Consider the following 57,191-nt stretch of genomic DNA (forward strand, 5'->3'; position numbering starts at 1 on the left):
TGCATCGGCAATACCCAGGTCATGCGCCAGGCGCTGGAGTGCTGCCACAAGGGCTGGGGCAAGTCGATCATCATCGGCGTGGCCGAGGCCGGCGCGGAGATCTCGACGCGTCCGTTCCAGCTGGTGACCGGGCGCGAATGGAAAGGCTCGGCCTTCGGCGGCGCGCGTGGCCGCACCGACGTGCCGAAGATCGTCGACTGGTACATGGAAGGCAAGCTCAACATCGACGACCTGATCACGCACACGCTGCCGCTGGAGCGCATCAACGACGGCTTCGACCTGATGAAGCGCGGCGAGTCGATCCGTTCGGTGGTGTTGTACTGAGGACGGTGCCGACATGGAACTGATCTCTCAACATGGCTGCCACGGCGGCGTGCAGCGCTTCTATCGCCATGACTCGGCGGCGATCGGGCTGCCGATGCGTTTCTCGGTCTACCTGCCGCCGCAGGCTCAGGCTGGCGCACGGGTGCCGGTGCTGTTCTACCTGGCCGGCCTGACCTGCACCGAAGAGACCTTCATGATCAAGGCCGGCGCGCAGCGTTTTGCCGCCGAGCACGGCCTGATGCTGGTGGCACCGGATACCAGCCCGCGCGGCGCGGGCCTGCCCGGCGAAGCGGATGCGTGGGACTTCGGCGTGGGCGCAGGATTTTATCTCGATGCCACCGAGGCACCGTGGCAGAAGCACTGGCGCATGGAATGCTACGTCGCCGAAGAACTGTTCGAACTGGTAACCAGCGCGTTGCCGGGCGATGCCGCGCGCGTCGGCATCTTCGGGCATTCGATGGGCGGGCACGGTGCGCTGGTGCTGGCGCAGCGCCATCCGCAGCGCTTCCGCTCGGTGTCGGCGTTCGCGCCGATCGCGGCGCCGTCGCGCTGCCCGTGGGGCGAGAAGGCCTTTACCGGCTATCTCGGCAGCGACCGCGCCGCCTGGGCGCAGCATGACGCAAGCGAGCTGATGGCGCGCCAGCCGGCTGCGCCGTTCCCCGCCGGCATCCTGATCGACCAGGGCCTGGACGACCAGTTCCTGCTAAGCCAGTTGCATCCGGACGCGTTCGCCGCGGCCTGCCAGGCCGTGGGCCAGCCGCTGACGCTGCGCCGGCACAGCGGCTACGACCACGGCTACTACTTCATCACCAGCTTTATCGCCGACCACATCCGGCACCACGCCACGCAGCTGTAGCCTCGCACTCAGCCTTCCGCCACGCGGCGGTAGGCCCCCGGGCGCGATCCGGTCCAGCGCCGGAAGGCCCGGTGGAACGCGCCGGGTTCGGCAAAGCCGAGCTCGGCCGCGATATCGGCGACCGCGCGCCCGGAATGGCTGAGCGCTTCGATCGCCAGGTCGCGCCGCAGCGCATCCTTCAGATCCTGGTAGCTCACGCCCTCCTCCATCAGCCGGCGCCGCAATGACGATGCCGACAGGTTCAGGCTGACGGCCAGGTCTTCGAAGGTCGGCCACTGGTCCGGCCTCTGGTTTCGCAGCAGCCGGCGCACGCGCGCCCCCATGCTGCTGCGGTCCGAATACTTGACCACCACGTTGTGCGGCGCGTCGCGCAGGAACGCCTTCAGGCTGCGCTCATCCTGGCGCACCGGCTGCTCCAGCAGCGCCGCGTCGAACACCAGCGCCGTCGCCGGCTGCGCGAACGCCAGCTGGCGCGAATACATGACGCGATACTCGGCGCTGTACGGCGGTTCGGCATAGGCGAACGCCGCCAGCCGCACCGGCACGCGCCGCCGCAGCAGCCAGCTCATCAGGCCATGCAGCATGATCAGCATGGTCTCCTGCGCAAACACGCCGGGCTGCCGCCCCAGGTGCGCGCTCGGCGTGGTCAGCACCAGCGCGGCCTCGTCGCCGTGGCGCTCCAGCCGCACCCCGATATCGTCGAGCAGCAGCCGGAAGTACCGCGTGATGCGCTCCAGCGCCTGCGCCAGCGTGCGGCTGCCCGCCACCGCATGGCACAGCATGGCAAAGCTGCCGCACTTCATGCTGCGCGAATCCTGGCCAAAGAACTCGTCGTCCAGCGCCGCGGCCACCGCCAGCCACAGTTCGCTGTAGCTGGCAGCCGAAACCCGCGCCTGCGGCACGGTCAGCAGCGCCGGGGCAATGCCGGCGCTGCGCAGCACCGGATCGGGGTCGATGCCGCGCGCGCGCAGTCCCGCAATGGCGTGGTGGACGAAACAGATGGCGACACTGCCTTTTTCCATGGCGCTGGCGGGTGGCAAACGAGTTCACGAAGATTGGCGGATTTTGGCATAGGAGCCGGCCCCGGGCGTTCCTACACTGCCCGCAGGTCAAACGCCGAGCGCGCATTCTGCCTGAGTTGCCGCGCGGCTCCAAACGCCCACCCAATCTGCCATGCACAGCGACTACACCGAAGAGCAAACCATGATCCGCGACAGCGCGCGCGCCTTTGCCACCGAGCGGCTGGCCGGCGGCGCCGCGCAATGGGACCGCGAGGGCCGCCTTCCCGACGAAATCGTCGCCGAAATGGGCGCGCTCGGGCTGCTGGGCATGATCGTGCCCGAGGAATGGGGCGGCACCTATACCGACTATGTCGCCTACGCGCTGGCCATCGAAGAAATTGCCGCGGGCTGCGCTGCCTGCGCGACGATGATGAGCGTGCACAACTCGGTCGGCTGCGGTCCGATCCTGCACTACGGCACCGATGCGCAGAAAGAACGCTACCTGGCCCGGCTGGCCAGCGGCGAGTTGATCGGCGCGTTCTGCCTGACCGAACCGCAGGCCGGCTCCGAGGCGCACAACCTGCGCACGCGTGCCCGCTTTACCGACAACGGCTGGGTGCTCAACGGCAGCAAGCAGTTCGTCACCAACGGCCAGCGCGCGGGCGTGGCGGTGGTGTTTGCCGCCACCGAACCAGAACGCGGCAAGAAAGGCATCTCGGCGTTCCTGGTTCCCACCGACACGCCCGGCTTTATCGTGCACGCCCCGGAAAAGAAGCTGGGCATCCGCGCCTCGGACACCTGCGCCATCACGCTGGAAGACTGCATGGTCCCGCACGACGCGCTGCTGGGTGAGCCCGGCGAGGGCCTGCGCATCGCGCTGTCCAACCTGGAGGGCGGACGCATCGGCATCGCCGCGCAGGCGATCGGCATCGCCCGCTCGGCATTCGAGGCCGCATGCCGCTACGCGTCCGAGCGCATCCAGTTCGGCCGCGCGCTGCGCGAGCATCCTCCTATCGCCAACATGCTGGCCGACATGGCCACCGAACTCAATGCCGCGCGGCTGCTGGTGCATCGTGCCGCGCGCATGCGCAGCGACGGGGTGCCCTGCCTGTCCGAAGCCTCGCAGGCCAAGCTGTATGCGTCGGAACTGGCCGAGCGCGTGTGCTCCAAGGCGCTGCAGATCCACGGCGGCTATGGCTACCTCGAAGACTATCCGGTCGAGCGCCATTACCGCGACGCCCGCATTACCCAGATCTACGAAGGCACCAGCGAGATCCAGCGCATGCTGATCGCGCGCAGCCTCTGACCCCCTCTACTCCCCTCTTCCTTGCAGAACAACACCCTCCCGGAGACAACCATGACTGCCGTGCCCAACACCGCCACTGCCGTGCCGACCGTACCGCTGCTGATCAACGGCGAATGGGTGGACTCGTCCGCCACCGAATTCCGCAACGTGGTCAACCCCGCGACGCAGGAAGTGCTGGCGCGCGTGCCGCTTGCCACCGCCAGCGAAGTCGCGGCAGCCGTGGGCGCCGCGCACCGCGCCTTTGCCACCTGGCGCCACACCCCGATCGGCGCGCGGCTGCGCGTCATGCTGCGCCTCCAGGCGCTGATCCGCGAGCACAGCAAGCGTATCGCCGCGATCCTGACCGCCGAGCAGGGCAAGACCCTGGCCGATGCCGAAGGCGATATCTTCCGCGGGCTGGAGGTGGTCGAGCACGCGTGCTCCATCGGCACGCTGCAGCAAGGCGGCTTTGCCGAGAACGTCGCCGCCACCGTCGACACCTACACGCTGCAGCAGCCGATCGGCGTCTGCGCCGGCATCACCCCGTTCAACTTCCCGGCTATGATCCCGCTGTGGATGTTCCCGATGGCGATCGTCTGCGGCAATACCTTCGTGCTCAAGCCGTCCGAGCAGGATCCGCTGTCGACCATGGAGCTGGTCAAGCTGGCGCTGGAAGCCGGCGTACCGCCGGGCGTGCTGAACGTGGTGCACGGCGCCAAGGACGTGGTCGATGCGCTGTGCACGCACCCGGACATCAAGGCGGTGTCGTTCGTCGGCTCCACCGCCGTCGGCACCCACGTCTACAACCTCGCCGGCGCGCACGGCAAGCGCGTGCAGTCGATGATGGGCGCCAAGAACCACGCGGTGGTGCTGCCCGACGCGCACAAGGAACAGACCCTGAATGCGCTGGCGGGCGCCGGCTTCGGCGCGGCCGGCCAGCGCTGCATGGCGACTTCGGTGGTGGTGCTGGTGGGCGCGGCGCGTGACTGGGTGCCCGACCTGGTGGCGCGCGCCAGGACGCTCAAGGTCGGCGCCGGCGCCGAGCCGGGCACCGATGTCGGCCCGGTGGTTTCGGTCGCGGCAAAGGAACGCATCCTGGGCCTGATAGCCGCCGGCGAGCGTGAAGGCGCCACGCTGGTGCTGGATGGGCGCGGGGTGGAGGTCCCGGGATATCCGCAGGGCAACTTCATCGGCCCGACCATCTTCACCGACGTGAAGACCGACATGTCGATCTACACCGAAGAGATCTTCGGACCGGTGCTGGTGGTGATCGGCGTCGACACGCTGGACGACGCCATCGCGCTGGTCAACCGCAACCCGTTCGGCAACGGCACCGGCGTGTTCACGCAGAGCGGCGCCGCCGCGCGCAAGTTCCAGAGCGAGATCGATGTCGGCCAGGTCGGCATCAACATCCCCATCCCGGTGCCGGTGCCCTACTTCAGCTTCACCGGCTCGCGCGGCTCCAAGCTGGGCGACCTGGGTCCGTACGGCAAGCAGGTGGTGCAGTTCTACACCCAGACCAAGACGGTGACGGCGCGGTGGTTTGACGACGCCACGGTCAATGACGGGGTGAATACGACGATCAGCTTGAAGTAAAGGCTCATCGCCACAGCGCCTCCCTTCCCGCCGGTTGGCTCCCCTCTCCCGCATGCGGGAGAGGGGTTGGGGGAGAGGGCAGGCGCTGGCAGTACTGTTATCCCACAAGAAAACTGCTGCATGTGAAGGCCCGGCTTCCTTGGACTAACGCAGTAGCCACTTGACACGCCCGCCCTCTCCCCCGCCGCTCTCCCGCGAGCGGGAGAGGGGAGAAAACCGGCGGGATGCGAAACGCTTCGTAGAAGGAGACACCCATGCATATCGCCTTCATCGGCCTGGGCAACATGGGCGCGCCCATGGCGCGCAACCTGCTCAAGGCCGGCCACACCCTGACCGTATTCGACCTGAACGCCGCCGCGGTGGCATCGCTGTGCGCCGAGGGCGCGGGCAGCGCGGACTCGGCGCGCAAGGCCGTGGCCGAGGCGGATTTCGTCATCACCATGCTGCCGGCGGCCGCGCACGTGCGCAGCGCCTACCTTGGCCAAGACGGCGTGCTGGCAGGGGTGCGCCCCGGCGTGCCGCTGGTCGACTCCAGCACCATCGACCCCGCCACCGTGCGTGAACTGGCCGCCGCGGCCGAGGCGCGCGGCAATGCGCTGGCCGATGCGCCGGTCTCCGGCGGCACCGTCGGCGCGCAGGCCGGCACGCTGACCTTCATGGTCGGCGCCTCCGACGCGCTGTTCGCGCAGGTGCGACCGGTGCTGGCCGGCATGGGCCGCAACCTGGTCCACTGCGGCGGCACCGGCACCGGCCAGGTCGCCAAGATCTGCAACAACCTGATCCTGGGCATCTCCATGATCGGTGTCTCGGAGGCGATGGCGCTGGGGGTCAAGCTCGGCATCGATGCCAACGTGCTGGCAGGCATCGTCAATACCTCCACCGGCCGCTGCTGGGCTTCCGATACCTGCAATCCCTGGCCCGGCGTGATCGAGACCGCTCCCGCCAGCCGCGGCTACAGCGGCGGCTTCGGCGCCGACCTGATGCTCAAGGACCTGGGCCTGGCCGCGGACGCCGCGCGCAGCGTAAAGCAGCCGCTGTTTCTCGGCGCGCTGGCGCAGCAGGTCTACCAGGCCGTGAGCCATGCCGGCGACGGCCATCTCGATTTCTCCGGCGTGATCCGCCAGTACCTGTCCGCCGCGGACAAGGAGCACCAGCAATGATCGAGTTTGCCCTGCACGGCCACGTCGCCACGCTGACGCTGAACCGGCCGCCCGCCAACGCGTTCACCGCCGAAGGCCTGCAACAGTTGCGCGAGCTGGTGGCCAGGATCGACGCCAACCCGGAGGTCCGCGCCGTGGTCGTCACCGGAGCCGGCGAGAAATTCTTCAGCGCTGGCGCCGACCTGAACGGCTTTGCCGAAGGCGACCGCGCCCACGCGCGCGTGATGGCGCAGCAGTTCGGCAGCGCCTTCGAAGCTCTGCAGAATGCGCGTCCGGTGGTGATCGCCGCGATCAACGGCTATGCCATGGGCGGCGGGCTGGAATGCGCGCTGGCCTGCGATATCCGCATCGCCGAGGAGCAGGCGCAGATGGCGCTGCCCGAAGCCGCCGTGGGGCTGCTGCCGTGCGGCTGCGGCACTCAGACGTTGCCGTGGCTGGTGGGTGAAGGCTGGGCCAAGCGCATGATCCTGACCAACGAGCGCGTCGACGCGGCCACCGCGCTGCGCATCGGGCTGGTGGAGGAAGTCGTGCCGCGCGGCCAGGCCCTTGCCACGGCGCTGGCGATGGCCGAACGCGCCGGCAAGGTCAGCCCGCGGGCCGCCGCGCACAGCAAGCGGCTGGTGCACCTGGCGCGCCAGGGCGTGCCGCGCCAGGCCGCGCTGGCGCTGGAGCGCGAGCGCTTTGTCGACCTGTTCGACGATGCCGACCAGCGCGAGGGCGTCAACGCCTTCCTCGAGAAACGCGCGCCGCAATGGCGCAACGCCTAGGAGCGCGCCATGCGCCTGACCGAAGAAACCAAGGCCGCCAACCTGGATGTGGCCGAGCCCGAGGTGCTGTTCCAGGTGGTCAACGGCGTCGGCATTGCCACGCTGAACCGGCCGCGCCAGCTCAATGCCCTGTCGTATCCGATGGTCGTCGCGCTCGGCGCGCAGGTCGAAGCCTGGGCGAACGACGACGCCATCCGCGCGGTAGTGTTGCGCGGCGCGGGCCCCAAGGCCTTCTGCGCCGGCGGCGATATCCGCGCGCTGACCGACAGCTATCGCGACGGCACGCCGCTGCACCGGCGCTTCTTTATCGACGAATACACGCTGGATTACCGCCTGCACCGCTATCCCAAGCCGCTGGTGGCGCTGATGGACGGCATCGTCATGGGCGGCGGCATGGGCCTGGCACAGGCCGCGCATCTGCGCGTGGTCACCGAACGTTCGCGCGTGGCCATGCCCGAGACCGGCATCGGCCTGGTACCGGATGTAGGAGCCAGCCACTTCCTGTCGAAGCTGCCGCTGCCGCTGGCGCTCTACCTTGGCCTGACCGGCGTGAGCATCGGCGCGGCCGATGCCTTGCTGTGCGGACTGGCCGATGCGGCGGTGGACAGTGCCACGCTGGCCGGACTGGAGCAAACCCTGGCCGGCATCGAATGGGGCCATGACACGCTCGCGGACCTGCGCCGCGCGCTGGTCCGCGAGCCCGTTGCCAGCGCCGCCGAGGCGCCGCTGCTGCAAGTGCTGCCGGCGCTGCTGCAACATTTCGCGGGACATGCCACGCTGCCGGAGATCCTGGCCGGACTGGCTTGCCAGGCCGACCCCGCCTACACCGCATGGGCCACCCGCACCATCGACGTGCTGCGCACCCGTTCGCCGCTGTCCGCCTGTGCCACGCGCGAACTGCTGCTGCGCGGGCGCAGGATGGACCTGGCCGACTGCTTCCGCATGGAACTGGCGGTGGTGGTCAACACCTTCGCACAAGGCGATTTCGTCGAGGGTGTACGCGCGCTGATCGTCGACAAGGACAACGCCCCGTGCTGGCGCGTCACCAGCTATGACGCGGTGGACGATCTCCAGGTCCAGGCGCTGTTCCGGCCGTGGTGGGCGCCGGGCGAGCAGCCGCTGCCTCTGCCCCACTGAGCGGATGCGCCGCCGTGAGCCTCGATGCGCTGCTGGCGCGCAGCCCCTGGGCCGCGGCACTGACGCCCGCGCAACGCGACCGTGTGCGTGCCGAACTGCGCGAGCGCACGGTGCCGCAAGGGGCCTATGTCATCCGCAAGGGCGACCGGGCCGACAGCTGGCTGGGCGTCGCCGACGGCTTGGTCAAGGTGCATTGCGCCTCGCCGTCCGGCAAGCGTGCCACGCTCACCGGCGTGCCGGCCGGCGGCTGGCTCGGCGAAGGATCGCTGCTCAAGCGCGAGGCGCTGCGCTATGACGTGGTCGCGCTGCGCGATTCACGCATCGCCTGCATGCCCGGTGCCACCTTCCGCTGGTTGCAGGAAACCAGCCTGCCCTTCAACCGCTACCTGCTCGACCAGCTCAACGAACGGCTCGGCCTGTTTATCGCCACCGTCGAGCATGAGCGGCTGCATGGCATCGAGGGCCGCGTGGCGCGCGCGCTGGCGACGCTGTTCAATCCGGTGCTATGCCCCGGCCTGGGTCGGGCGCTGCACCTGACGCAGGAGGAAGTGGGCCTGCTGGCGGGGATCTCGCGCCAGCGGGCCAATGCGGCGCTCAAGGTGCTGGAGAGCGAAGGCTTGCTGGCGGTCGAGCACGGCGCCGTTCATGTGCTCGACCTGGAGGCGCTGCGCCGCTATTGAGCGCTGCGCGGGTTCATGCCTGTGCGGCCGTCGAGGGCTTCACCAGCCCGTCCGCCCGGAACATCGCCTTGATGCCTCGCACCGCCTGCCGGATGCGCGATTCATTTTCGATCAGCGCAAAGCGCACGTACTCGTCGCCATAGTCGCCAAAACCGATGCCCGGCGATACCGATACCTTGGCCTTGGCCAGCAGCTGCTTGGAGAACTCCAGCGAGCCCAGCGCACGGTAGGGTTCGGGAATCCGCGCCCAGATATACATCGAGGCCTTGGGGATTTCCACCGGCCAGCCCGCCTCGATCAGACCGCGCGCCAGCACGTCGCGGCGCGACTGGTATTGCGCGGCGATCTCGCTCACGCATTGCTGGTCGCCTTCCAGCGCGGCGATGGCCGCGATCTGCAGCGGCGTGAAAGTGCCGTAGTCGTGATAGCTCTTGATGCGCGTCAGCGCCGCCACCAGGTCCGGGTTGCCGACCATGAAGCCCACGCGCCAGCCCGCCATGTTGTAGCTCTTGGACAGCGTAAAGAATTCCACCGCGATGTCCTTGGCGCCCGGCACCTGCATGATCGACGGTGCCTTCCAGCCATCGAAGACGATGTCGGCGTAGGCCAGGTCGTGCACCACGAAGATATCGTGCTTGCGCGCCAGCGCGATCACGCGCTCGAAGAAGTCCAGCTCCACGCATTGCGCCGTCGGGTTGGACGGGAATCCCAGCACGATCATCTTGGGCTTGGGATAGCTGCCCCGGATGGCGCTCTCCAACTCGGCAAAGAAGTCGATGCCCGGCACCAGCGGCACCGAGCGGATATCGGCCCCGGCGATGACCGCGCCGTAGATGTGGATCGGATAGCTGGGATCGGGCACCAGCACGGTGTCGCCGCGATCCAGCGTGGCCAGCATCAGGTGCGCGAGGCCTTCCTTGGAGCCGATGGTGACGATTGCCTCGGTATCCGCATCGATGTCGACGTCATAGCGCTGGCGGTACCAGTGCGAGATCGCGCGGCGCAAGCGCGGAATGCCCTTGGATGCCGAATAGCCGTGCGTATCGGGGCGCTGCGCCGCTTCGGTGAGCTTGGCCACGATATGCGCCGGCGTGGCGCCATCTGGGTTGCCCATGCTCATGTCGATGATGTCCTCGCCACGGCGGCGGGCGGCCATCTTCAGCTCGGCGGTGATATTGAAAACGTACGGGGGAAGGCGATCGATGCGCGCAAAGCGGCGCTTGCCGGAGGAAGCGGCAGTCATGAGGGAGTCCTTTACGTAAGCGCCCGGAACCGTCCGAGCGACGTCGGCAGCTTTTGTCTCGGCTGCCGGGGACTCATGTTAGCGGGGATGCGGCCATTGCACAACGGGCGTGTGCAACTTGCCTAGAGCCTGCCGCCCGGCAGACCGGTCGGCCGGTTCGCGGGCAGATGGCGCACGATGCAGTCCAGCGCGGGAGAATCGGAGCGCCCACCCAGCGCCGCACTGACCGAATCGCGGTACTGCTGCGCAGAGATGCGCTGGTAGTACAGGCGCGAGGTTTGGTCCAGCCAGTAGACGTAGTCGTCGTCGCTGCGACTGCCACTGGTGCGCAGCCACTCGCTGATATTGTTCGTCCCGACCATCATGTTCGGGCACGCGGTCTTCAGCGAATCGAGATAGGCATTGAAGTCGGTGGCCTGGCGGTTGCGCACGGCGTCCGGCGCACAGGCGGCGAGCAGCGCCATGGATACCGCCGCGGCCCCAGCAGCGCGCAACGGTCTGGATGCAGTCAGCACGGCAGTCCCCTTGGACAGTAGCGATGCGTGCCATCTTATGGCAACACATCGCCCGCGTACACCGTGCCGCCCGCGTTGCTCAGTCGTCCAGTGTCTCGTGCACCGCCGACGCCCCGCGCTTCCAGTAGGCGGAGGCCCGGATGCGCTTCTTGTCGATGCCGCGCTCCGTGACCAGGTACTGGCGCACGGCCTTCATCGCCGCGCCCTCGCCGGCGGCCCACACATAGCCCTCGCCACGCGGCAGCGACAGCTTGCGCAGCGCGCCTTCCAGCAGGCTGCCTTCCGGCGCATCGCCGCGATACAGCCAGTGCAGGTCGACCTTTGCCGCGCTCGGCAGCGGGATCTGCGCAGCGGCATCGCCCACTTCCACCACGACGATCGCATGGGTGTCGGCGCCCAGTTCTTCCAGCCGGCGCGCGATCGCCGGCAGCGCCGTATCGTCGCCGACCAGCAGGTGCCAGTCGAATCCCGTCGGCACCACGAACGAACCGCGCGGCCCGCCCACGCCAAGGTACTGGCCCGGCCGCGCCTGTGCCGCCCACGTCGACGCGGGGCCATCGCCATGCAGCACGAATTCGAGGTCCAGCTCTTGCTTGGCCGCATCGTAGCGGCGCGGCGTGTAGTCGCGTGCCGCCGGGCGCGGCTGGCCCTCGGGGAACGCGATGCCGTCCGCAGTAACCTGCGGCAGCACCGGCTTGTCATCGCCGGCAGCCGGGAAAAATACCTTGACGTGATCGTCGAACGACGCCGAGACAAAGTCCTGCAGGTCGGCGCCGCCCAGCGTCACGCGCAGCAGTTGCGGCGAGACCTGCGTGGTGCGCACCACCTGCAGCAGGCGCATCTTCAGCGGATGGCGCACGCGCTCGACGGTCAGGTTGCGTGCGGGTTCGGTAGCGTTTGTCGTCATATCGGAATTCCTTGTCTGCGCGCCCTGCGCCTGCCGGGCACGATTGCCGAAGGCCGATGCCAGGGTCAGCGCCATGGTTCAGGCCCGCGGGCCCGCTTCGATCTCAGCCGCCGCGCGCGCCAGGATCGCGGCAATGCGGCGCTGCTCGTCGGCACTTGCTTCACTGCGCATCACCAGCGCCTGCTTCAGCGCGGCGCGCGCCTGCATCAGCTCGGGCAGCCAGCCGCCCTGCTCCGGCTCAGGCTGCTGCTCGCCGCGCATCGCCCGGCGCATCCACTCCATCTTGCGCGCCACATGGCGCAGCCGCGCCACCATCACGTCGACCCGCTCGCGGTTGGCCGCCAAATGGGCCTTGCCGGTCTCCGACAACTGGTAGCGCTTCTTGTTGCCTTCGGTGTCGACGGTGGCAAAGCCGACTTCTTCCAGGTAGGTCAGCGCGGGATAGACCACGCCGGGGCTCGGCTTGTAGAAGCCGTTGGTACGCGTCTCCAGCGCCTTGATCAGCTCGTAGCCGTGGCTGGGCTTTTCTTCCAGCAACGACAGCAGCAGCAATTGCAGGTCGTCCGCGCTGAACTTGCGGCCGCGGCGCCAGCCTTCTTCGTCGAAGCCGCCGGGGCCGCCTGGACCGAATGCGTCATCGTCGCGACCGCCCCAGAAGCTGCCGTGGCCCCGGCCCATGGCGTGATAAGCCATGTGCGGAGCAAGGCGCATGATGAGGTGGCGGGCCCTCCCGAGAAAGTCCGGATGGGAGCCGAAGCCGTGGTGATGCGGGTGGTGGTGATGCATAAAGCTCTCCAGTATGTCGCCAGACATATCTTACGATATATATCGTACGAGCTAAAGTCAAGGATTCCCGCTTTACCGGGCACGCACCGCCGGGACTGACATACGTGGGCTGGCGTACCAACCCGGGTTGTCTATCGTCCCGCCGCTTTCCAACATTCATTTAACGCCAAGCATCGCGACAGACGGTGCAGCGGCCGGCACGACAGTGAACAACAACAGGCCAACCGGGGGACAAAATGGACGCCAGGATTCAGCGCAGGCTGAGGGCCTGCATCGGCGCCATGGTGCTGGCGCCAGCGGGAGTGGCGCTCGGCGCCATGGAGGATGCGCTGCTAAGCGCGGAACCGGTGGGGGCGGCGGCCCGGGGCTATTACGCCGAACCGGCGTACGACATGGGCACCCATTACCAGGGCGGCCATCTGCGGCTCGGCTACAAGCTGTCGCCAGACTGGTCGCTGGAAGCAGGCTACTGGCGCCGCCACCTCAGCCACGGCGACGACTCCGCCGGCATTGACAGCTGGCTGGCGTCGACCAGCTATGGCCTGCTCACGACGCCGGACGCTGGCCGCAAGCTCACGTTGCGCCTGTCGGCCTGGGGCAACTACACCGGCAGCCTGCGCAAATCCGGCGCCATGCCGGGCAACAAGCTCGCCGACTACAGCATCGCCCATCCGAACGACACGCAGGTGCAGGCCGATCTGGTCTACACCGGTCAGCCGTGGCCGGGCCAGTCCCTGACCGGCTTTATCAGTGGCGGCTATAGCTGGGTCCGGGCTGGCGATATCCAGGGCACGCTCAAGCAAGGCTCCTGCCTGTACAACGTCAGGGTCGGTGCCGACAACATGGCGACCGGAACGCTGGCGGCGCCATGCCGCGTGGGCCGCGCCACCGTGTCCAGCGGCGGCTTCCGCCTCAATGCCGCCGATGTCGGCGTCGACGCCGGCAACAGTTTCAATGACAGCGGCGCATTCGTCGGCGCGGGCGGCTCATGGCGCTGGGGCCTGGGCGCATGGAGCCTGACCGCGGGCTACCACGTCCAGTACTTCTTCCGGGAACTGGACAATCGCTACATGGCCTATGGCTCGGCCAAGACTCAGTTCAACCAGACCGTGCTGCTGCAGGCGTCTTACGCGATCAACCGGCACGTCGACGTCTTCGTGCGCGGACAAGGGGCGCAGAACAGCCTGATGGGTTATGTGCCGCTGCTGTACAACCCGGTCACCGCGAGCCGGCTTGACCGGACCTATGGGTTGTTCTCGATCGGCCTGCGGATCAGCGGGTTCTAGCCGCCGAAGGATCGCGGGTCAGCGGCGTTGCAGCCTGACGCGCACCCCGTTGCCCGAACGGATCGTTACGCGCCCCACCACCTTCGGCACGTGTCCCGGATCGGCTTCGACGCGATACCGGCGAACGATGCTGGCGAGTATCAGCACGGCCTCCTGCGTTGCATAGGCAGCGCCGATGCATACGCGCGGCCCCTTGCTGAACGGGATATACGCGCACTTCGACGACTCCTTGCCGGCCGGCGTGTCGAAACGATCCGGATCGAACTCGTCCGGCCGCTCCCACAACGTGCGGTGCCGATGCAGCAGCCACGGCGAAATCAGGATCGGCGAGCCTTCCTTGACCGACTTGTCGCGGATGCACTGCGTCTGCGCGGCCTCGCGCACGAAGAACCCCACCGGCGGGTACAGGCGCAGTGTTTCGCGGAAGACGTTGCCCACGGTCGGCAGGCTCTTGATATCGCTCAGCTCGAAATCCCGTTCCCCTACCGCGGCCTGGATCTCCGCCAGCATCTGGTCCTGCAGGTGCGGGCATTGCGAAATCAGGTAAAGCGCCCACGTCAGCGCGCTGGCCGAAGTCTCATGCCCGGCCAGGAACAGCATGCAGACCTGGTCCACCAGTTCTTCATAGGTAAACCGATCGCCGCTGACCGGATCGACAGCATCCATCATGGCAGCCAGGATGTCCTGCCTTGCGCTGCCCTGCCCGCTGTCGCGCTCCGCCATCCGCCGCGCGATGATTCCCGACAGGATCGACCGGATCTTCTTTGCCGCGCGCTTGCTGGCCCAGGCCGAATACACCGGCGGCAACCGGTAGATCATCAGGATCATCGCCCGTTGCGCGTGATGCTGGAATTCCAGGAAGGCGTCGTAGATCTCCTTCGCCGCGGACTCCTCCAGGGTTTCCGACAAGATGGTGCGGAAGATGATGTCCGCCGTCACGTAGGTCATCTCGCCGTCGACCTCGTACGAACGCCCGTCCGCCACCTCATCCAGGCGTTGCGTCATGCCCGCCACCGAATCGGCCATCAGCGCGAACACCAGCCTGAGCCGCGCCTGCGCGAACGCTGGCTCCACCAGCCTGCGCTGCCGCTCCCACAGGTCTCCGTTAGTGGTGAAGATGCTGGTGCCCAGCAGCGGCTCCAGCATCCGGTGCATCAGCTTGTGCTTGGGATACGCATGCGCATCCCCCAGGATCCGGCGCACCCAGTCGGCATCGTTCACCATGAAGATGTCCATGCCGGGCTGCGAGATCTTGCCCATCTTCATCGAATAGCTGCGCTCGAACAGCACATCGATCCAGGAATTCCAGCCACGCAGGAAGCGCAACAGGAACGAACTCTTGCGCACATGCGGCCTGGGGTACGGGGGCTGGAAATTCATGGGGGCGAACGGCGGGTATCAGAAAGGCTGGATGCGGCGCGGACCGGCCGTCATCCGGAAATAGTCATACTCGTTAGGCAAGGCGCTTGCCATCAGGTACTGGAAATGCAGGCGCTGCTTGCTGCGCTTCATGCGCGCGTATTCCTGCTTGCCGAACATGCGGAACGGGCGCACCACCTGCGCGGTCGGCCGGCCCGCGGCCACGCCGGCAATGCCCGAGATATCGAGCGGATTGGCCTGCGAGAAACACAGCGAATCGGCACGGGCGTTCATGTCCAGCCACTGCATCTCCTGCTCTGCCGACAGGCGCTGCAGATCACGGCGGAACGCAGTGGCCGACGGCATCAGGCTCAAAAGCGGAATGCATTGCCCCAGCGTCACCAGCGTCAGGCCGCGGCGCTGCGCCGGCGTCAGCGCATCCGCCAGGCGCGCCGCCAGCGACACGCCGACGATCGAGCCGACGCTATGGCCCACCACCAGCGCCTCATCGCAGGGCGATGCCTCCAGGTCACGGCGGATCCAGTCCGCAAACGCTTCGATGCGCTGGCGGACATCCTCGGGCTCGCGCTCGCCCCACGCCTGCACGAAACGGTAGATCCGCAGCAGCCAGAACACCGCCAGGCGGTTCGCCAGCGCAACCCCGCCGCCGAACAGCACGGCGCCGGCGGCCATCCCGCCCGCCACCGCCAGCCATCCAGGCACTCCCACCGCTGACAGCGCCGCCGAAGCGCCAATCCCGATACCGAGCGACAGCATCAGCAGCAGCGCCAGATAAACCAGCGGATACAACGCACTGAAGAACGGCCCGCGGAAGGTCTTGCTGAGGCGGCCGAACGCGCCGCAACCGATGTAGCGCGCATAGCTGGCGAGCGTCGACCACACCAGCCGCGGCAGGCTCGGCTCCCAGTGCCGACGCACCAGGTCGTCCCAATGCAGGAACTGGTACTCCGTGGAAACCGAATGGCCATCCCATTCGCTATCGATGTTCCAGGCGCTGACATGCTCCCCCAGCCGCGAGCGGCCTCCCACGGCGACCGAGCCGCCATGATGGACCGCCTGCTTCACCGACTCTTCGCGATACAGGCGGTGATAGAACGCCGCGCCACGCGGATCGAAGCCGCTGACGTAATAGACCTTGCGGCGCCTTACGAGGCCAGGAGCGGCCTGCGCCGATGTTTCCTGAACGGCTGCGCTCATCATTGCGTCCGGTGGTGCAGCTTCTTTTTCAGTACCAGATCGACGATCGGCTGTTCACGCTTGTTGGCGCGCCGGCAGTGGTCCTGCTGGAACTTGTCGGTAAACCAGATGATGGACCGCGCCCACCAGCGATGCTGTTCGCGCCAGGCGTGCGAAGACACCGACTCCCACGCGTAGCCATTAAAGAGCGTCGCATTGACGAAATGATCGAGTGCCCGCACCCCTGCCCGGCCGCGCTCGGTCTTGCCGAAAAAACCGATATAGACGATCAGGAGGTATCCGAGGACGGCCAACGGGACGATAAAGATCATCAGCAGGAAGCCGGCGATGCGTTCTCTCATGGCGGGGGCGAAGAATGGGGGCTGGGGGCGCAGCGGGGGTAATGCGGTTGGACCGGCTAGCCGGTAACGCTAAGGGCGCCAAGGCGCCCGACAGTATAGCGGCAGATCAAACCTGGGACAGCCGGATAGCGTCCGACCGGACCGGCTCGGCAATGCTACCGTCTTGACTGTTGTAGTTTTGAAACAATATCCAATCGGCGCCCAAAAGCAGCTTTCCGGGCGCGAATAAGACAGGGATTCACTGCTACGCAGATTTGGCTGACATCCGGGTTTCCTCCAATTTATGACCGGCATGCGCGAGCCGTTGAATAGAACACGGAGCTGAACGCTCGACAAAGGACTCGCATGCTGGTTCTCAGCCTTGTTCTATTTGCAGTGATTGGCCTTGCCGCCTTCGTGATGGAATCGGCTGCGCAAGACTGGCGCGACGAACACGTATGACGGAGGCAAGGAAATGACTCTGTCATGCGCAGCATCAGCCGGACCCACCGGCCCTATCGATCATCCAACCAGCAGCGCAGCCAGTACGCTAACGGTTGCGTTGATATCCCAGACCCGACCACTATAGGCATCGGCGGTGACGAGACCGGCGACAAACAGCAGTCGCGCCAGTTTCCGCCTTTGCAGATTCTTGCGACGCTGCTCCGGAACGGGCACCAGCATGTCGTCGGCATAGAACGACGAGTTGATCTGCGACACCCGCACCAGGTAGTTGCGAAAGCGCGAATAGACCCGCATGTCGACGGCGCCGGGATCATTCCAGAAGGCATCCAGCGACCCTTGGTAAGTCAGGCCGGGCTTGGCGTAGAAGCAGCGGCCGAGCGCAATGACGGGGACACGGTGAAACAAGGCCTGCAAACCGGTCGTGGAGTTCACCGTCACCAACCCCATGCATCGGTGCAGCAGCGATGGCAGGTGGGCATCGTGAATATAGACGATGCGGCCGCTGGCACCGAAGCGTGCGGCGCATGCCTCAATAAAGGCTGCGTAGTCGGTATGACCCCGATCCATCGGATGGTGCTTGAACACCAGCACGCTGTCGGCCGGCGCATGCTCCGCAAAGGAATGCGCGGTCCACTCGATGAAATCCTCGATCCGGCGCCAGGGGCTATGCACCCGAATCTGGCTGTCGTTGTACACCTGAAGCGGAGCCAGGAAAAAGTGTGGATGCTCGTTCGCCAGCAACTGCTCGCGCAGCGAGCGCTCCTGCCAGCGATATACCTGCTTGCGGTATGCCGCACGTATCCATTGCCCCAGTTCATGCACGCCGAACGGCTTGTGATGCTGGTAATGCGGATAGCGGCGCGCACCGACCATGCCGCCGGCAAAGTACCAGAACGAGTACAGCGCCATCTTGCGGAACGCATGGCGGAACTTGCGGGGCTTCGGCGGCACCGTGGCCTTCGGAATCTCCGGCATCCCAAGCGGTGCAAGCGGCGAATCGGCATTCACGCCGCCGCACTCCAGCGTGATGTAGTCGGGGCGCACGTAGCCTTCTTCGAACGCCCAGAATGCAATGCCCAGAGCCTCGGCCACCCGCGCGGCAATGCGGTGGTGGCGGCGGCTGGTGCCGAATACCACGATGGCGTCGATACGGCGTTCCGCAACCAGGATACGGAGCATGGCTTCCCACAGCACCATCGGCTGCACGAACCTGACAATGTCACCGCGGCGATAGAAAGCATCATCGCCGCCATTGAAATTGACTTTGGTGACCTGGCAGCCTTTGGCTGTAAGCAGGTCGCGCAGGCGCGCGAAGAACGGGCCATTCGGTCCTTGCAGCAGCAGGATGCGGCGATGTCTGGCGATCTGTTCCAGGCTGGCGGGCTCCGTCGTGGCAGGCCCTGCAGCGTCGTGCGGAGTGGCCCCTCCGCTTCCCTGCGACAGACTGGGGATGTCGATACTTCCGGATGGCTTCCTGAACGACAACATTTCCTCGACCCTCGTGCTGCTCTTGTATTCTGTTATTTGTGATTCTGTCTTTGTCCTGCAGCGTCTTATTGCTCTGGCGCAGATACCCGTCGATGCGCCGTGCAATGCTGTGGATTCGCCATGCCGGCAGTATCGGCTCCCCAGGGCCTTCGACTGTCTCGCCCGGCGGCGCCGTCACGCCAGCGGATCCATGGCCGCAGCAGCGACTGGATCAAATGGCGCCGGAGTCCCGAGGCACGGGCTGGCGCCTCATCGCGCCACGACAAGATGTGGTCCACCACAATTTCCGGCGTCGCGAATCCATACTTGCCATCGCGCAAGACATAGCGCGGATACAGGATCAGCGCACCCGCAACGAGCATGTCGAGCGAAAGACGACGATGCCGACGCGGCATTTCGCAGCGGTCGTCCGTAAGGCCCCATCCGGCATAGAACGGCGCGCCGTGCGTCGTGACAGGCTTGCCACGAAGCAGGGCCTCGAACCCGGCAAGCGAGGTCAGGACATGGACGCCATCGACAGCGGCAATAAGCCGGTCCATCGGACAGTCCGTCACCAGTTCATCGCACAGCGCGGCAAGCGCTTTTTCCTCGTCGCGATTGCCTCGCAATCCGCTCATGACATCGGGATGGGGCTTGTAGACCAGATACGCGTCAGGTGCCTCGGCGCGCACCGCCTCGAGCAGCGCGCGGTTGGTGCGGATGCCAGGTGCCCCGAAACGCAGCGACGCATCCGCCTCCACCTGGCCGACTACCAAAATCACCCGGCCAACGCCTGTGGGCCGGGTCCAGTTGCCTGACCCGACGTTGTACTTGGTGAGCCCGGCACGGATGATGGATTCGCGCAGTTGCGCTGCGCGCGCAAGAGTAGCGACGCCGAATTCGGCATTCGCCAACAGTCGCTCCAGGTCGGACTCGGAGGTCGCGTCGTAATAGATGCCGGAACGATCAAACACCCACGACAGCGGACGGACCAGTTGCGCGCCCAGGCCGACGGAACGCAAAAAGCCATCCTCCACCGTGATCACCGCCAGATCGGGTCGCACCGTTGCGTCGACACTCTGGCCCCAGCGCAGCAACGACGCGCCCTGCGGTACAGATCGCAGACCGCGATGGAAAATTACCTCGTGACCTTGCAGGAAGTCTTTCAGGATTTTCCGCTTCCAGCGGGAAAAGCCAATTGCATGCAGGCGCCGCGGAAACTGCTGAGCCATCTGGCGCTGCAGTGCCAGGTAGTCGATGGCGTCTTCTACCTCGCAACGGCTTCCGGTATGTGGCTGGACGTAGCGCGTGTAGCGGACCAGCGCGGCAAATGCCAGTTGCTCCACCGAAACGGGATGCCGCCGCGCCGGGGCCGGCAATGCATCAATCGTCAGGCCCCATCCGGCATAGAAAGGCATGCCAAAGGTATGAACCGTCTTGCCATGCAGGAGCGCTTCGAAGCCGACCTGCGAGGTAACGGCGAAGACGGCCCGCGCGCCGCGGATCAGCGGCACCACGTGGACGTCGTCCTGGATCCGCTCCACGCGCGGATAGCCGCCGTGGTCCAGGATCTGCCCGAGATAACCACGTTTGCGTCCGAGCGCGACCTCTGGGTGCTCCTTGACCAGGATCGTGCAATCCGGATATGCCTGCAACGCTGACTCGAGCATGCGGCGGAAACTGTCGCCGTCTGCCAGGCCAAACTGCACCGAGGCATCGTTCGCGGTCTGGTCAACCACAAGCACGTATGGCTGTGCCGGCAGCGATGCCGGCGCCGGCGCATAGTTGTACTTGGAGATCCCCGCGTCTCGCCAGCGTTCGATCAGTTGCCAGGCCCTTGCCTGCTCGGACGGCAGCAACGGCGTGGAAATCAGCTCGTCCAGCCGGGAAGGCTGCGATGCGTCGTAATAGATGCCGCGATCATCGACTACCAGCGAACAAGTCGGGGACGACGCTCCGGGGTACAGCGAGCGCAGAAAGCCGTCTTCGAGACACAGGAAGCGCTCGATGCCACGGGAATTCGCGAACGCCCGGGCCTTGCGGGCGGTAGGCCGCCGCCCCCATGCGGCAACGGCGGACAGCGGCACCGCTGCGCCTCGCAACGGATGCACCGGGGCCACCGGCTCGCCCAGGAAGGCGGACAGGTGTTCAATTCGGCGAATGCCGTGGGAAAGAACGCCGATCGCGCCCTCAGACGGCAGGCTCATCACTTCCCAGATCGTGGATTTGCAGGATGCCGACGACCCGATCCGACTCGTCTTTCACCACCAGTGCGCCGATCCTGGCGGCATGGATCCGCGCTTCCGCATCGGCAAAGCGTTCGCCCGGCGATGCGGTCTTCGGATCGGTGGACATGATGTGCCTGGCCATGATCGCCTTGTAATCGCGGTCGGAGTCGAACGCGCGGCGCACGTCGCCATCCGTGATTACCCCCTGCAGTTGCTCGCCTTCCATCACCAGCGCCATGCCGAGGCGGCCGCGGTTGATGACATGCACTACATCGCGGAACGATGCGTCCGGGCGACAAACCGGCAGGTTCTCCTTGTGCATGACATCCGTCACGCGGGTCAGCAGTTTCCGGCCCAGGCTGCCGCCCGGGTGGAATCGCGCGAAATCCTCCGGCTGGAAACCCCGCTTGACCGAAAGGACCACAGCCAGCGCATCGCCCATTACCAGCGTGGCGGTGGTGGAACTGGTCGGTGCCAGGTTGTTATTGCAGGCTTCGCGTTCGACCGAGATGTCCAGCACCACATCCGCATGCCGCGCCAGCGTCGAATGCACCTTCCCGGTCATCGCGATGACCGGATTCTGCTGATGCTCGAGAAACGGCAGGATCCGGATCAGTTCTTCCGTTTCCCCGCTGTTCGAGATCATCAGCACGACATCAATCGGCTTGATCATGCCGAGATCGCCATGGAAGGCTTCGCCCGGATGCACGGAAAACGCCGGTGTACCGGTCGAAGCCATGGTTGCGGCGATCTTCTTGCCGATCAGCCCGGACTTGCCCATGCCGACCACAACCACCCGGCCGCGCGCGCCCAAAATGATCTCGACTGCCCTTTCGAATCCGGCATCGATCCGGCCCGACATGCGGTCCAGCGCCTGGATCTCGGTGGCAACGACGTTGCGTGCCAATGCAATGACTTCAGTCATCGTTCTCTCACATCCCTTACTTGCTATACGTGCCGGTCATTGCCCACCGGTGACCCCAAACTGCTATTCGATATGAAGCGGCGCGAACGACTTCACCAGATCGTCCACTGCCTTAACCTGCGCCAGAAATGGCTCGAGCTTGTCCAGCGGCAAGGCACTCGGTCCATCGCACTTGGCGTTGGCAGGGTCCGGATGCGCCTCGAGGAAGAGGCCGGCCAGGCCGACCGCCATGCCCGAACGAGCAAGTTCAACGACTTGCTGGCGCCTGCCACCCGACGCGGCGCCACTAGGATCGCGCTGCTGCAAGGCATGCGTGACGTCGAAAATGATCGGCATGTCGTTGGTGACCCGCTTCATCACGCCGAAACCGAGCATGTCGACGACGAGGTTGTCGTAGCCAAAGCAGGTTCCGCGATCGCAAAGGATCAGTTGATCGTTGCCCGCCTCTTTGAACTTTTCGACGATGTTGGCGACCTGCGTCGGGCTAAGGAATTGAGGCTTCTTGATGTTGACGGGCTTGCCGGTTTTCGCCAAAGCGACAACGAGGTCGGTTTGGCGGGCCAGGAATGCGGGTAGTTGGAGGACGTCGACGACCTCGGCAACCAATGGGGCTTGCCAAGGCTCGTGGACATCCGTGATCACGGGTACGCCAAACTTCGCTTTCACTGCTTCGAAAATCTTCAGTCCTTCATCCAGACCAGGTCCCCGGTAGGAGTGAATAGAAGAACGGTTTGCTTTATCGAAACTTGCCTTGAAGACGTAGGGTATGCCGAGCTTTTGAGTAACACGGATGTACTCCTCGCATGAAACAACAGCGAGATCCAGTGACTCAAGCACATTCACGCCCCCAAAAAGAACAAAAGGGCCCGAATTATTCGCCTCAATATTTTCGGCAATATCGATTACCATCCCACATTCACCCGATAACTAATTTTAAATAACCTGGTTACACCAACCACCCGCAACACAGGACGAAAACTAGACCCCCACCCACCCTTTACAACCACTCTAACAAACCAACCATAACCCATTACTTCACAATCGTAGCAGCTTGTTTATTTCGCCAAAATATTTTCAACGGCCTAAGCGCTGCGATTCGCGAATCCCGAAAAAACGCATGTGGATCTCGTCGCAGCTTTGCCAATTTTGCGGCACGCCTTTCCCTTTCGCTCAAATTAGTTTTACGATTAACAATAACAGCCTTTGATATAGCAATTGCTCTATCCTTATTTTCTATTTTAGACACAGCAGATGGCGCAATCTTGGAGGCTGGAGTATGAGCAATTGAAACTGGTGCCGCTTTCGAAATTTTCCGTCTCTTTTCGTGCAGGAATAGCTGATACCGCTCGAAAATCGGCGCCGACGTTGAAATCATGGGATAGTGGTCCCAGTCATAGGAAATTTCCTTTACCCCCGGCACTCTCAACTTATAGAAATCCAGCGCCACGGTCAAATTTCTCATTGATCCGTCTCGCTCTTTTCGCAACGCCGTTCGAGGAACACCAAATGAGTAGAATTTAAAAACCAAATAATAAAGAAATCTATAAGCCAACTCCATATTCACCGAAGACTCTAGCGTGACATCAGAGAAAAATCCGTCAACATCCAGTGACGCAATTTCTCTATTGACACCAGGAATAGAATAAAAGGCTTTTCCGAAGATGTAGCAGGGTTTGCCCATAGCCATGGCATAGAGCCCAACGCCGGAATTTATCAATGCAACTCTATCCGACAGTTCTAGCAAATCCAAAAAGTTAGTTTCATTCGGCACATATAATGCGTTCTTTAACTCCGGCGCTTCCGTCTCTAATGGGTGCTTTTTACACAGAACGACCCATCCAGCGCGTTTCAACAGACCCGCAGCTTCATCGATGAACTCGATAAATGCGTCATATGACGGCAAATTTCCCCTCAAGTGTTGAATCACCGTATCACTGGGTCGCTGTAAGGGGACGAACAGTACCTTCTTGCCACCAATACCCAAACGACTGCCTAGCCCTTCCCCGCCAAGTCGGGAGCCTTGACTTTCAAGTGCGGGCGCATCAGTTAGGAGACGCTCAACATATGCCTTAATTGATTCAGACTCATGCTCGGTAAGTGCCATGTCCCACAGTTCCCGCCGATAACTTTCGGAGTCTGCATTGAACCCACGGGGATCAAGAAACCAGCTATCCGGAAATGCACCGCGCTCAAACACAAGGTATGGGAAGTCGTTGCGACGGCACCACTCATAGGCTTGTAGTCGCGCTGGGTTCCCGTACGGGTTGGCAAACAATACTGAGCCGATTCCGTGACCCTCAATTAACTTCTTAAAAGCGACTTCATCGACCAACCCATCTTGATCGATAAGGTCGTATTCGCTCATATACATCAACTGACCCAGAAGCGGAATTATATCCTTTAATACTCTAGCCGCATTAGTATTCTGCTTGCCAAAGAAAAGCACTTTTTTGGACAGCGCGGATGAATCAATTATCGGCTCCGGGTGAAATCTCGTTTTATCAAAATCCTTAAAGAAGTCTAACCAGATCTCTCTATTTTCGGCCATCCTACCGTAAAATGAACTGCTTTTCGGTCGCGGATGCCAGAGATGAAAAACCATGAGATTTGCGAGCAGCGCCGGGCGCCCAAACAATGAAAATTGAGATCGGAATCCTCGATATGTAGCGATATCCCAACTTTTTGAATCATGATAATAATCATCCGGTCGAGGTATCTGACCCAACTCACTACTAAGCCGGTGATACAACTCAAAGTCTTCATAGCCATGGCCTCTAAATTCTGGGCGATGGCCTCCAACCGACAGGTAATGAAGTCGGTCGACGATCATCACCGAGGAACATGGCGCTAGATTCTGTACTGCTCCAGAATCACCATGCATCCATCGCAGATAGAAATCTAGTGCCCTAACATTAGGGTCAGATGCCTCAAATTCCTCCGTACCGTCAGCAGTGAGATAAAGGCAAGGGATCGCGAGAAATCTTTTTTTATATTTTGAAATGCCATAACTTTTCATTAGGATAAGCAGGCGATCCCAGAAATCAGCAGCAACTCTAAGATCTACGTCCAAAAAAGTTATTGCCCTTCCTTCCGCGAAAGATGCACCATAATCTCGCGCCGCCCCAATGGAAAAGACCGATCCCTCACTATCGTGATATAGATATCGGATTCCGTGACGTTTGCAGATAATGTGGCACGGATCGCGATACTCGATCGGGGAGCCCGAATCAACGACCATGAATTCAACATCATCACGCCGTTTGAAGGACGAACATTGATCTTCTAATCTTGCCATAAGATATGGCAACTTTGGATCAGCGCGAAATGGAATAATTACAGTAAGTAAAGGCCTCGTTTCCCGAACACGCATCATTTTATTTTTCATTTTCGAAATTTACTTAAAAACTATCAATCAATTTTTTGTCACTGCAAATCTTGATGTTTTACAATCCCAAAACAACCTTCGCACTAATCGCAATCTGATAAAGAATCTGAAACACATCCTTAGCAAACTGCCGCGTTTTGAAATCAACCTTCGGCAACACCATAATCTCGTCGCCCGCCTTCACCGCGTCATCCTTCTTGCCATCCGAGAAGCTACCGTCCCGATGCGCAATGATGATTCGCGACGTATCCGCGTTCTGCGAAAAGCCGCCGGCCTGCTGGATAAAGTCATCCAGGTCCAGACTCTTGTCATAGGCGACAGCATTGGGGAACAGCACTTCCCCGCTGACCAGGACGAGTCCGTCCTTGACCGGCACACGCAGGATGTCGCCGTTCTCCAGCAGCAAGTCATTGCGCGTGGTCGATTTCGCGATCAGCGTCTGACCTGACGGCTCGATCTTCTTGGCGCGTTCCACCCACTGCAGCACCAGAGCGGCTTCTTCCTTGCGGAGCTGGGCCTCTTCCGCCGTACCGGAGCGCGCGGTCAGCACGCTTGATTCCAGGCTCTTGAGCGTGGTCCCCAGCAGCGTCTTCTGGCGCGCCTTCACGCTCTGCCGGAATAGCTGGATGCTTTCGCTATCAGACTCCTGTGTGAAATGCACCTGACTGAGCAGCTGACCCATGCGGCTGCCATACGGCAGCACGTATTCCTGCGGGCCGGTGTGCTCGCCCTCGACTCGGACGGTGATGGTGCCGGGCCGCTTGTCGGCGGTGAACTCGATTTCGTCGCCGTTGCGTAGGTCGATCTGGTTGCCCTGCGAAATCGGGAAGTACTCGACATTGCGCACCGTGCCGGTATTGCGCACCACGCGGACGTTGGTGGCTTCGGGCAGCGGTTTGGCCAGCCGCACGATCTGGTCAAGCCGGGCCTGCTCGCCCAGGAATTCGAAGCGCTTGGCGTTTTCGGCCAGGCCACTGACCTTGACGGTCTTTTTGCGCGACTGGACGAAGATGACGTCGCCGTTGTTCAGCTGCCGCGAGGTCAGGTCGCCCTTGAGCAGGAAGTCATAGAGATTGACGACTTCCAGCGTCTGATTGCCGCGCTTGATCGCAACGTCCAGGAAGGAGCCGCGGTCGGGGTCGATGCCGCCGGCCTGGTCGAGGTAGCGCAACACGCTGTCGCTGGAGGTGCCGTCGTACATGCCGGGGCGGCGCACCGCGCCGGTAACGTAGACGCGCACCGGCTGCGCGGCCAGCAGGCTGGCGTAGATCGACACCTTGCTGGCAAAGACACGCCGCAGTGCATTGCCGACGGCGGTCTGCAGATTGCCGTTGGTGATGCCCTGCACACGGAACGGCCCGATTTCCGGCAAAACAATGTTGCCGCCGGCGTCAACGGTCAATACGGTGTCGACGTTGTATCCGTTCCAGATGCGCAGCTGGATGCGGTCACCAACGGAGATGACATGGCTGGGATTGAAGACGGAAGCACTGTCGCGGCTGAATGCGCCGGTGAACAGCTGCGCGCCAAAGGCGTCGCTGGCCATGTTGGCGGTGTAGTCGTTGTTCTGCGGCGCGCTGTCTGGCAGCGGCGTGTCGGCACGTGCCGGGATGGTGGCAAGGCCGCCGATCGCGCCGGGATTGCCGACCACTGCGCCACTCGGAGTGGTAGCGCCCTGCGCAGCCAGCGCGGCGTATTCCATCTGGCCGACGGCCGACGATTGCGGCAGTCGCATGCCGCCCTGGGCATGCGCGCCGTGGGCGCCGGCCAGGCTGGCCGCGGCGACCGCGATAGCAAGGATTCTTCGAAGCATGGATCAGTCTCGGTGGTCGCGGATGATTGCGCTGAGCAGTTGCACGACGCCTGCCAGCATCAGCGTCATCAGGACGAACACCACGATGTTGTAGATTCGCCGGGGCTGGAGCGGATACTCCGGCCGGGTCGGGCTTTGCACGACCGCTACGTTCTTGAGCTTGCGCGTGGCCTCGATGCGGGCCTTCTCCAGTGCGCCGATCGCGGTCTTGTAGATGTCGAAGGCAAATTCGGCGGCGGCCTGCAGGCGGTCGTGTTCTTCCACCACGCGGTTCAGGCCGCGGCCCTTGGTCGAGACCATGCGGCCGCGCTGCTCCGCCATCTGGCGTTCGACCGCGGCGATCTGTGCGTCGATCTGCTGGATCGCCGGCGACTGCGGTGTGAAAACGTCCTTGAGCGAGTTGCGCTTGACGTGCAGTTCGGCCAGGGTGGCCTCGGCGTTCGCGACCACGGTGGACAGGCTTTCCACCTCGCCGCGCGGCGACACCAGGCCATTGGCGTTCTGGTAGGCCACCAGCGCCTGGCGCGCTGCCTTCAGGCGTTCGCCCTGGTCGTGTACCTGTTTCTCGATATAGACGACCTGCTCGCTGGCGATGCGGTGCGTCATCTCGTTCATGAAGCGTTCGCCGTCGGCGACCAACTCCTGCGCGATCGCATGCGCCATCTCCGAGGTGTAGCCCTGCACCCGGATCACGAGGACGCGCGCAAAGTCGTCGTATTCGACGCTGACGCGTTTCAGGTAGTAATCATGGAAGCGTTCGAGCGAAGCATCCTCGAACCACAAGCGCGACAGCGGATCCCGGCCGCTGTCGGCGTAGTGCTTGCGCAGCCCGAGCTTGGCGTCGAGCTTCTTGAGCATGTCGGCCGACAGCAGGTACTCGCGCAGCAGCAGCAAGTCCTGAGGGGCAGTATTGCCGACCAGCAACGAGGTGAAGTCCGCGGCGCTGGCGCCCACGCCATCGCTGCGCTCCACCACCACGCGCGCTTCCGACACATACAGGTCGGACGCAATCACGCTCCAGTACACCACGGCAAGCAGGCACGCGGCCACGGCGACTTGCCAGATCCGGTTCAGGGTGTTCACTCGTGTCAGGCGCCCGATCTGCCCCGCGGCGCCCGACGTAATGGTCTTCATCATGCTGGAATGCTGTCCCTGTACGCGTGCAGGGCCTCTTCAACGGAATCGAACCAGTGCGCCTGGCCCTGATGCAGCCAGACTGCCGACTGGCAGAAATTTTTAAGGGTGGATTCGCTGTGCGAGACCATCACCAGGCCTGCACGGCCGGCGAGGTCTTCGAAGGCTTTCTGCGACTTGCGCTTGAACGCTGCGTCGCCGACGGCCGTCAGTTCATCCACAAGATAGGTATCGAAATCGAAGGCGAGCGACATGGCGAATGCCAGCCGCGAGCGCATGCCCGACGAATAGGTCTTGACCGGATCCTCGAAGGCGTCGTGCAGCTCCGAGAACTCGCGCACAAATTCGAGCTTCTCCGCCAGCGCGCCGTGGATGCCGTGGATGCGGCAGACGAACTTGGTGTTCTGGCGCCCACTCAACGAACCCTGGAATCCCCCGCTCAGGCCCAGGGGCCAAGACACCCGGCAGTTGCGGACGATGCTGCCGCGGTTGGGCTGGTCGATGCCGCCCACCAGCCGCAGCAGGGTCGACTTGCCCGCGCCATTCGCGCCGATCAGTGCCACGCGGCTCTTCTGCGGAATCCGGAGCGTCACGCCCTGCAGCACCCACTTCGAGCCGTGGGTGGTGCGGTAGCGCTTGTGGACATCGGTGATCTCGATCATTGCGCGGTCAGCCGGGTTGCGTACCGCATATGCATGGCCAGGCCAAGGAACACCGTGGCCAGCGCACAGAAAGCCAGATAGCCCAGGCTGATATGCGCTTCGCCGTGGTAGGCGGCAAACCAGCCGCTGCGCATCGCTTCGAGGCCATGTGTGATCGGATTGACCAGCACCACGTTGCGCATGCCCCGCGGCATAGTCGAGACCGAATACATGACCGCAGAGAGGAAATAGAGGGGCGTGAATACCAGACGTATGAGCTTGCCGAGGTTGGGCAGCAGCGTGCCTACGACCGAGAACATCAGGCCGAGCCCCAGTCCAAACACCCACAGCAGGAATGCCGACCACATGACGAGCAACGGATCGGCGGGCCGCACATCGATGCCCAGCAGCGCCAGCGCGGCGAGCAGCACGGCGCCAACGATGACATGCAGGAAGGCCTCGACCGTGGCGCGTACCAGCACCGTGTCGACCGGCTGTACCTGGCGGTACGAGAACAAGGCCTGATTGGCGTTGATGGCTTCCATGCCCCGTTGCGCGATATTGCGCACGAGGAAGAATCCCCACACCCCAACGAGGATGAACACTTCGATGTTGGAATCCTGCCGGACCTGATGCCTGATCACGCCGAACACGACCATCAGGAAAATGATGTGCGCCGCCGGTTCAAGCAGGATCCAGATCCAGGCCGCGCGCGCGCCAGCCAGGCGAGCGCTGGCCTCGCGCAGGAACAGTGCTCGCCATACGGAAACTGCGATGGAGACGTCCGACCGGACCGATGTCCGGCTCATTGCAGGCGGTCGCGACTATCTGAGATGACGACGCAAAAGTCGACCACGCTGCCCATGGCAACCGTCCGGCGCCCGAAGCCGCCCTGGGCCGACCCTGGCATGACCCGACCAAGTTTTCCCGCCATGGCGCGGGCCTGGTGCAGACACATGCCCGCCCCCAAGCTCCCTGCCACCGCGCGCTCAACGCTTTCCCGAACCGCTGCGCTCATTATCCGCTTCTGTTTTTTTGCTGACGCTGACCGCTTTTCTGCGACCGCTTACTTTTGCAGGGCGCAATAATAAGCGCCCGGGGCGCGGTACGCAACATCCGGTAACAAAATACAACTTCTCCCCCACAAGGGGGATGACGCCACTTGAACGGGGAGATTGTGGCTTTTGGTCGACCTTTCCACACCTAATGTGAGACCTATGGCTCACCCGCGAAGCCACGCGGCAGAAGGGTTCCGAGAACTGTGTAACAAAAAGTAGGTAAATCCCCGTTCCGTCGGAAAACCACTAACTTTGCGTCAGATCAACATTTGAAGAGGTATATCCCGCAATGTCCTTTATAAAATACATTAACAATCCAAAAAGATAATCCAGAAAATCGATAACGCTAGCTCTGAATAATTTCGGCTCGGATAATTGTGCTGCGATAGGATAATTTGTTTCTACAGAAACGATAGCCTAAGTATATTTCTTTGGCATAGGGAGCCGCGGTGAAAGAGCGGGAGCTCGTTTGGAAGGACTCAGTGGGGAGTAGCGCTAAGCCGGCGCGCAGAATGCATGCGTACCATTTGTACGAGGGCCGCATCCGGCAATGCGCCGCACTTACGCTATTGGTGACGGCGGTGAAACTAGCGCCAATTCCAATCGGATTCACATAGGCAGATGGATCCGTGCCCGAACCAGTGGCGGCCCGGTCAACGGCGGTTACCGTCTGCTGCAACAGGGAGGAGGCCTCGTTGCAGGCCGCCAACACTGCAACCAAACCTTGCCCTGGCGACCGCGCGGGTCAGGCTATCCGGTACCAGTAGCACTGCCCTTCCCCGACTTCCCGCACCACCTCCCCCCGCGCCAGCAAGTAGTTCAAATGCGCAATGCTCTCCCCCGTTGCCATCCCCAGCAGCCCGCCACTCCCCGTAATCGGCCGCGAGAACAATTCCCCAAATACATCCACCGCCCGCCTGGGTTCAGCCAACGCCCCGCGCAGGCGGTCCAGCGCCTGCATCTGACTGGCCCGCAGATAGTCGATCCTTGCGTGCAGGCCGCGGAACGGCTCGTTATGCGCCGGCAGCACCAGCACGTCGTCCGGCACGGCGGCGCGGACCTTGTCGAGCGAGGCCAGCCAGTCGGCCATCGGGTCAGCGTCGGGTTCGGTCGGGAACACGGATACGTTGGACGAGATGCGCGGCAGCACCTGGTCGCCCGACACCAGCAGCTTCAACGCAGGGCAGTACAGGCAGGCATGTTCGGGGGAATGGCCAGTGCCGACGATGACCTGCCAGTCGTGCGCGCCGATGCGGACGGTATCGCCGTCGGACAGCCGGCGGAAGCTTTCGGGCAAGGCATGCACGTATTTGCCGAAGCCGCCAAAGCGGGTGCGGTACACCTCGATCGCCTCGTCATCCCAGCCGGCCTTGCGATAGAACGCGATGGCATCGTCAGGCGCGGCGCGGCCGGTGTCGGCGGCGAGCACGCGGCACATCAGGTATTCCAGCCGCGTCATCCACAGCTGGCAGTCGAACTTGCCGGTAAGCCACCCTGCCATGCCGATGTGGTCGGGATGCATATGGGTCACGAACAGGCGGGTCAGCCCGCCTTCCAGCGCGCCGCCCCCGGCAAAAAGCGCGCGCCAGGCCTGCGCGGTTTCCGGGGTCTGCAGGCCGGCATCGACGGCGGCCCAGCCGCTGCCGTCGCGGATCGCCCACAGGTTGATATGGTTCAGGCCGAGCGGCATCGGCATGCGCAGCCACAGTACGCCGGGCGCCACTTCGCGCGCGCGGCCGGGTTCGGGAGCATCGCCGCAGGGGTAGTCGAGTACGGGCTTTTCGAGGGAGAGGGGGGCAGCTGCAAGCGCGATGTCGGGGGATTGGGCGGTCATCGGTGTCTGGGCTGGTGGCTCGGCCGTGCTGTGCGCCGTGGTTGCGGGCAGCGATGCCCCGGCCCGGCTGCGTTCTGGATAGATGCACCTTAGCCCAGTTGTGCAATTCTTGCTACGCGCGTCCATGCTTCATTCGGCCCTCGACCCGCTTGCCATCGTCACGGGCTTGCCGATTTGCTGCACGCTTGGCGTCGCTCCGTCCACCACATGGCGGCACGGCGTGTCCTTTTATGTCATTTCGAAAGCCTTGAGGACTGCTTTAGCGTCGTTCAGGTCGAATTTCATTCCACCTCACTCCACGTATCGCGTTTGGCTGGGGGTTGATGCCTGCCCCGGTCCGCCTACGCGCAAACCGGCTTGGGGGTTGAGGAGATGCTAGGGGAGCAGCAATTCGAATGCGTCCGCAATGGACGCAAGATGCCCGAGCAGGGGCGAGCTTGGGTGGTCCACCGGCGCTACTTCTTCAGGCTGGCCAAATATTTCTGCTTCGCATTGTCCGCGGCGGCGGCAATCACTTCCTTCTCGCGACCTTCGATGCCGGCCCACACCCCCTTGGCGGTGGCCGCTGCGTCCGCAATAACAGCATCACCGGTCAACTGACCCAGTGATTCCGCCAAGTGCAAGGCGCGCTTCTGACCGTAGTCGGGGAAGATCGGCATGTCTGGGCTGTACGAAAAATAGCGCCCCTCATGGACTTGAGCCGGTAGCCACTTGCGCATCGTTGCCACCGCCTTTCTGATGGCGCGGTCATAGTCTGGTAAGCCGGTCATTTCGCGCATGCGCATAAGCGGCAGCAAGGCATGGATGTGGCCGTTGTAGATCCGCGCTTGGCGCCAGATGTCCGCGCTATTGATCTCGGACCATGCAGATCCGTCGCTATCGGTGCGAAAGACGTACTCATGCAGCCAGAAGTCACCGTCACCACCATCGCTGCACAGCGGAATGGCGGCCCGCGTATCGACACTTGTCATCAGCAACCGGTCGGCGAGCAGAAGATACTTGCCTACGCCAGTCGCTTCATAAAGGTGAAGCAGGCCGGACGCCGTGACGTTGTTCATGAACGCGCCGTAAAACGGCGGCCTCATTTTGTGCCACAGATAGCTGTAGTCGAAGTTATTGACCACGTACCGTTCGTGACCAATGGATTCGATATGTGGCTGCGCTACCGCCATGATGACTTCAGCCATCTCTGTCATCAACGTGCTCTTGCCGTTGGCCCTTGTGTGGCCAAGCACGGCGGCGCAATTCTTGGCAAAAGCCCACGGGCTGAACTTCTGCCCGTGCTTTTTGATGTAGCCCTCGTCCCAGCCGTATCGAACACTTTCCCGCCCCTCGATGAGCCATTGTCGCGGGCTCGGCGGAACCACCATCGAGGCCTTATCAATGTCTTCAATCTTCATTGCGATACCAGCCCCTTCATGAAGGCGAAAACCGGAAGGCGCGCAACCAGGCTCCCCGCGTCTGACAGGGTCACGCTTGCTGGCGCCGCGCGCGACAGCACCGTTTCGAGGATTCGATTAAGTTCAGACGCTTGATCCGCGGCATCATTCGGGGCAAGCACCGACACTACGCTAGATCCAGCTGGCGCGTCCATCAGCAGCTCCTCGCAAACGTGAATGGCGAGAGAGAGCCCCTCCTGAATGCTGACAAAGTAGTAGTGAGTGCCACTGGCACCCTTCACCCTATGGACGCCCGCCACCAGGGACGGAGCCGTCTCAAATATCTCCCGGCCGTATTCTGGATACGTGGCAGGAGATTCCGCTTGATGCTTCATCGCTGGTCCTAGTAATGATGCGGCGGATTATAGCGGGGAATGGATGCCCTCCCATGACAATCACAGAAGCGCCGCCAGGCGGGCCTCCATGCCGCGAGAAACAACATCCGGCCCCTTGAAGATCATCCGACCATATCGCCCACAACCTACTGGAGGCTGCCCCAGCCGCCGCGAGACGCATGAGTTGGACATTCGCCCCTGGGCCGAAAGCTGGTAAGCGAAGCGCGCCGCGCACTACAGGCACGGCCACACAACATCACGACAACCGGAGACCGCCCGTGACAGGCAAGTGGAGTCCTTCTTCGATTTCAGCAGTCCTTACTCGTACCTCGCATGGAAGGAGTTGCCGCGCATGGCGCAACGCACCGGCGCCGCGATCGTGCGGCGCCCCATACAGCGCTCCGCGGCGTGTTCAAAACCACCGGCAAGCACAGCCCAGCCGAGGTGTCCAACCAAGGTGAGCTGGCTGCACAGCGACACGGCCGGCTGGGCCAAAAGCTATGGCCGCTGTTCCGGCCGAACCTCATTTCCCGGTGAAGACGCTGATGCTATGCGCGCTGCACCGGATACCTGAGCCAGAACGAAGCCACCCTCCTGCGCTGCTCGTCCTTGTCGAAGCCGCGCAGCGTGCACCGCAGCATGGGAATCAGGCCAGTAAAGCCGCCGATGCCGCCCATCACGCCGCCGATGCCGCCCATCACGCCGCCGGCGGCGCCGGCCATGCCGTCAGCCACGCGTCCGCCCACGCCGATATGCGGCCGCCGGCGCACAGTCGAGTACGGGCTTTTCGAGGGAGATGGGGGCAGCTGAGCGCGATGTCGGGGGATTGGGCGGTCATCGGTGTCTGGGCCGGTGGGCAGGTCGTGCTGTGCGCCGTGGTTGCAGGCAGCGATGCCCCGGCCCGGCCGCGTTATGGATAGCTGCCACCTTAGCCCAGATGGGCGATTCATGCCACGCGCGCCCTGCCCCCTGCCCGCGTTCCCCTTTGCGATGCCTGCGCGCTAGCGCCCCGGTGCCGGCAGCACCTTGCCCGGGTTGAGCAGGTTCAGCGGATCCAGTGCCTGCTTCACCTGCCACATCAGTTCCAGTTCCACCTGCGACTTGTAGCGCGTCAGGTCGTCACGCTTGGCCACGCCGATGCCATGCTCGGCGGAGATCGAGCCGTTTTCTGCGTGGGCCATGCCGTCAACCAGCGCGGAGACCGGTTCATACCATTGCGCCAGGAAGTCCGGCGCGGGCTGGTCCTTGGGCCGCAGCGGGTTGAAGTGGACGTTGCCGTCGCCCATATGGCCGTAGATCACCATGCGGGCTTCAGGCACCAGTTCCAGCACCCTGGCCGATGCCTCTTCCACGAACGCCGCGATGCGCGACAGCGGCACCGAGACATCGCATTTGATGCTGCCGCCGGTGCGGGTCTGCGCGTCGGAAATCTCTTCGCGGATGCGCCAGAAGGTCTGCGCGTCGGACAGGCTGGCGGCCACCGCGGCGTCCAGCACCAGGCCCTGACTGAAGCCTGACTCGAGGATCTCCATCAGCGTGGCGTTGAGGCTTTCGGCGTCGCTGCCGGAGGTCAGCTCGACCAGCACCATCCAGTCGTGCCGGTCCTGCAGCGGCGAGGCGACGTTGCCGAGGTATTCCAGCACCAGGTCCAGCGCCGGCCGGGAGACCAGTTCGAACGCGGTCACGGCCTGGCCTGACAGGCGCTTCGCCTCACCGAGCAAGGCGACGGCAGCGGCGGGGTCCGGCACCGCGACGAAGGCCACGGCGCTGCTGCGCGGCTGGGGCATCAGCTTGAGCACGGCGCCGGTAATGATGCCGAGCGTGCCTTCCGCGCCGACGAACAGCTGCTTCAGGTCATAGCCGGTGTTGTCCTTGCGCAGGCCGCGCAGCGATGAATAAATGCGGCCATCGGGCAGCACCACCTCGAGACCCAGCACCAGGTCGCGCATATTGCCGTAGCGCAGCACCGCGGTGCCGCCGGCATTGGTCGACAGGTTGCCGCCGATCTGGCACGACCCTTCCGAACCGATGCGCAGCGGAAACAGGCGCTGCTCGGCCTCGGCGGCGCTGCGGGCCGCGCTCAGTGTGACGCCGGCCTGCAGGGTCATGGTGTCGTTGACGGGGTCTATCGCCAGCACGCGATTCATGCGGCTGAGGTTGACGACCACGGCGGTGCCACTGTCATCCGGCACGGCGCCGCCCATCAAAGAGGTATTGCCGCCCTGCGGCACCACCGGCACCCGCCGCGCATGGCACCACTGCAGCACGCGGCTGACTTCTTCCGTCGACGATGGCAGCACCACCACCTGCGCCTGGCCGTGATAGATGCCGCGATAGTCGGTGACGTAGGCCTGCATGTCGGCCTCGCCACTGCGGCAGGCGCTGGCGCCGACAATGGCCTGCATCGCGCGCAAGGTGGTGTCTGGGGTCGGTAGCTCGACGGTCATGTGTATCAGGCGAAGAAAAGTCGGGTCAGTACGCGGCGGAGGGCTTGCTGGCAGCAGCGTCTGCCAGCGGCTCGCGGAACGAAGCGGCAAGCTTGCGCGCGGCATTGGCATACAGCATCACGTCCACGCCGGTGGCGACGAAGGTGCAGCCCAACTCGAGGTAGCGGCGTGCGAGCGCGGGGTCAGACGTCAGCGTGCCGGCGGCCTTGCCGCTGGCGATGATGGTGCGCATGGCGCCTTCGATGGCGGCCTGCACATCGGGATGGCCGGGGCGGCCGCGGTAGCCCATCGAGGCGGCCAGGTCGGCCGGGCCAATGAAGACGCCGTCGACGCCGTCCACTGCGCAGATCGCTTCCAGGTTCTGCAGCGCGGTGACGGTTTCGGCCTGCACCAGCAGGCAGATTTCGTCGTCGGCCACATCGAGGTAATCGGTGCGCGCGCTCCACTGCGAGGCGCGCGCGATGGCGCTGCCCACGCCGCGGATGCCGTTCGGCGGGTAGCGCGTGGCGCTGACCAGCGCGCGCGCCTGCTCGGCGGTATCCACCATCGGCACCAGCAAGCTGCGCGCGCCGATATCGAGCAACTGCTTGATCAGCGGCACTTCGCCGGCCACGGCGCGCACCACAGGCTGGACCGGATACGGCGCCACGACTTGCAGTGCGTGCAGCGTCGAACGCAGGTCGTTGGGCGCGTGCTCGCCGTCGATCAGCAGCCAGTCAAAGCCTGCGGTGGCCGAGACTTCGGCCAGGTACGGCGTCGCCATCGACAGCCACAGGCCGATCTGCGCCTGGCGCGCGGCCAGTGCGTTCTTGAAGGGATTGTTTGCGGGCATGGGGAATTCCTGGTGCGAACGGGCGACGCCTGGCGCTTCAGCCGAGCTGGCCCTGGCAAAGGTACTTGGTATGCATGTAGTCGTCCAGCCCGTGGCGCGAGCCTTCGCGCCCGTAGCCGGATTCCTTGACGCCGCCGAACGGCGCCGCCTCGGCCGCGATCGCGCCTTCGTTGATGCCGACCATGCCGGTCTCCAGCGCCTGCGCCACGCGCCAGATGCGGCGGATGTCGTTGGAGTAGAAGTACGCGGCCAGGCCGAACGGGGTGTCGTTGGCGTCGCGGATCACCTCGGCTTCGTCGCGGAAGCGGAAGATCGGCGCGACCGGCCCGAAGGTCTCTTCGCACGACAATTCCATCGCCGGCGTGGCATCGACCAGCACCGTGGGCGCGTAGTAGTGCGGACCGTCTGCGGCGCGCACCCGCTTGCCGCCGGTCACTACGCGCGCGCCCCTGGCGACCGCGTCCTCGACATGGCGCGCAATCTTGTCGACGGCGCGCGCATTGATCATCGGGCCGATCTGCGCGGCGTCCTCGGTGGCCGGGCCGACATGGAGCGCGCCGACGCGTCGTGCCAGGCGCTCGACGAAGTCGTCGTGCACGGTGTCATGCACATAGATCCGGTTCGGGCACACGCAGGTCTGCCCGCCATTGCGGAACTTCGATGCCATCAGGCCATCGACCGCGGCATCGAGGTCGGCATCGTCGAAGACGATGAACGGCGCATTGCCGCCCAGTTCCAGCGAAAGCTTCTTCAGGGTCGCCGCGGATTCGCGCGCCAGGTGCTTGCCGACCGGCGTCGAGCCAGTGAACGTGACCTTGCGCACGCGGCTGTCGGCGAGCCAGGCATCGACCACGCCGGGTGTGTGTTCGCGCGACGCCGTGACGATATTGACGACGCCCGCCGGCATGCCGGCCTGTTGCGCCAACCACGCCAGCGCCAGCGCGGTCAGCGGGGTATCCTCGGCGGGCTTGGCCACCACCGTACACCCCGCGGCCAGCGCGGGCGCGATCTTGCGGGCGATCATCGCCAGCGGGAAGTTCCATGGCGTGATGGCCGCAACCACGCCTACCGGTTCCTTCAGCACCAGCAGCTTGCGGCCCGGCACGGCCTCGGCGACGATATCGCCGCAGATGCGGGGGGCTTCCTCGGCAAACCACTCCACGTACGACGCGCCGTACTGCACCTCGCCGCGCGCTTCCTTCAGCGGCTTGCCCTGTTCGGTCGAGATGATGCGCGCCAGGTCTTCCTGGTGTTCAAGGATCAACGCATGCCAGCGCTTGAGCAATTGCGCGCGTTCGCGCGCAGGCCGGCGGCTCCATGCCGGGAACGCCGCGGCGGCGGCGTCGACGGCAAGGCGCGCATCGCGGGCATCGCTGTCGGCTACGTTGGCAAAGGCCTCCGCGGTGGCCGGGTCGGTCACGGCAAGGCGCGCGCCCAGGCCGGCATCGCGCCACTGGCCGTCGATCAGGTTCTGGCTGCGCAGCAGCGTGGGCTCGGAAAGCGTCAGCATCGATGTGTGTGCAAAGGGATTGGTGAAGCGCGGCTCAGCTGACGATGCCGAGATGCCACGGCACGAACTCGTTGTCGCCCAGGCCGAGCAATTCGCTCTTGGTCGGCTCGCCCGAGGCCGCACGCAGGATATGGTCGAAGATCCGCTGGCCCATCTGCGGCACGCTCAGCTCGCCGTCGAGCACCAGGCCGCAGTTGATGTCCATGTCTTCTTCCAGGCGGCGGTACATCGCGGAATTGGACGCCAGCTTGATCGTCGGCGCCGGCTTGGAGCCGAACATCGAGCCGCGCCCGGTGGTAAAGCAGATCAGGTTGGCGCCGCTGGCGATCTGGCCGGTGACCGCCACCGGGTCATAGCCGGGCGAGTCCATGAACACAAAGCCGGCCTGGTCGATCGGCTCGGCATACTCGTAGACCGCCTGCAGCGGCGTGGTGCCGCCCTTCATGGCGGAGCCCAGCGACTTCTCGAAGATATTGGCCAGCCCACCCTGCTGGTTGCCGTGGCCGACCACGCCGTTGAACTGCGCGTTGTGGCCGGCGGTGTAGCGCTCCCACCAGGCGAGGCGGTCCAGCAGCTTCTGCCCGACTTCCGGCGTGACCGCGCGGCGGGTCAGCATGAACTCCACGCCGTGGATCTCCGGGGTCTCGGACAGGATCGCGGTGCCGCCATGGCGCACCAGGATATCCATGGCCGCGCCCAGCGCCGGATTGGCGCTGATCCCGGAAAAGCCGTCGGAGCCGCCGCACTCGAGGCCGATCTTCAGATGGCTGGCGGGCACCGGCTGGCGCACCGCGGCGTTGGCCGCCGGCAGCATCGATTCGATCGCGCGGATCCCCGCCGCGATGGTGGCGCGCGTGCCGCCGGTATCCTGCATCACCAGCGCATGCACCGCGGGCCCGGGCTCCAGCCCTTGCGATGCCAACAGTGACGCGACCTGGTTGCGCTCGCAGCCCAGCCCCACGATCAGCACGCCGGCCAGGTTGGGATGACGCGCATAGCCGGCCAGCGTGCGGCGCAGCACGTCGAAATGCTCGCTCGGCGACGACATGCCGCAGCCGCTGGTCTGCGCAAAGGCGACCACGCCATCGACATTCGGATACTCGGCCAGCCGCTGCGGCGTGAAATGCGCCGCAATCTGGCGGATCACGGTGGACGAGCAATTGACCGACGACAGGATGCCGATGAAGTTGCGCGTGCCGACGCGGCCATCCGCGCGCACAAAGCCGTTGAAGGTGGCGCGCTGCGCCTCCGGCACGTAGTCGACCGGACGCACATCCTGGCAGAAGGCCGGATCGCGATAGAAGTCGACCAGCGTCAGGTTGTGCGCATGCACGTGGTCGCCCGGCGCGATATCGCGCGCGGCCACGCCGATGACGGTGTCGAACTTGCGCACCGGCGTGCCGGCCGCGATGGCGCAGGCCGCGATCTTGTGACCGGCCGGCACCTGCGCGCGCACACGCATCGCGGGATCGGCCAGCTGCTGGCCGAGGCCGAGGTCGCTGCGGGCGACCAGCACGTTGTCGTTGGGATGCAGCCGGATGACGGGATTGGGATTCACTGGGTCTTGGCCTTCGCGCGACATCAGCTTTGCTGCAGCAGTTCTTTGAGCTTGAGGCGCTGGATCAGCTGCGTTTCCTGTTCATAGACGCTGGCGACGTACTTCTTGTAGTCGGGTCCGTCCAGGTACATCACCGGCGCGTCCAGCCGTGCCGCAACCTGCTTGAACTCGTTGCTGGCGACCGCGGCGCGGAAGGCATCGCGCAATTTCTTTTCTATGGCAGGCGACAGGCCCTTGGGCGCGCCGATGCCGTTGGGGGCTTCGACCACCACGTTGTAGCCCAGCTCCTTGAGCGTGGGCGTGTCCTTGAAGCGGGTCGCGCGCTGTTCGCCCCACGTTGCCAGCAGGCGCAGCTTGCCGGCTTCGACATGCGGCGCCCATGAGCTGGAATCGGCCAGCAGTTCCACCTGCCCGGCCAGCACGTCCTGCAGCGCGGCGGCCCCGCCCTTGTAGGCGATGGCATTGAACTGGATGCCCGCGGCCAGCGCGAACTGTTCCATGCCGACATGGGTGGCGCCGCCAATGCCGGCGTGCGCATAGGTGACCTTGCCGGGGCTGGCCTTGGCGGCGGCCACCACATCCTGCAGCGTCTTGTAGCGCGAGTTGGCCGGCACCGCGATGCCGAAGGTCTGTCCCGAGGTGCGGGCCAGGTAGGTCAGCTCGGTGCGCGGGTCCAGCTGCAGCATGCCGAGCTGCGCGAAGCGCGTGACCGAGATCGGGATCTGGCCAATGGTGTAGCCGTCGGGATTGGCGCGTGCCAGCGCCTTGGTGCCGATCATGCCGGACGCGCCGGCACGGTTTTCCACCACGATCGACTGCTTGAGGATGCCGCCGGCCACCTGGCACAGCGCGCGCATCGACTGGTCGGCGGTGCCGCCAACCGGCCAGGGGCAGATAAAGGTGATGGGACGCTCGGGGTACTGGTCGGCCAACGCGCGCGTGGCTGGCAACAGTACGCCGGCGGCACCCGCGGCGGCTCCGATGAGCAGGCGGCGGCGCTTGGCATCGATGGGGAATGCTTGAGTCATTTGCGGGTGTCTCCGATGTTTTGATTATCGGCGGGGCCGGCGCTGCCAGCCACGTCATGCCCGCATTCTGTCGGCGCTGGTCATAACAATCCAATCGCAAATTGGCATTGCTTCATAACCTTATGGTTAGCTAGACTGCGGGCATGGTACAGATCGACCGCGCGCTGCGTTCCAATATCAAGCTGCGCCACCTGCAACTGCTGGTGGCGCTCGACGAGTTTCGCCATCTCGGGCGCACCGCGGAGTTCCTGTCGGTGAGCCAGCCGGCGGTGTCCAAGGTGCTGACCGAAGTCGAGAAAATGCTGGGGCTGACGTTGTTCACGCGCTCAACCCGCGGCACCGAGCCCACGCCCGCCGGCGAGTCGCTGGTGCGCTTTGCGCGCTCGGTGCTGGCGCAATACGAGCAGACCCGCGACGAGATTGCCGCGGTACAGAGCGGCGCTTCCGGGCGCATCCGCGTGGGCTCGATGGGTGCGGCACTGCCGGTGCTGCTGGCGCAGGCGGTGAGCGCGCTCAAGCAGCGCCACGCACACGCGACCGTGCTGGTGGAGGAAGGCGACCTGACCCACCTGCTGCCCAAGCTGCGCCTGCGCGAGCTCGACCTGATCGTGGGCCGGCTGGAGCCGGGCTATGCCGCGCCGGACCTGCTGACCGAAGCGCTTTATGAAGAGCCGATGGTGGTCGTGGTGCGGCGCGGCCACAAGCTGGCACGCAAGGCACGGCCCGGCTGGGCTGACCTCGCCGCCATGCCGTGCGTGCTGCCGCCGCCGTGGGCCTCGCTGCGGGTGAAGATCGAGCAAGCGTTCTTCCGCCACGGCCTGCATCCGCCGCAGGACGTGATCGAGACCTCCTCATACCTGGCCCAGGCCACCTTCATCGACCAGCGCGAGGCTGCCGCCTTCATGGCCGCGTCGGTTGCCATGGCGATGCAGCAGGAAGGCCGGCTGCAGGTGCTGAAGATGGAGGTGCCGGTCGACCTGCCGCCGGTGGGCATCATCACGCTGCGCGAACGTGCGCCATCGATCGGCACCGACCAGTTGATGTCGTGCTTGCGGCAGGCCGCCGCGGCGCAGCCCTAATCCCCACCGCGCGCCACCAGCACGGGCACCGAAGTCACCAGCAACGCCACCCCGGACACCGTCAGCAGCGACAGCACGATCTTGCGGAAGGTGGCCTCGCTGATGCCCAGGTAGAGCCGCGTGCCCAGCAGCGTGGGCACCAGCATTGCCGGCGCCACCACCAGGAACATCGGCAGCATCTCGCGCGTGACGATGCCCTTGCCGACATAGGCGGCCATGGTCATGGCCAGCGTGGCGAGGTTGAAGTTCTGGATCACGGCGCGCTGCTCGTCCTTGTCGAAGCCGCGCAGCGTGCACCACAGCGTGGGAATCACGCCGGTAAAGCCGCCGATGCCGCCCATCACGCCGCCGGCGGCGCCGGCCACGCCATCGGCCACCCGCCCGCCCACGCCGATATGCGGCAGCCGGCGCGCCATCAGCATCACCGGGCACCACAGCGTCAGGAACGCGCCCAGCACCGCCTTGAACCACTGCGCGTCGAGCAGCGGCAGTACCGCCACGCCCAACGGGATGCCGGCCACGCCGCCGGCGACGAACGGCCACAGGCGCCGCCATGACAGCCCGCGACGCACCGACGCGGCCGCCAGCAACTGGCCGGTAAGCGCGCCGAACACCGTCATCGCGGCGGCCAGCCGCGGTTCGATCGCCCAGGCCCAGAACGACATCGCGACCATGCCGAAGGCAAAGCCGGACAGGCCCTGGACGAAGCCGGCCACGGCGGCACCGGCAATGACGATCAGCAAGGTGGAATCGAAGGACACAAGGAGGGGCGCAAGACGCTGACGGTACAGGGCGCATAACTATGCACTTCCCTGCCCTCGTTGTCAGCCTTCAGGGCTGCTGCGACGCGACAATCTGATACGGTGCTTTTGCGCGGACTTGATGCTGTTCCGTGTCGCGATGCTCCGCTACGATCTTCCTCATCGGCAACGGCCTGCGCGGCGTAACGAGGGTTGTGCGCGACCGAAGGTGCGGCGATTTGTCACCCGCCCGCTACCACCAGCGACGCTGCCCTTTGCGGCTCGCGCGGCGTACACTACGCTTACCGCACGCGCCTACGCCCCCGCGCCCCCGGCGCGCTCCTGCCTACGTGTCGAACTGCCAGGGACTCTTCAAGGCAGTCCGCACCCGTCCAGGGCATGCGCCAGGCCAGCGCCACGGAGAACACGACATGTTTGGTTTGACCGCGCTCGACCTCGCCCGCATCCAGTTTGGCTTCACCATTTCCTTCCACATCGTCTTTCCCGCCATCACCATTGGCCTGGCCGCCTACCTGGCGGTGCTGGAAGGCTGCTGGCTGCGCACGCAGCGGCCGCTGTACCGCGATCTTTACCACTTCTGGTCCAAGATCTTTGCCGTCAATTTCGGCATGGGGGTGGTGTCGGGGCTGGTGATGGCCTACCAGTTCGGAACCAACTGGAGCTTCTTCTCCGAGTTTGCCGGCAGCATCACCGGACCGCTGCTGACCTATGAAGTGCTGACCGCCTTCTTCCTGGAAGCGGGCTTCCTCGGCGTGATGCTGTTCGGCTGGAACCGGGTCGGCCCCGGGCTGCATTTCTTTTCGACGGTGATGGTGGCGCTGGGCACGCTGATTTCGGCCACCTGGATCCTGGCCTCGAACAGCTGGATGCAGACGCCGGCAGGCTTCGAGATCATCGACGGCCGCGTGGTGCCCACCAACTGGTTCGAAGTCATCTTCAATCCGTCGTTCCCGTACCGCCTGGTGCATATGAGCGTGGCCGCGTTCCTGGCCACGGCGCTGTTTGTCGGCGCGTCCGCGGCCTGGCACCTGCTGCGCGGGCGCGACAATCCCGCCATCCGCAAGATGCTGTCGATGGCGATGTGGATGCTGCTGATCGTGGCGCCGATCCAGGCGGTGATCGGCGACTTCCACGGCCTCAATACGCTCAAGCACCAGCCCGCCAAGATCGCCGCGCTGGAGGGGCATTGGGAGAACAAGGGCAACGAGGCCCTGCCGCTGCTGCTGTTCGGCTGGCCCGACATGGAGCGTGAAGAAACCCGCTTCGCGGTCGAAGTGCCGCACCTGGGCAGCCTGATCCTGACCCACAGCTGGGACGGGCAGATCCAGGGCCTGAAGGAGTTTCCGCCGGAGGACCGGCCCAATGCGACGATCCTGTTCTGGTCGTTCCGGGTGATGGTGGGCCTGGGGCTGCTGATGATCCTGCTGGGCGTGTGGAGCCTGATACTGCGGCGCCGCGAGCGGATCTATCGCGTCCGTCCGTTCCTGCATATGGCGCTGTGGATGGGACCGGCCGGCGTGATCGCCATCCTGGCCGGCTGGTACACCACCGAGATCGGCCGCCAGCCGTGGGTGGTGTACGGGCTGCAGCGCACCGCGGACGCGGTGTCGCCGCACGGCGTGCCGGAACTGGCAACCACGCTGGCGATCTTCGTGGTTGCGTATTGCTTCGTGTTCGGCGTCGGCATCGCCTACATGATGCGGCTGGTGCGCAAGGGCCCGCTGCTGGAAGAGCCCGAGCCGCATGGCGGCCCGGGCCGCGAGCATACGCCGGCGCGGCCCCTGTCGGCCGTGGACGACGATGAAGTGCTCGCCCCCACCCCCACCGCACGCACCCGGAGCTGACACCATGGGCATCGATCTCTCGCTTCTCTGGATCGTCATCATCTTCTTCGGCGTGATGATGTACGTGGTGATGGACGGCTTCGACCTGGGCATCGGCATGCTGTACCCGTTCGTGCCCGACCGGCATGACCGCGACGTGATGATGAACACCGTGGCGCCGGTCTGGGACGGCAACGAGACCTGGCTGGTGCTGGGCGGCGCCGGACTGCTGGCGGCGTTCCCGCTGGCGTATTCGGTGGTGCTGAGCGCGCTCTACCTGCCGCTGATGCTGATGCTGCTGGGCCTGATCTTCCGCGGCGTGGCGTTCGAGTTCCGCTTCAAGGCCAATGACCGCGAACGCCCGGTGTGGGACGCCGCCTTCATCCTCGGCTCGGCCACCGCCACCTTCTTCCAGGGCGTGGCGCTGGGCGCCTATATCGACGGCATCAAGCTGGAAGGCCACCGGTTTGCCGGCGGGCCGCTGGACTGGCTGGCGCCATTCCCGCTGTTCTGTGGCGTGGGGCTGATCGTGGCCTACGCCGTGCTGGGCAGCACCTGGCTGATCATGAAGACCGAAGGCGACCTGCAGCAGCGCATGATCCGCCTGACGGGCACACTGGCGTGGCTGCTGCTGGCGGTGATCGCCGTGATCAGCCTGTGGACGCCGCTGACCCATCCCGAGATTAAGGAGCGCTGGTTCAGCCTGCCCAACCTGTTCTGGTTCTCGCCGGTGCCGATCCTGGTGGCGCTGTGCATGTTCATGCTGATGCGCGCGCTGCGCCGCGAGCCCGATATCTCGCCCTTCCTGTATGCGCTGGGACTGGTGTTCCTGGGCTACAGCGGCCTGGCGATCAGCGTCTGGCCCAATATCATCCCGCCCGGGATCTCGATCTGGGAGGCCGCGGGGCCGCCGCAAAGCCAAGGCTTTGCGCTGGTGGGCGCGCTCTTCATCGTCCCCTTCATCCTGATGTACACGGTGTGGGCCTACTACGTGTTCCGCGGCAAGGTCCGCCACGGCGAGGGCTATCACTGATGGGCGCGCCGCATACGGACGGCGGCACCCGCACCGGCACCTGGCTGCGCCGCGTCGGCTGGCTGGTGCTGATCTGGGCCGCGAGCGTGGCGGCGCTGGGCGTAGCCGCGTGGGTGCTGCGGCTGATCATGCGGGGCGTGGGCTTCCACAGCTGACGCCCCATCCGGGCACCAATTCCGGCGGAACCACCCTCCGCCGCGGCCGCGATTCCCACCGGCCCCAAGAATCCGAATAGCCCCATCAGCATTCTTTGCCCCGCTGTCACCACGGTGACAACCCCGCTTCTTACTCTGCGAGCGCATTGCGGCACACGCAATCCGCCGCGCGGCCATTGCCGCCGGCGCACAACAACGCAGATGAACAGGGGAATGAACGATGGCAGGGAACCTTGCGCCGGGCTGGTTGGCGGGCTGGTGGTCGGGGACGGCGCGCGGCCGTGTGCTGGCCGGCACCGTCATGGTCATGCTGGCCGCGACGCTGGCAGGCTGCGGCGGCGGCGACAGCGCGCCGTCGGGCGCGCCCAACGATACCGACACCAGCAAGCCCGCTCCGGAGCCTGACCGTGCCAGCGGCCCGCGCGTGCTGCTGGTCGGCGTCGACGGCGCCACCTATGCGCAGGTGCAAGGCGCGGTATTGCGGCGCGAGCTGCCCAACCTGGCCAGCCTGAACCTGGTGCCGACCGCCACCGGCGGCATGCCCGGCACCATTACCGCCCAGCCTCCGCTCGACGCGCCCAGCTGGGCCACGGTGCTGACCGGCGCCTGGGCCAACCGCCACAGTATCGACGACGACACCGGCAGCACCGCGCTGCGCGCGCCAACCGTGTTCCACTACCTGCGCGCAGCCGGCAAGGCCGGCGGGCAGCAAGGCGCCGTGGTCAGTGCGCCGGCCTTGCCGGTGCTGCTCAAGACCGACCAGGAAGCCGGCGTGCTCGATACGCTGGTCGATTGCGCGGGCGTCGACCGCTGCGTCACGCAGAATGCCGTGCGCCAGGTGCAGTCCGGCTATGGCGTGGTGTTCGCGCAGTACAGCGCCCCGGCGCAGGCCGCGCAAGCCAGCGGCTTCGGCAACGGCGCCTATGCCGCCGCGCTCGGCGAGACCGACCAGGCGCTGGGCGAACTGCTCGCCGCCGTGGCAGCGCGCCGCCAGGCGCAGCGCGGCGAGGACTGGCTGGTGCTGGTCACCACCAGCCACGGCCTGGATGCCACCGGCGCCACCACCACGGTGCCGACGGTGGAGAACCGTACCGCCTTCCTCGCCACCAACAAGACGCTGAACAGCGCGCTGGCCAGGCCCGGCGCCGCGGCCCCCGACACCCCGGCGGACCTGTCCGCGCTGCCGACCGAGGCGGATATCGTCCCGACCGTGCTGGCACACGCCGGCGTTGCGCTCGACCCCGCGGCAACGCACCTCGACGGCTCCGCGCTGACCACCGCCACCGCCGGCGTGCGCGCCATCGGCGCCAGCATCAGCCAGTACAACGACGCGATCACGCTGAGCTGGCAGAACCCGAGCCCGGCTTACGGCGTCACGCGCGTGCTGCGCGACGGCGTGCAGATCGCCGCGCTGGGACCCGAGGTGCGGACCTTCACCGACAAGGCCTTCGACATGCCTACGGGCCTGTACCAGTTCAACTACACGCTGGTGCGCAACGACGTGCCGGTGTCGTACCTGGCGCAGATCCACTACGTCAAACCCGTCACGCTCATGCCATCGCTGCTCGATGGCCTGGCGTCGTATTTCAGCCTGGACAGCAAGCCGTTCGCCGACGCGAGGAACGCGGCCACACTGGGCCCATGGGCGGCAAGCCTTGACGGCGGCACGCTCGCCGCCGACAACTTCGGCCGCCAGTCGCTGCAGCTGGACTCGCGCATCGACAGCTACCAGTTCAGGCACAACGGGGCCGATATCGCGCAAAGCCCGCAGTTCACCATCGGCCTCTGGTTCCGCACCGACTGCACCCAGGGCAACGGCACCGGCGAGCCGATCCTGTCGAACAAGAACTACATCTCGGGCGGCAATGCCGGCATTGCCATCGCCCTGTTCGGCAGCTGCGAGATCCGCTTCAACCTGGGCAGCGGCAGCGGCAAGCGCGACGACATCAACGGCATGAAGGTATCGGCCAACCAGTGGGCCTACCTGGCGCTGTCGGTCGACGCGGCGGCGAAGCGCTTCAGCGCCTACGTCATCGACCCGGTGCTGGGCCTGCAGAAGACCGAGAACAAGGCGATCGCCAATACCGACGTCAGCAAACTCGCCGGCCTTGGCACCGGCTGGGGCGTCAACGACGACGCCACCCACAACTACGTCGGCAACAACCCCGGCGCGCTCAAGGGCGTGATGGGCCTGAACGACCTGGCGATGTGGACGCGCGTGCTGACGCTCGACGAGCTGAAGGCCATCACCGGCGCACGCCAGCCTTTGTCGACGCTGAATCCCTGAATCCCTGAATCCCTGAATCCCTGAATCCCTGAATCCCTGAACCCCAGAATCCGGCGGCGCACCCGTTTCCCGAGGGAACCGGATGCCGGCCGGCTTTCACCCTCCCCACACCCCGATCCCCCCTGCAGGAGATTGACACCATGACTTTCCGACCTTCCACCCTGGCCCGGCCGCACTGGCTGGCCGCCTTGCTGCTGAGCGCGGCGCTCGCCGGTTGCGGCGGCGACTCCGGCGAGGGCACCAGCGGCACCCCGGCCGCGGCGCCGACCACGCCCGGTGCGCCCGGCACCGGCGGCAACCCCGGCCAGGGGAACGGCAGCGACCGGCCTGGCGAGGCCCCGGCGGTCAAGCCGCAGCTGCGCTGCGCGCCCTGAACCTGGCCCGGCCTGTCTACCCTCCCCGCAACCATCCGGCACCGAATCCCATGAACCCCCAAAGCAGACGCAACTTCCTCAAGCTCGCCGGCGGCAGCGCCGCCGCCACCGCCGCGCTGGCGGCCTTCCCGCCGTCGATCCGCCGCGCCCTGGCGATCCCGGCCAACAACGCCACCGGCACCATCCGCGACGTCGAGCACGTGGTCATCCTGATGCAGGAGAACCGCTCGTTCGACAACTACTTCGGCACCCTGCGCGGCGTGCGCGGCTTTGGCGACCGCTTCCCGATCCCGCTGGCGGGGGGCCTGAACGTCTGGCAGCAGACCTATACCAACGGCAGCACCACCCGCACCGTGCTGCCCTACCACCTCGACAGCAGCGCCGGCAATGCGCAGCGCGTCAGCGGCACCCCGCACTCGTATCCCGACGCGCAGAACGCCTGGGACCTGGGCCGCATGAACAAGTGGCCCACCTACAAGCAGACCCAGTCGATGGGCTTCTACACCGAGGCCGAACTGGACTTCCAGGTGGCGCTGGCCAATGCCTTCACGCTGTGCGACGCCTATCACTGCAGCTTCCATGGCGGCACCAACCCCAACCGCCTGTTCCACTGGACCGGCACCAACGATCCGGCCGGCGCCTTCGGCGGCCCGGTGATCGACAACAGCGGCGACTCGTTCACGGGCTCCAACACGCCCTATACCTGGAAGACCTACCCGGAACGCCTGGAAACCGCAGGCGTGAGCTGGAAGGTCTACCAGAACATGCCGGACAACTTCACCGACAACCCGCTCGCGGGATTCAAGCAATACCGCGACGCCAATGCCGCGCGCGGCAACCAGGCCAACGGCAGCCCCTATCCGCCGTACACCAGCGCCGACGACGCGGTCAGCCCGCTGCTCAAGGGCGTCGCCAACACCATGCCCGACGGCGGCTTCCTGCAGGCGCTGCGCGACGATATCGCCGCGGGCAAGCTGCCGCAGGTGTCGTGGATCGTGGCGCCGGCCACGTACTCGGAGCACCCCGGGCCGTCCAGCCCGGTGCAGGGCGCCTGGTACACGCAGGAGGTGCTCGATGCGCTGACCGCCAATCCCGCGGTCTGGAGCAAGACCGTGCTGCTGATCAACTTCGACGAGAACGACGGCTATTTCGACCACCTGCCGCCGCCGTGCGCGCCGGCCTATGACGGCGACACGCTGGCCGGCGCCACCACGCTCGACCCCGAACAGCTCAAGCCGGAATACCACGTCGACAAGCGCCCCTACGGCCCTGGCCCGCGCGTGCCGATGTACGTGGTCTCGCCGTGGAGCCGCGGCGGCTGGGTCAACTCGCAGGTGTTCGACCACACCTCGGTGCTGCGCTTCCTGGAAGCGCGCTTCGGCGTGGCCGAACCCAATATCAGCGGCTTCCGCCGCGCGGTGGCGGGCGACCTGACCTCGGCCTTCAACTTCGTCAGCCCCAACACCAATGCCCTGCCAGAGCTGCCCAGCCGCGACAAGGCCAGCGCCGACGCCATTCGCACCGCGCAGGGCGTGCTGCCGCAGGTGCCGCTGCCGCCGGCCGGCAGCCAGCAGATGCCGCAGCAGGACCCCGGCACGCGCCCGTCGCGCGCCCTGCCCTATGAACTGCACGTCAGCGCGCGCGAAGACGCCCGCGACCAGCGCGCGGTGTGGCTGCTGTTCAGCAACACCGGCACGGCGGCGGCGGTGTTCCACGTCTACGACCGGCTGCATCTGGACCGCGTGCCGCGCCGCTATATGGTCGAGCCGGGCAAGGAGCTGCATGGCAGCTGGGACGTCTTTGCCGCCGACGGCGGCAAGTACGACCTGTGGGTGCTGGGCCCGAACGGCTTCCACCGCGCCTTCCGCGGCGACGTCGCGGCGGCGACCGCGGCCGGAGCCAGCGCGCCGGAGATCCGCGTCTGCTATGACATCGCCAACGCCGCGGTGTACGTGGACATGATCAATACCGGCAGCGCCCCCTGCACCTTCACGGTCCAGGCCAACGCCTACCGCACCGACGGCCCGTGGACCTACGAAGTGCCCGCCGGCATGCAGCTGCAGCAGCACTGGCCGGTGGCGCGCCAGGGCAACTGGTACGACTTCACCGTCACCACTACGCAAGGCGGCTTTACGCGCCGCTTTGCCGGACGCATCGAAACCGGCAAGGACGGCGTGTCCGACCCGGCGATGGGCGCGGCCGGCTGACGCACCCGTCGATCCGGCGCAACGCCAGTCCCGCCCCGGCCGGTCCCAAGCGGACCGGCCCGGGCGGGCGTAGCCGTTTTGTCATATTGAGCAGCTAGACTGCGCGGTCGTCCGGCCCGGTCCGGACCCCTCCCCCAAACTCCGCGCGGATGACCATGCTAGGCGACCTGCTGATGACCTTTTTCGAAGTGGCGCGCCAGGGCAGCATCACCATGGCGGCGCGGCAGTTGCGCGTGAGCCAGCCCACGGTCACGGGACGCATCCGCCAGCTGGAGGAAACCTACGGCGTGGAGCTGTTCCATCGCCGCGCCAGCCGCGTCGACCTGAGCGATGTGGGCGTGGCCCTGATGCCGGTGGTCGAGCAACTGATGCAGCAGGAAGGCAATGCCGACTACCTGCTGCGCAACGCCGGCAACCTGCGCTTTGGCAACCTGCGCATCGGCGCCACCGGGCCGTATTACATCCTGCGCGCGGTGGCGGCGTTCCGGCAGCGCTATCCGGCGATCGACGTGAGCCTGGACATCGGCAACTCGCAGCAGATGCTCGAAGCGCTGTTCGAGTACCGCATCGACGCGGCGGTGTCCTCGCACCCGGTGGACGATGACCGCCTGGCCTGCATCCGGCTGGCGAGCGACCCGATGGTGCTGGTGGCGCATCCCGATCATGCGCTGGCACGGCTGGCGCAGATCGACCTGCCGCAGCTGCGCGGCTGTCACCTGCTGGTGCGCGAGCACGGCTCGATGACGCGCAAGACGATCGAAACCGCGCTGGCTGCGTGCGGGATGGAGCTGCCGCCGCACACCGTGATCGGCAGCCGCGAGGCCATCTACGAGGCGATCCGCCAGGGCCTGGGCGCCAGCGTGGTGCCGCTGGGCGAAGTGCCGCGCGACCCGCTGCTGCGCGTGGTGCCATTTGCGTCGCGCGCGCCGGTGCTGCACGAATACCTGTACTGCCTGCAGAGCCGGCGCCAGACGCGGCTGGTCGGCGCCTTCCTGGATTGCGTGGCGCCGGATGCCGCGACGCTCACCGCCCACGCTGCCTGACCCGGCGGTTTTCATCTTCGGAGCCCCGCTGCATGTTGGCCGCACCACGCCTTGTCCCGTTCCATCTCATGGCCGCCACCCGGTGAGCCCATGCACCCGCGCGCCGACTTCCCGGAATATGACCAGTTGCTGACCTTGCTGGATGCCGGCAGCCACGTGCTCGAGACCCAGGTGGTATGCGAAACCACCGTGCAGGGCCACCGCTTTGGCGTGCATGTCGCCACGCTCGGCAGCCGCGACCCGGGCGCGCCCGCGATCGGCATCTTCGGCGGCATCCACGGGCTGGAGCGCATCGGCACGCAGCTGGTGCTGGATTACCTGCGCTCGGTGCTGTCCCGCCTGGCCTGGGACGAGCTGCTGCACCGCGAGCTGCAATCGGTGCGGCTGGTGTTCATGCCCATCGTCAACCCCGGCGGCATGTGGGCCGGCACGCGCGCCAACCCCAACGGCGTCGACCTGATGCGCAACGGCCCGCAGGATGCCGACGCGCGCGTGCCCTTCCTGGCCGGCGGTCAGCGCATCGGCGCCTGGCTGCCGTGGTACCGCGGCGCGGCCGGCGCGCCGATGGAGCTCGAAAGCAGCGCCCTGCTGCGCGTGGTCCGGCAGGAACTGCTGCCGCGCCCGCTCAGCTTTGCGGTGGACTGCCATTCCGGCTACGGCTGGCGCGACAGCATCTGGTTTCCGTACGCGCGCACGCGCCGGCCGATGCCGCACCTGGCCGAGATGTACCTGCTCAAGACCCTGTTCGAGCAGGCCCACCCGCACCATGGCTATACCTTCGAGCCGCAGAGCCACCAGTATCTGCTGCACGGCGACCTGTGGGACCATGCCTATGACCTGGCGCCCCGCGGCAACCTGTTCCTGCCAATGACGCTGGAGTTGGGCTCGTGGCTGTGGATCAAGAAAAACCCGCGCCAGCTGTTCTCGCGCGAGGGCATCTTCAACCCGATCAAGGCGCACCGCACCGCGCGCGTGCTGCGCCGGCATGTCAGCCTGTTTGACTTTCTCGGCCGCATCGCCTTTGCCTCGGACCGCTGGCTGCCCCGCGGCGCGCAGCGCGACGAGTTGCTGCAGCAGGCACGCGCGCACTGGCACACGGAGCCGCCATGAGCCGATGGGTATTCTTGCGGGGACTGACGCGCGAATCGCGTCACTGGGGAACGCTGCCGGCGCGCTGGGAGGCAGCCGGGCTGGGACGCCCGCTGTTGCCTGACCTGCCCGGCAACGGCGCGCTGTCGGCACAGCCGGCGCCGTGGAGCGTGCGCGACATGGTGACGGCGGTGCGGCGCCAGCTGACCGCCGCCGGCGTGCCGGGACCATACCGCGTGCTGGCCATGTCGCTGGGGGCGATGGCCGCGACCGAGTGGGCCAGTACGTATCCGGAAGAAGTGAGCGGCCTGGTGCTGGTCAACACCAGCATGCGGCCATTCTGCACGCCGGCGCAGCGCCTGCGTCCGCGCAACTGGGGCAGGCTGCTGCGCGTGGCGCAGCGCTGGCGCGATCGCGCGTATTGCGAACGGACCATCCACGCCATCACCTGCGCGCGCACCGACACGCAGGCCGCCGACCTTGCGCAGTGGCAGGCCATCGCGGCGGACGCACCGGTCAGCCGGCAGGCCGCGCTGGCGCAATTGCTGGCCGCCGCGCGCTACTGCGCGCCGGCCGAGCCGCCGCGCTGTCCGGTATTGCTGCTGGCTTCGGCGGCGGACCGCCTGGTCAACCCGGCCTGTTCGGCGCGCATCGCGCAGGCCTGGGACGTGCCCTTGCTGACCCACCACTGGGCCGGCCACGATCTGCCGCACGACGACCCGCAATGGGTATGCGATGCCGTCGCACGCGCCGGATCACGCTTCGGCTAGCGCCTCTTCCGCCTCTTCCACTGGCATGGCGCTGGCCAGCAGCGCCGCCGCGGCATCGACGCGTTCCCACGTACCGAACAGCCGCGCGCTGATCAGCCCGTTCTGCAGCGCGCCGAATACCACCTGCGCCAACTGTTGCGGCGGCAGCGAAAACGGTCCCGCGCCCCGGGCGGCCGCCTGTTCGAGCAGGCGCGCCAGCCATTGCTCGTTAAGGCGGGTGAAGTCCTGCATCGCAGCGCGCACGGTATCAGGCATGGCCAGCACGTCGGCCGACAGCATGCCGACCACGCAGGCCTGGTCGGTGCAGGCGCCGTCGCGCAGCGGCTGCAGGTATTGGCGCGCCTGCTCTGCGCACGGCAGGCTGGTATCGATGGCTTGCAGCCGCGCCCGCTTGCGCGCGCTGTATTCGCGCACCGCTTCGAGCACCAGGTCGTCCTTGGACGGGAAGTAATAGTGGATGCTCGAGGTCTTGACGCCGACCAGTTCGGCCAGGTCGCGGTAGCTGAAGCCGTTGAACCCCCTGCGGCGGATCAGCACCAGCGCGTGTTCGACCAGTTGCTCGCGTACGGTTGGGGTATTCATGGCATCGACTCCTCGGCTTGCCGCCGGACCCTTCAGGCCGGCAGCGTTTGTGCGATCAGCGTGATGAGGGACCCGCTTGCAAGGCAAAGTCCAACCCATCCGCCCAGGATCAGCGCAGTGTCACGCCAACGCATGATCAACTCCTGAAGCAGGGCCGCACCGTGGCGGCCCTTGTAGTTTTCGATGGCCGGCGCCAGGCCGGCCGGTTCTCAGGCGATGGCGCCGTCGGTGTAGGGATCGACCTTGCCCACGCGCGCACCGTCGGTGTACGGGTCGAAGCTGCGGGCCGGCGCGGCCGACACGCCGCTGCGGTCCAGGCCGGCTACCGTGCGGGCGCCGTCGGTGTACGGATCAGCCTTGCCCACGCGCGCGCCGTCGGTGGACGGGTCGAAGCTGCGGGCCGGTTCGGCCGACACGCCGCTGCGATCCAGGCCGGCAACCGTGCGGGCGCCATCGGTGTACGGGTCGGGCTTGCCCACGCGGGCACCATCGGTGAACGAGTCGACCTTGCCGCTGCGGAAGTTGTAGCCGTAGCTGTCGGCCGGCACCGTGGCCGCGATCGTGCGCGCGCCGTCGGTGTACGGGTCAGGCTTGCCGACGCGTGCGCCTTCGGTGAACGGATCGAACTTGCCGCTGCGCGCACCCTCGGTGAACGGGTCGAACTTGCCGCTGCGGGCACCGTCGGTAAAGGCATCGGCGTTGCCGACGCGATAGCTGTAGCCGTACTTGTCGCCGGCACTGGCGTTCACGCTGGCGGCCTGCGCGACTCCGCCGGCGAGCGCGGCGGCAAGGGTGGCGGCGGTGATCAGGGTCTTGGCGGTCTTGGTCATGATGGGCTCCTGGGTGCGATGGTTCGGGATCGCGTCAAATTGGGTATCAGTGGCTGTTGCAGTCCTTCTTCCGATTCCGCATCTATCAGTAGATAGATAACCGGTTTCAAAAAAATAACCGCTTCCGGTCGTGCAATGGGACCGCCGTGTGCCGCCTGGTCTTGCTTGTTGGTGGCGGTGCAGCGCTTCCATGGACTTGATACTATCTACTACTAGGTAGAGAGTCAAGGAAAAACATTTCTATCAAGCTGATAGGCATTCCCCATAACGCCTTAAACCATTGTTTCCGAAGCGATTTTCCGTAACCGGCCGGCCTTGCGGCAGGCAAATAAAAAAACCGCCATGCGGCTTGCGCCACATGACGGCTTCAGACGCGCCACTGATATCGCGCGCAAACTCAACCGGATACGGCAGCCATCAGCGTGTCGGCAGCGGCCTCAACGCGATCCGACGTGCCGAACAGGCGTGCCGCGATCAGACCGCTCTGCAGCGAGCCGAATACCACCTGTGCCAGCCGCGCCGGCGGCACCGGGAACGGCGTGCTGCGATGGGGCTGGGCCCGCTCCAGCAGCCCCGCCAGCCATTGCTCATTCAGCAGGAAGAAGCCCTGCAGCATCTTGTGCACGGATTCGGGCAGGCACAGCGTCTCGGTCGACAGCATGCCGCACAGGCAGATCTGGTCCGAGCCGCAGCTGGCGCGGAACGGCGCCAGGTAGATCGCGGCCTGCTCGGTGACCGGCAAGGTCGTATCGATGGCGTTGATGCGCTCGGCCAGCCGGGCGCTGTATTCCTTCACCGCTTCCTGGACCAGGTCTTCCTTGGTCGGAAAGTAATAGTGGATGCTGGAGGTCTTCACACCCACCAGCTCCGCCAGGTCGCGGTAGCTGAAGCCGTTGAAGCCCCGTCGCCGGATCAGGATCAGGGTGTGCTCGAGCAATTGCTCGCGTACGGATTGGGTTTTCATGCAAGCAGTTTATCTACGCGAAGATAGACGCTCAAGTTGAAATGCCCCGGGGCTGGGGTAATTCCCTAGCCTCGGGGCACGGTGCACTACATGGGCGTTTAGCCAGGCAGGACCTGCGCGGCGAAGGTAATCATCGAGCCACTCGTCACGCAAAGTACCAGCCATCCGCCAAGCAACAGGATGCTGTCACGCAAACTCATGATGGACTCCATCGGACGGCGGCCAGATGCCGCCATCGTAAGTTGTGGGCCGCCGGCCGATGCCGGCGGCAATCAGGCCAGGGCGCCGTCGGTATAGGGATCAGCCTTGCCGACGCGCGCACCATCCGTGTACGGGTCGAAGCTGCGGGCCGGCTCGGCCGAGACGCCGGTGCGGTCCAGACCCGCCACGGTGCGGAAGCCATCCGTGTACGGGTCGGTCTTGCCGACGCGTGCGCCTTCGGTGAACGGATCGAACTTGCCGCTGCGCGCGCCCTCGGTGAACGTGTCGAACTTGCCGGTGCGGGCACCGTCGGTAAACGCATCGGCGTTGCCGACGCGGTAGCTGTAGCCATACTTGTCGCCGGCGTTGGCGTTCACGCTGGCGGCCTGCGCCACACCGCCGACGAGCGCGGCGGCAAGAGTAGCGGCGGTGATCAGGGTCTTGGCAGTCTTGGTCATGATGGGCTCCTGGGGTGCGATGGTTCAGATCGCGTCAAATTCGGTGTCGGTGGCGATTCAGTGAGTCGCTTTTCAGACTCGCATCTACTAGTAGATAGATTCCCGGGCCTGAAAAAATGACCGCTCTGGTCATGCAATGGAATCGCCGCATTTCCGTGCCTTCTTGATTTGGTTGGCAGTGCAGCGGTGCCATGGACTGAATGCTATCTACTGATAGGTAGATAGTCAAGGAAAAAGATTTCTATCGACGGGATAGCCGCCCCGCACCCGCCCGGGAAAAGCGCTTCTGAATGAACAATTCTTCACCTGCAGAGCATGGCCTGCTAGCCTGAAGAAGATGAATCCCGACCCCCGCCCCCCTTCTCAAAGCGCGCGGCACCGATGGCTGGCCGCGGCAGCAGGCATGGCCGTGGCAGCCGGGGTCGCGCGGCATCTGCTGTTTCGTGCGCTGGAGCGCAAAGCCTTTGTCACGCCGACGGATGAGACAAGGCTCGCGGAACCACCCGACAATTCAGCCCCTATGGTGCGGCACGCCACCTTCGCCAGCGGCGACCGCATCCTCCACGCGGCCTTCATGCCGGCGGCAGACCCCGAGGCACCGGCCCTGATGGTGTGCCATGGCGACAACGAATGCCTGCCGGACTGGGCGCCGGTGCAGGCCATGCTGGCCGACGCGGGCATCGCTTCCTATGTGTTCGACTACAGCGGCTACGGGCGCAGCAGCGGACGGCCAAGCGTGCGTCGGCTGCGACAGGATGCGATGGCCGCCTACCAGCAGTTCATCGCCGCCACGCCGCAATCGAAACGGCGCGTGGTGCTCGGACATTCGCTGGGCTCGGGCATCCTGCTCGATGTGGCGCGGCGTTTCGAGCCGCAGCCGGATGGCTATGTGATAGCCGCGGGCTTCAGCTCGGCGCGGCTGGCCGCGGTGCAGACCGGGCGCATTCCCGCATGGGCTGCGTGGCTGCTGCCGGATCCGTGGAACAACGCCGCGCG

General features: G+C 65.3%; 50 protein-coding genes and 2 pseudogenes (1 of these 52 running past the window's edge). 21 read left to right on the forward strand and 31 right to left on the reverse strand.

Features of this window, described 5'->3' with window-relative positions:
- Positions 1-324 (forward strand): annotated as a pseudogene (locus C7416_RS18290) (S-(hydroxymethyl)glutathione dehydrogenase); the annotation flags it as partial.
- 13 nt (positions 325-337) lie between these two features.
- Positions 338-1,180 carry an S-formylglutathione hydrolase gene (gene fghA, locus C7416_RS18295; protein WP_111520251.1) on the forward strand — a complete coding sequence of 281 codons (843 nt, stop codon included), beginning with the start codon at positions 338-340 and terminating at the stop codon, positions 1,178-1,180.
- An 8-nt stretch (positions 1,181-1,188) separates the two neighbouring features.
- Here fghA and C7416_RS18300 read toward each other — a convergent pair whose 3' ends face one another.
- Entirely contained in the window at positions 1,189-2,202 is a 1,014-nt protein-coding gene (locus C7416_RS18300; RefSeq protein ID WP_111520252.1) for an AraC family transcriptional regulator, read from the reverse strand.
- Between the two features lie 151 nt (positions 2,203-2,353).
- Here C7416_RS18300 and C7416_RS18305 point away from each other — a divergent pair, with 151 nt between their 5' ends.
- From C7416_RS18305 to C7416_RS18330, 6 genes are all read left to right on the forward strand, one after another.
- Entirely contained in the window at positions 2,354-3,487 is a 1,134-nt protein-coding gene (locus tag C7416_RS18305) for an acyl-CoA dehydrogenase family protein (protein ID WP_111520253.1), read from the forward strand.
- Between the two features lie 51 nt (positions 3,488-3,538).
- A complete protein-coding gene (locus C7416_RS18310; protein WP_111520254.1) occupies positions 3,539-5,062 on the forward strand; it encodes a CoA-acylating methylmalonate-semialdehyde dehydrogenase in 1,524 nt (507 codons plus the stop codon).
- A gap of 254 nt (positions 5,063-5,316) precedes the next feature.
- On the forward strand, positions 5,317-6,222 hold the full coding sequence (mmsB, locus tag C7416_RS18315; RefSeq protein ID WP_111520255.1) for a 3-hydroxyisobutyrate dehydrogenase: 906 nt from the start codon (positions 5,317-5,319) through the stop codon (positions 6,220-6,222).
- Complete coding sequence (locus tag C7416_RS18320) at positions 6,219-6,989, forward strand: enoyl-CoA hydratase (RefSeq protein WP_111520256.1); 771 nt, start codon at positions 6,219-6,221, stop codon at positions 6,987-6,989. Before mmsB ends, C7416_RS18320 begins: the two co-directional genes overlap by 4 nt.
- A gap of 9 nt (positions 6,990-6,998) precedes the next feature.
- Positions 6,999-8,126 carry an enoyl-CoA hydratase/isomerase family protein gene (locus C7416_RS18325; RefSeq protein WP_111520257.1) on the forward strand — a complete coding sequence of 376 codons (1,128 nt, stop codon included), beginning with the start codon at positions 6,999-7,001 and terminating at the stop codon, positions 8,124-8,126.
- Positions 8,127-8,140: 14 nt separating this feature from the next.
- Positions 8,141-8,806: a Crp/Fnr family transcriptional regulator gene (locus C7416_RS18330; RefSeq protein ID WP_111520258.1), complete on the forward strand. Its 666-nt coding sequence runs from the start codon at positions 8,141-8,143 to the stop codon at positions 8,804-8,806.
- Positions 8,807-8,819: 13 nt separating this feature from the next.
- On the opposite strand, the gene alaC is transcribed toward C7416_RS18330, so the two are convergent.
- The 4 genes from alaC to C7416_RS18350 all read right to left on the reverse strand — a co-directional run bounded on the left by alaC (position 8,820) and on the right by C7416_RS18350 (position 12,257).
- Positions 8,820-10,049 carry an alanine transaminase gene (gene alaC / locus C7416_RS18335; RefSeq protein ID WP_111520259.1) on the reverse strand — a complete coding sequence of 410 codons (1,230 nt, stop codon included), beginning with the start codon at positions 10,047-10,049 and terminating at the stop codon, positions 8,820-8,822.
- 122 nt (positions 10,050-10,171) lie between these two features.
- Positions 10,172-10,564, reverse strand: a complete 393-nt coding sequence (locus C7416_RS18340; protein WP_111520260.1) for a hypothetical protein — start codon at positions 10,562-10,564, stop codon at positions 10,172-10,174.
- 79 nt (positions 10,565-10,643) lie between these two features.
- Positions 10,644-11,471, reverse strand: a complete 828-nt coding sequence (locus tag C7416_RS18345) for a siderophore-interacting protein (protein ID WP_181461270.1) — start codon at positions 11,469-11,471, stop codon at positions 10,644-10,646.
- A gap of 78 nt (positions 11,472-11,549) precedes the next feature.
- Positions 11,550-12,257, reverse strand: a complete 708-nt coding sequence (locus C7416_RS18350) for a PadR family transcriptional regulator (RefSeq protein WP_111520262.1) — start codon at positions 12,255-12,257, stop codon at positions 11,550-11,552.
- 236 nt (positions 12,258-12,493) lie between these two features.
- Between C7416_RS18350 and C7416_RS18355 the strand changes: the two genes are divergently transcribed.
- Complete coding sequence (locus C7416_RS18355; RefSeq protein WP_146604285.1) at positions 12,494-13,543, forward strand: hypothetical protein; 1,050 nt, start codon at positions 12,494-12,496, stop codon at positions 13,541-13,543.
- An 18-nt stretch (positions 13,544-13,561) separates the two neighbouring features.
- Here the strand turns inward: C7416_RS18355 and C7416_RS18360 are convergent, their stop codons facing one another.
- From C7416_RS18360 to C7416_RS18435, 15 genes are all read right to left on the reverse strand, one after another.
- Positions 13,562-14,923, reverse strand: coding sequence for a cytochrome P450 (locus tag C7416_RS18360; protein WP_111520264.1), 1,362 nt, complete (start codon positions 14,921-14,923; stop codon positions 13,562-13,564).
- An 18-nt stretch (positions 14,924-14,941) separates the two neighbouring features.
- Positions 14,942-16,120, reverse strand: a complete 1,179-nt coding sequence (locus C7416_RS18365; RefSeq protein ID WP_111520265.1) for a hypothetical protein — start codon at positions 16,118-16,120, stop codon at positions 14,942-14,944.
- Positions 16,120-16,461, reverse strand: a complete 342-nt coding sequence (locus C7416_RS18370; protein WP_111520266.1) for a hypothetical protein — start codon at positions 16,459-16,461, stop codon at positions 16,120-16,122. The genes C7416_RS18365 and C7416_RS18370 overlap by 1 nt, the downstream gene beginning before the upstream one ends.
- A gap of 501 nt (positions 16,462-16,962) precedes the next feature.
- A complete protein-coding gene (locus C7416_RS18375) occupies positions 16,963-18,393 on the reverse strand; it encodes a capsule biosynthesis protein (protein WP_240988277.1) in 1,431 nt (476 codons plus the stop codon).
- A gap of 65 nt (positions 18,394-18,458) precedes the next feature.
- A complete protein-coding gene (locus C7416_RS18380) occupies positions 18,459-20,579 on the reverse strand; it encodes a capsular polysaccharide biosynthesis protein (RefSeq protein WP_111520267.1) in 2,121 nt (706 codons plus the stop codon).
- On the reverse strand, positions 20,563-21,525 hold the full coding sequence (locus C7416_RS18385) for a KpsF/GutQ family sugar-phosphate isomerase (RefSeq protein WP_111520268.1): 963 nt from the start codon (positions 21,523-21,525) through the stop codon (positions 20,563-20,565). The genes C7416_RS18380 and C7416_RS18385 overlap by 17 nt, the downstream gene beginning before the upstream one ends.
- Positions 21,526-21,588: 63 nt before the next feature.
- Positions 21,589-22,434 carry a 3-deoxy-8-phosphooctulonate synthase gene (kdsA, locus tag C7416_RS18390; RefSeq protein WP_111520269.1) on the reverse strand — a complete coding sequence of 282 codons (846 nt, stop codon included), beginning with the start codon at positions 22,432-22,434 and terminating at the stop codon, positions 21,589-21,591.
- 121 nt (positions 22,435-22,555) lie between these two features.
- On the reverse strand, positions 22,556-24,910 hold the full coding sequence (locus C7416_RS18395; protein ID WP_198035626.1) for a capsular polysaccharide export protein, LipB/KpsS family: 2,355 nt from the start codon (positions 24,908-24,910) through the stop codon (positions 22,556-22,558).
- Positions 24,911-24,968: 58 nt separating this feature from the next.
- On the reverse strand, positions 24,969-26,723 hold the full coding sequence (locus C7416_RS18400; RefSeq protein ID WP_111520270.1) for a polysaccharide biosynthesis/export family protein: 1,755 nt from the start codon (positions 26,721-26,723) through the stop codon (positions 24,969-24,971).
- Positions 26,724-26,726: 3 nt separating this feature from the next.
- Positions 26,727-27,860 (reverse strand): KpsE/RkpR family capsule polysaccharide export protein, encoded by a 1,134-nt coding sequence (locus tag C7416_RS18405; protein ID WP_111520271.1) that lies wholly within the window; start codon positions 27,858-27,860, stop codon positions 26,727-26,729.
- Positions 27,857-28,519, reverse strand: coding sequence for an ABC transporter ATP-binding protein (locus tag C7416_RS18410; RefSeq protein ID WP_111520272.1), 663 nt, complete (start codon positions 28,517-28,519; stop codon positions 27,857-27,859). Before C7416_RS18410 ends, C7416_RS18405 begins: the two co-directional genes overlap by 4 nt.
- Complete coding sequence (locus C7416_RS18415; RefSeq protein ID WP_111520273.1) at positions 28,516-29,307, reverse strand: ABC transporter permease; 792 nt, start codon at positions 29,305-29,307, stop codon at positions 28,516-28,518. The genes C7416_RS18410 and C7416_RS18415 overlap by 4 nt, the downstream gene beginning before the upstream one ends.
- Before the next feature lie 994 nt (positions 29,308-30,301).
- Positions 30,302-31,390, reverse strand: coding sequence for an MBL fold metallo-hydrolase (locus tag C7416_RS18425; protein ID WP_111520275.1), 1,089 nt, complete (start codon positions 31,388-31,390; stop codon positions 30,302-30,304).
- A 455-nt stretch (positions 31,391-31,845) separates the two neighbouring features.
- Positions 31,846-32,790, reverse strand: a complete 945-nt coding sequence (locus C7416_RS18430) for a D-glucuronyl C5-epimerase family protein (RefSeq protein ID WP_111520276.1) — start codon at positions 32,788-32,790, stop codon at positions 31,846-31,848.
- Positions 32,787-33,164, reverse strand: coding sequence for a hypothetical protein (locus tag C7416_RS18435; RefSeq protein ID WP_116328161.1), 378 nt, complete (start codon positions 33,162-33,164; stop codon positions 32,787-32,789). The genes C7416_RS18430 and C7416_RS18435 overlap by 4 nt, the downstream gene beginning before the upstream one ends.
- A 289-nt stretch (positions 33,165-33,453) precedes the next feature.
- Here C7416_RS18435 and C7416_RS29415 point away from each other — a divergent pair, with 289 nt between their 5' ends.
- Entirely contained in the window at positions 33,454-33,738 is a 285-nt protein-coding gene (locus C7416_RS29415; RefSeq protein WP_373425103.1) for a DsbA family protein, read from the forward strand.
- 4 nt (positions 33,739-33,742) lie between these two features.
- Here the strand turns inward: C7416_RS29415 and C7416_RS18445 are convergent.
- The 6 genes and pseudogenes from C7416_RS18445 to C7416_RS18470 form a co-directional block, all read right to left on the reverse strand.
- Positions 33,743-33,931 (reverse strand): annotated as a pseudogene (locus C7416_RS18445) (hypothetical protein); the annotation flags it as partial.
- 234 nt (positions 33,932-34,165) lie between these two features.
- Positions 34,166-35,611 carry an FAD-binding oxidoreductase gene (locus tag C7416_RS18450; RefSeq protein WP_111520278.1) on the reverse strand — a complete coding sequence of 482 codons (1,446 nt, stop codon included), beginning with the start codon at positions 35,609-35,611 and terminating at the stop codon, positions 34,166-34,168.
- 25 nt (positions 35,612-35,636) lie between these two features.
- Positions 35,637-36,443, reverse strand: a complete 807-nt coding sequence (gene hpaI / locus C7416_RS18455; protein WP_111520279.1) for a 4-hydroxy-2-oxoheptanedioate aldolase — start codon at positions 36,441-36,443, stop codon at positions 35,637-35,639.
- A gap of 37 nt (positions 36,444-36,480) precedes the next feature.
- A complete protein-coding gene (locus C7416_RS18460) occupies positions 36,481-37,953 on the reverse strand; it encodes an NAD-dependent succinate-semialdehyde dehydrogenase (protein WP_111520280.1) in 1,473 nt (490 codons plus the stop codon).
- Between the two features lie 34 nt (positions 37,954-37,987).
- A complete protein-coding gene (locus tag C7416_RS18465; RefSeq protein ID WP_111520485.1) occupies positions 37,988-39,511 on the reverse strand; it encodes a UxaA family hydrolase in 1,524 nt (507 codons plus the stop codon).
- Between the two features lie 23 nt (positions 39,512-39,534).
- Complete coding sequence (locus tag C7416_RS18470) at positions 39,535-40,539, reverse strand: tripartite tricarboxylate transporter substrate binding protein (protein WP_111520281.1); 1,005 nt, start codon at positions 40,537-40,539, stop codon at positions 39,535-39,537.
- A gap of 143 nt (positions 40,540-40,682) precedes the next feature.
- On the opposite strand from C7416_RS18470, the gene C7416_RS18475 reads away from it, so the two are divergent.
- Positions 40,683-41,618 (forward strand): LysR substrate-binding domain-containing protein, encoded by a 936-nt coding sequence (locus C7416_RS18475; protein WP_111520282.1) that lies wholly within the window; start codon positions 40,683-40,685, stop codon positions 41,616-41,618.
- Here the strand turns inward: C7416_RS18475 and C7416_RS18480 are convergent.
- Complete coding sequence (locus tag C7416_RS18480) at positions 41,615-42,379, reverse strand: sulfite exporter TauE/SafE family protein (protein ID WP_111520283.1); 765 nt, start codon at positions 42,377-42,379, stop codon at positions 41,615-41,617. The genes C7416_RS18475 and C7416_RS18480 overlap by 4 nt on opposite strands.
- 410 nt (positions 42,380-42,789) lie before the next feature.
- On the opposite strand from C7416_RS18480, the gene C7416_RS18485 reads away from it, so the two are divergent.
- The 9 genes from C7416_RS18485 (at position 42,790) to C7416_RS18525 (ending at position 53,160) form a co-directional block, all read left to right on the forward strand.
- Positions 42,790-44,223, forward strand: a complete 1,434-nt coding sequence (locus C7416_RS18485) for a cytochrome ubiquinol oxidase subunit I (RefSeq protein ID WP_111520284.1) — start codon at positions 42,790-42,792, stop codon at positions 44,221-44,223.
- A gap of 4 nt (positions 44,224-44,227) precedes the next feature.
- On the forward strand, positions 44,228-45,235 hold the full coding sequence (gene cydB / locus C7416_RS18490) for a cytochrome d ubiquinol oxidase subunit II (protein WP_111520285.1): 1,008 nt from the start codon (positions 44,228-44,230) through the stop codon (positions 45,233-45,235).
- The gene (locus C7416_RS18495; protein ID WP_111520286.1) at positions 45,235-45,390 is read left to right on the forward strand and encodes a DUF2474 domain-containing protein; all 156 of its coding nucleotides are present in this window, start codon (positions 45,235-45,237) and stop codon (positions 45,388-45,390) included. The genes cydB and C7416_RS18495 overlap by 1 nt, the downstream gene beginning before the upstream one ends.
- Before the next feature lie 220 nt (positions 45,391-45,610).
- Positions 45,611-47,677, forward strand: a complete 2,067-nt coding sequence (locus tag C7416_RS18500; RefSeq protein ID WP_111520287.1) for a LamG-like jellyroll fold domain-containing protein — start codon at positions 45,611-45,613, stop codon at positions 47,675-47,677.
- 140 nt (positions 47,678-47,817) lie between these two features.
- Positions 47,818-48,051, forward strand: a complete 234-nt coding sequence (locus tag C7416_RS18505; RefSeq protein WP_111520288.1) for a hypothetical protein — start codon at positions 47,818-47,820, stop codon at positions 48,049-48,051.
- A 50-nt stretch (positions 48,052-48,101) separates the two neighbouring features.
- Positions 48,102-50,258, forward strand: a complete 2,157-nt coding sequence (locus C7416_RS18510) for a phosphocholine-specific phospholipase C (RefSeq protein ID WP_111520289.1) — start codon at positions 48,102-48,104, stop codon at positions 50,256-50,258.
- Positions 50,259-50,413: 155 nt separating this feature from the next.
- Entirely contained in the window at positions 50,414-51,301 is an 888-nt protein-coding gene (locus tag C7416_RS18515) for a LysR substrate-binding domain-containing protein (RefSeq protein WP_111520486.1), read from the forward strand.
- A gap of 90 nt (positions 51,302-51,391) precedes the next feature.
- Positions 51,392-52,411: a M14 family zinc carboxypeptidase gene (locus C7416_RS18520; protein ID WP_111520290.1), complete on the forward strand. Its 1,020-nt coding sequence runs from the start codon at positions 51,392-51,394 to the stop codon at positions 52,409-52,411.
- Positions 52,408-53,160 (forward strand): alpha/beta fold hydrolase, encoded by a 753-nt coding sequence (locus C7416_RS18525; RefSeq protein WP_111520291.1) that lies wholly within the window; start codon positions 52,408-52,410, stop codon positions 53,158-53,160. Before C7416_RS18520 ends, C7416_RS18525 begins: the two co-directional genes overlap by 4 nt.
- On the opposite strand, the gene C7416_RS18530 is transcribed toward C7416_RS18525, so the two are convergent.
- From C7416_RS18530 to C7416_RS18545, 4 genes are all read right to left on the reverse strand, one after another.
- A complete protein-coding gene (locus C7416_RS18530; protein ID WP_111520292.1) occupies positions 53,146-53,742 on the reverse strand; it encodes a TetR/AcrR family transcriptional regulator in 597 nt (198 codons plus the stop codon). The genes C7416_RS18525 and C7416_RS18530 overlap by 15 nt on opposite strands.
- A gap of 209 nt (positions 53,743-53,951) precedes the next feature.
- On the reverse strand, positions 53,952-54,572 hold the full coding sequence (locus C7416_RS18535; RefSeq protein ID WP_111520293.1) for a copper resistance protein CopQ: 621 nt from the start codon (positions 54,570-54,572) through the stop codon (positions 53,952-53,954).
- A 397-nt stretch (positions 54,573-54,969) separates the two neighbouring features.
- Positions 54,970-55,536, reverse strand: a complete 567-nt coding sequence (locus C7416_RS18540) for a TetR/AcrR family transcriptional regulator (protein ID WP_062803230.1) — start codon at positions 55,534-55,536, stop codon at positions 54,970-54,972.
- 272 nt (positions 55,537-55,808) lie between these two features.
- Entirely contained in the window at positions 55,809-56,195 is a 387-nt protein-coding gene (locus tag C7416_RS18545) for a hypothetical protein (RefSeq protein WP_111520294.1), read from the reverse strand.
- A 337-nt stretch (positions 56,196-56,532) separates the two neighbouring features.
- On the opposite strand from C7416_RS18545, the gene C7416_RS18550 reads away from it, so the two are divergent.
- Positions 56,533-57,191, forward strand: partial view of an alpha/beta hydrolase gene (locus tag C7416_RS18550; protein WP_111520295.1) — the 5' portion only. It continues 268 nt past the right edge of the window; only the first 659 of its 927 coding nucleotides appear in the window; its start codon is at positions 56,533-56,535; its stop codon lies off the right edge, out of view.

It is taken from the genome of Cupriavidus phytorum, from assembly GCF_003254285.1.
Lineage (GTDB): Bacteria > Pseudomonadota > Gammaproteobacteria > Burkholderiales > Burkholderiaceae > Cupriavidus > Cupriavidus phytorum.

Excerpts from the sequence above, each read along its gene's own strand:
- fghA (WP_111520251.1), top strand. The coding sequence starts at position 338 with ATGGAACTGATCTCTCAACATGGCTGCCACGGCGGCGTGCAGCGCTTC.
- C7416_RS18300 (WP_111520252.1), bottom strand. The coding sequence starts at position 2,202 with ATGGAAAAAGGCAGTGTCGCCATCTGTTTCGTCCACCACGCCATTGCG.
- C7416_RS18305 (WP_111520253.1), top strand. The coding sequence starts at position 2,354 with ATGCACAGCGACTACACCGAAGAGCAAACCATGATCCGCGACAGCGCG.
- C7416_RS18310 (WP_111520254.1), top strand. The coding sequence starts at position 3,539 with ATGACTGCCGTGCCCAACACCGCCACTGCCGTGCCGACCGTACCGCTG.
- mmsB (WP_111520255.1), top strand. The coding sequence starts at position 5,317 with ATGCATATCGCCTTCATCGGCCTGGGCAACATGGGCGCGCCCATGGCG.
- C7416_RS18320 (WP_111520256.1), top strand. The coding sequence starts at position 6,219 with ATGATCGAGTTTGCCCTGCACGGCCACGTCGCCACGCTGACGCTGAAC.
- C7416_RS18325 (WP_111520257.1), top strand. The coding sequence starts at position 6,999 with ATGCGCCTGACCGAAGAAACCAAGGCCGCCAACCTGGATGTGGCCGAG.
- alaC (WP_111520259.1), bottom strand. The coding sequence starts at position 10,049 with ATGACTGCCGCTTCCTCCGGCAAGCGCCGCTTTGCGCGCATCGATCGC.
- C7416_RS18345 (WP_181461270.1), bottom strand. The coding sequence starts at position 11,471 with ATGACGACAAACGCTACCGAACCCGCACGCAACCTGACCGTCGAGCGC.
- C7416_RS18350 (WP_111520262.1), bottom strand. The coding sequence starts at position 12,257 with ATGCATCACCACCACCCGCATCACCACGGCTTCGGCTCCCATCCGGAC.
- C7416_RS18355 (WP_146604285.1), top strand. The coding sequence starts at position 12,494 with ATGGACGCCAGGATTCAGCGCAGGCTGAGGGCCTGCATCGGCGCCATG.
- C7416_RS18360 (WP_111520264.1), bottom strand. The coding sequence starts at position 14,923 with ATGAATTTCCAGCCCCCGTACCCCAGGCCGCATGTGCGCAAGAGTTCG.
- C7416_RS18365 (WP_111520265.1), bottom strand. The coding sequence starts at position 16,120 with ATGAGCGCAGCCGTTCAGGAAACATCGGCGCAGGCCGCTCCTGGCCTC.
- C7416_RS18370 (WP_111520266.1), bottom strand. The coding sequence starts at position 16,461 with ATGAGAGAACGCATCGCCGGCTTCCTGCTGATGATCTTTATCGTCCCG.
- C7416_RS18375 (WP_240988277.1), bottom strand. The coding sequence starts at position 18,393 with ATGTTGTCGTTCAGGAAGCCATCCGGAAGTATCGACATCCCCAGTCTG.
- C7416_RS18380 (WP_111520267.1), bottom strand. The coding sequence starts at position 20,579 with ATGAGCCTGCCGTCTGAGGGCGCGATCGGCGTTCTTTCCCACGGCATT.
- C7416_RS18385 (WP_111520268.1), bottom strand. The coding sequence starts at position 21,525 with ATGACTGAAGTCATTGCATTGGCACGCAACGTCGTTGCCACCGAGATC.
- kdsA (WP_111520269.1), bottom strand. The coding sequence starts at position 22,434 with ATGGTAATCGATATTGCCGAAAATATTGAGGCGAATAATTCGGGCCCT.
- C7416_RS18395 (WP_198035626.1), bottom strand. The coding sequence starts at position 24,910 with ATGAAAAATAAAATGATGCGTGTTCGGGAAACGAGGCCTTTACTTACT.
- C7416_RS18400 (WP_111520270.1), bottom strand. The coding sequence starts at position 26,723 with ATGCTTCGAAGAATCCTTGCTATCGCGGTCGCCGCGGCCAGCCTGGCC.
- C7416_RS18405 (WP_111520271.1), bottom strand. The coding sequence starts at position 27,860 with ATGATGAAGACCATTACGTCGGGCGCCGCGGGGCAGATCGGGCGCCTG.
- C7416_RS18410 (WP_111520272.1), bottom strand. The coding sequence starts at position 28,519 with ATGATCGAGATCACCGATGTCCACAAGCGCTACCGCACCACCCACGGC.
- C7416_RS18415 (WP_111520273.1), bottom strand. The coding sequence starts at position 29,307 with ATGAGCCGGACATCGGTCCGGTCGGACGTCTCCATCGCAGTTTCCGTA.
- C7416_RS18425 (WP_111520275.1), bottom strand. The coding sequence starts at position 31,390 with ATGACCGCCCAATCCCCCGACATCGCGCTTGCAGCTGCCCCCCTCTCC.
- C7416_RS18430 (WP_111520276.1), bottom strand. The coding sequence starts at position 32,790 with ATGAAGATTGAAGACATTGATAAGGCCTCGATGGTGGTTCCGCCGAGC.
- C7416_RS18435 (WP_116328161.1), bottom strand. The coding sequence starts at position 33,164 with ATGAAGCATCAAGCGGAATCTCCTGCCACGTATCCAGAATACGGCCGG.
- C7416_RS18450 (WP_111520278.1), bottom strand. The coding sequence starts at position 35,611 with ATGACCGTCGAGCTACCGACCCCAGACACCACCTTGCGCGCGATGCAG.
- hpaI (WP_111520279.1), bottom strand. The coding sequence starts at position 36,443 with ATGCCCGCAAACAATCCCTTCAAGAACGCACTGGCCGCGCGCCAGGCG.
- C7416_RS18460 (WP_111520280.1), bottom strand. The coding sequence starts at position 37,953 with ATGCTGACGCTTTCCGAGCCCACGCTGCTGCGCAGCCAGAACCTGATC.
- C7416_RS18470 (WP_111520281.1), bottom strand. The coding sequence starts at position 40,539 with ATGACTCAAGCATTCCCCATCGATGCCAAGCGCCGCCGCCTGCTCATC.
- C7416_RS18475 (WP_111520282.1), top strand. The coding sequence starts at position 40,683 with ATGGTACAGATCGACCGCGCGCTGCGTTCCAATATCAAGCTGCGCCAC.
- C7416_RS18485 (WP_111520284.1), top strand. The coding sequence starts at position 42,790 with ATGTTTGGTTTGACCGCGCTCGACCTCGCCCGCATCCAGTTTGGCTTC.
- cydB (WP_111520285.1), top strand. The coding sequence starts at position 44,228 with ATGGGCATCGATCTCTCGCTTCTCTGGATCGTCATCATCTTCTTCGGC.
- C7416_RS18495 (WP_111520286.1), top strand. The coding sequence starts at position 45,235 with ATGGGCGCGCCGCATACGGACGGCGGCACCCGCACCGGCACCTGGCTG.
- C7416_RS18500 (WP_111520287.1), top strand. The coding sequence starts at position 45,611 with ATGGCAGGGAACCTTGCGCCGGGCTGGTTGGCGGGCTGGTGGTCGGGG.
- C7416_RS18505 (WP_111520288.1), top strand. The coding sequence starts at position 47,818 with ATGACTTTCCGACCTTCCACCCTGGCCCGGCCGCACTGGCTGGCCGCC.
- C7416_RS18510 (WP_111520289.1), top strand. The coding sequence starts at position 48,102 with ATGAACCCCCAAAGCAGACGCAACTTCCTCAAGCTCGCCGGCGGCAGC.
- C7416_RS18515 (WP_111520486.1), top strand. The coding sequence starts at position 50,414 with ATGCTAGGCGACCTGCTGATGACCTTTTTCGAAGTGGCGCGCCAGGGC.
- C7416_RS18520 (WP_111520290.1), top strand. The coding sequence starts at position 51,392 with ATGCACCCGCGCGCCGACTTCCCGGAATATGACCAGTTGCTGACCTTG.
- C7416_RS18525 (WP_111520291.1), top strand. The coding sequence starts at position 52,408 with ATGAGCCGATGGGTATTCTTGCGGGGACTGACGCGCGAATCGCGTCAC.
- C7416_RS18530 (WP_111520292.1), bottom strand. The coding sequence starts at position 53,742 with ATGAATACCCCAACCGTACGCGAGCAACTGGTCGAACACGCGCTGGTG.
- C7416_RS18535 (WP_111520293.1), bottom strand. The coding sequence starts at position 54,572 with ATGACCAAGACCGCCAAGACCCTGATCACCGCCGCCACCCTTGCCGCC.
- C7416_RS18540 (WP_062803230.1), bottom strand. The coding sequence starts at position 55,536 with ATGAAAACCCAATCCGTACGCGAGCAATTGCTCGAGCACACCCTGATC.
- C7416_RS18545 (WP_111520294.1), bottom strand. The coding sequence starts at position 56,195 with ATGACCAAGACTGCCAAGACCCTGATCACCGCCGCTACTCTTGCCGCC.